Raw genomic sequence first — 57,671 nt, 5'->3', positions numbered from 1 at the left:
TGGATATTCTCAACAGCTGGCTGCAATTTCTGACGGATTTCTACTTTCTCCTCTTGCTCTTTTTGCGCTTGGAGGGTCGGACGGTACATGGCAAAGAAAGCCCCGATGACCACGATCAACGCAATCAGGCTCACCCCATAGCGTTTTGACTGTTCCTGAGAATCAAACTTGACGCCTTTGACCGTCAAGTCCTTCCACTCCGGATGCTCTTTCTCACAGGCATCTTTCTTGCTCTTGGTTGGCATGACCAAGACTTGGTTCATCAAGGAAATCATCCCCATGACCACGAGCAAGTAGGGAATATAGCGGGATTGATTGAGAATCATAACGATCAATAGCACAAGACCGATCCCCGCAATCCCCACATTAAAAGCAAAACGCATCCAAAATTCTTTTTTCAGCTGTAAATAAGTCTCTTTAGACATAGGTCACTCCTTATCAATCATTTATACATCATTCCTTACTATCATACCGAAAATTAATTCGAAGATCAAGTTAGTTACTAGATGGTCATACGGAAGTACTATTTACACCGCTGGCACCTTTCGAAACAGGAAGCTTTGGACAAGATCTGCTATGAATACAATCGCATACTAGGGAATTTTGAAGTGGAACCTCTGATTGCGATCCCTTTTTTCATCCATGATTTCTTATGCATCCACCCCTTTAACAATGGAAATGGGAGAATGAGTCGGTTATTAACGACCCTATTATTATATCGAAGTGGCTTCTATGTAGGGAAATATATCTCCTTAGAAGCTTTCATCGCCCAAAACAAAGCAACATATTATGAAGCTTTAAGAAAAGCAAGACACCATTGGCATGAAGAACAATAGGACGTACTACCATTTGTGAAATACCTGCTTGGAACCATCCTTGTAGCCTACAAAGCCTTCGAAGAGCGATTTACCATCATCGAAGAAAAACTTCCTGCTCTGGAACTCGTCCGAAAAGCAACCCAACAAAAACTAGGACGATTCACCAAGCAAGACATTCTTGAACTCTGCCCATCCCTCAGCATCAGTTCCATTGAAGGCGCACTAAGAAAATTGATAGCTAGAGGCGAGATCCAACGAGAAGGCATCGGAAGAGCCACAAAATATAAGAGATTATAATAAAGTCTTAAACTCCTTAGGAAAGCAACTGTCAGGAAGGTAGTTGTTTTTGTTTGCAAGATTAGGATTGCTCATCAACTGATCAACGACATTAAGATTTTTCGAAAACGTAAGAAATTAAAAAACTAGTCTACGTACTGCCTTGAACATCAAAAAGGAGAGAACCAATTTGGTCCTCTCCAGGTTGTAACTTTTCGCCACTGACTATAGTTGATAAAGAGTCAACTAATCAAGGTAAACCATCTGCTGCAGCTTTTTCACCATCAGTAGGCGATGTATCTGTAGTATCATTTTTGGGTTTTCCATACGATTCTACCACACCACCTTTTGAAATGGAGCTGGCTATAGAAGTATCTGCTTTATAAAACGATGTCGCTACATGGTCTAAATAGTTATTTAATTTACTCACCACAGTTGCAACATTCCCCACTATTGATTTAATTTCATCTGTTCCAGATGAAATTAAATAACCCGAGTCATCAGAAACAGCCGAAGCTCCATCAGTGATCTGATCACCTAGTTCTTTTGCAGCAACTTGAATACCATGAATATGAGCAACATCTATTTCAACTGTCGAGTCCATTACCATAATATTTCTCCTTTACTTTTATGATACTAGTGATCTCTTTTCAATCTCACCATTATAATACTCTTGAATCTCATCATAGGAAACTATCTTTTGATCTTTCCCGTTAATACTCCATTTTGATGGTATATAGAGATCCTCATAAACTGATTTACCAACAGGAATAAATTCTGACTCAAGATCCAGCAATTCCTTCCCATTTGTAATCATTCCATTTTCAGAGTTTATCACTTTGTAAGCAAAACTATCTTTCTTTGAAAATAGGTTAAAAGCTGATGGGTTATTATTTTTTAGATTGATATCTCCTTTATAAGTATCTGTTTTCCAAAAGCTATTACCGAACTGTTTTACTCCTGCTGAAAAAGCTTTATTTGAATCTAACTCAAGAGCAATTCTTCCGTTCTCTTTTAGTTCTTCTTTTGTTTTTTCACCATCAATTTTCAGAGTTTTTAAATTCAATAGAAAATACCGGTAATTTTTTTCGCTATTTACAGTTAGCACTGCATAATCGTTACTCTCAAATTTTCTAAGAGTCGATAAATAACCGATCAATTCAAAATCATCCTCGCCTAAATAGTCAACTAATTTCTGCCAAATATTAACTTCTTTCTTGCTGGCTTTTTGATTACCTAAATTATAAATATCAAGATAAAAGTATTCATCTGACTTCATCTTTTTGGTCACGCTTGAATGTCTCACTTTTGCTCTTTGTCTAACCAAATAATCTGAATTTACAGTCACCCAGCTAGCATTTGTTGTGGCAGACTGCGACTCTTCCTTTTCCTTTTTATTAAAATCCCACTCTACGACAACCCCATTATGATCATTAATAAATTCAAAATTTTTGACTTCTGCTTGGGGATTGTAAATGAAAAATTTTTTAGAGTTTCCGGTATCGTCTGATATTTTGGAATTTTCTTCTTTTTTACCACAACCAATTAATGCTATCAAGGATATCATTATTAAAGTTGTTTTATAAATTAATTTCGACAAAACAATTCTTCCTTCCATCCTCTATTTGCTTAATTATGAACTTCTTCCATGCTAAATTTATCTTCAAAATAAAATTTCATTTGAGACCATGAATCTCCACCTAAATTCGATACAATACTATTAAATTTCTCTAATTGATCTGCTGTCATACTTTCCAAAGTTAAGCCAGATGCTTCTTCACCACCTCTAGCATAAGCAATAACATTTGCGTAATCCTCTTTTTGTTTTTCTGTAAATGAGTTCTCAATTGAATTATCTAAATCCTTCTGAGTGAATTTATTTTTCGGTGAATCAATATAACCAGTTAAACCTGTGGTATTCAAATCATTAGCTCTCAAAGATGCAGTAAAATCGTAGTATTGCCCCATTCTACCTTTAGCTATCGTTCCATTCCCCTTTTCAGATAAACTCCAACCTCCATAATCTAGAATATTATGCATCATTGTTTCTTTTGCTTTTTCAGTTTCTTTATCTATTTCATTTATTTTAGATTGGTAATTCATATAACCTTTAAAAATATCAGAAGCACCCGAACTCAGTTTACCCCAATGCCCCCAAGCTTTATCAAACTTACTATCTGGAAGTGATTCACCTGTTGTTCTCTTATAATACTTTTTAAACTCGTCTCTTCCAGACTTTATAGTTTTTGTCATATTAGACTGAACTCCATTAATATCACTGTCTTCAAGGGCTGAGTGTGCCGTTTTTATAACTGATGCTGCAGTTGAACCAAATGGAAGAAATGAAATTACTGTTTCACTAATTGAACCAAGCAATGTTAAACTAAATTTTTCTTTTGCAGCTTTTCTTTCATCTATTAGATTATTCAAATGTTCACTATACTCAGAAGCTTGCATTCCAGAATTTGTAAACTCAGTTGTTGAAATATACTCCTTGTAATCTCCACCCCATTTATAATCAGTATTTTTAAAATCAAAGTTCCTCTCTTTTTCATACTCACTCATACTCATCTGAACACTAATCGGAGAGGTGCGAACTCCTGTTTCAGTTTTTATTTTAAATTGACCATTACTTTCTTCAATAGTAGCAATCTTTCTATATAAATGAGTTTCCGCAGATTGTGAATTAGGGTGAACCTCGACTTTTTTCCAATTCCCTACTCCTAGTACTTGTAAAGAACTCAACAATGATATACTTCTGTTAATTGAACTCAACTGTAATTGATGAGCGTTCAACATATTTTGATATATTTCTAATGCGTTATTATATTCTTCCATTTCTTCAGGAGTTGCATTTTCTGGTTTTTTCGGCTTTTGCATATACCAAGAGGTCATTTGAGCAATTTTCATTTCGCCTATTTTATCTTCTGCTTCCAAAATATAATTTTCGAAAGTTTGATTACGCTCAACCGAGTAGTCTCCCAGAGCACTAATAAAGTGTTGCCATTTTTTTAGATCCTCCCTAGTTGTCCAATGATTTTGTATATCTGCAATAACTGTATACATATCATAAGAAATTGTTTCTGGATCTATTTTTAAAACATCTCCTGGTGTATCACCTAACATCGTTAGTAAAATTTGATTATCCTTCTTCGACTTAAGGACATCTAAATAGAACATTTGTTCAGCAGTAAGTTCTCCATTCGCAATAGCTTCAAAAATTGTTGAACTCGAAATATCGGAAAAGTATATTGCATTATTTAAGATACCCTGGAAGCTCTTTATTGCAGCAGTCTCGTCTTCAAGATTTTTTGTAAATTTACTATAGGCTTCTTGTACCGCCTTATCTTTTTCAATTCGTTTAGTAGCCGCCTTCTCTAAATCTGTCGTAGCTGTATTAAGAGCCCCTTCTGTATTATGTGGAGAATTTCCCATAGCATCCGCAGCCTGTTTAAAAGCCCCATCTAAATCTTTGGATAGATTGAAAATATCATTTGTTTGTGCTCCTTTAAGTAGGCTTGATAAATCATTCGCTCCCGTATCGCTACTATAACACTTATCAACAAACTCTGTCGCTCTAATTTCACTAACATACGTTGTTACAACTTCCCCATATTTTTTAATGGCAGAAGGTAACTCAGAGAATACTTGACTCTGTATATTATTTAATTTTTCAAAGTAAGCTTTTATCGCCTCTCCTTTACTATCACTACCAGCTTTATCAGTAAAATTGCGATACAGAGCATTGGTTTCTACTTCATACTTATCAGAAAAGTCTTTTATATTCTTTCCATATGACTCTAATTCTGAAATATTATTAATTTTAACTTCAGTCATACTCTCCTCCTTAATCTCTTAAAAAACTGAGTTGTTTTTGCAATGATTCCAACAAATAGCTATTACTACTTATAATAGTATTTTCTTGTTTAATAGCTTGTTCTAACTCATTTGATACAGTATCCCGTACTTTTTTAAAATCTGTATTTGCCTGAGTAACAACTTGTTTTTCATCAGTAGCCATCACATCATATGGAGCGCCATATAAATTATAGGAGTCTTTTATGCTTTCTGCATTTTCGGGAATATACTTCAACGCAATCTCTATCGTATCTACTTTGCTCTTAGCGGCTAGTAGTTTTTTTAATTTCTCCCTTGAGGCACTTAAAACTGAATTAATTTCACTTATTTGTATTAAAATATTTGATCCACTCATATTGACTCCTTATCTACTAAAACCTTAATTTTATTCAAGGTATTTTGTCTAATATAATAATGCTCTTGGTAGCCTAGTTGCCCTTCTCTAATTGGTTTATTGACTGCTGTAACAATGGTCTGGTCTGTGTATCGAAGACCTAAAAGAACCTGTGATATTTTCTTCACTTCTTTTGTTACAGGATCATAACGGCTAGAAATACCTGAATCACTCATAATTACAGAACTGTAACCTACACGATAGCCTTTTTCTAATACACTGATTAATTTTTGCTGTGTTACTGAATCTAAACCATCTACAAAATGTGCAAAATCAAGGATAATGATTTTAACTACGTGATCTGTCAATCGTTTACCTAGTCTCTCAGAAACCTTTAATGCTAATCCGCCAATCATATCCATTACATCTTCTTTTGAACTTAATACTTCTATATTTTCTATTTTAGGTAAGAAATTATGTTCAGGTGCGAATACAACTAACTTCTCTTGATGTTTTTGACCATACTGGATTAATTGTTTTAGCAGATTTGTCATTTGACTTTCTTTACTTGTTAAATAAAGTAAGTTTGATAAATCAGGATCCCATGTCACAGGTTCAACTGTTTCCAGATCCAGTCCGAGAGGTACTTTGCCTCCATCCAGCAAGGCCGCTACATCCTCACGTCCGTAGAAGGCTGCTTCTGTCAACTCATCTGGCACCATTGGGATGCCTGCTGGGGTGCGGCCTGTCCACATTTCTTTGAGGCTTTGGACTTGATCGCGGAGGTTGTTGATGATTTGGATATCATTGTCTCCTGCGACTGGCAGGGCGAACTGGACGACATCGACTTCGTCACGCTTCATGAGCGCGCGTCCCTTGATGTCTTCCATCGTAGACGCCAGTGGGGTTGCTCCTACGATACCGCGGACTTCAGAGATATCATTTTGTGGCAAGGTCAGCTGGTGTTTGAAGTTTGAATAGAGCTGAGCACGTAGGTTGTTCTGACGGCTAGCTGTGATGATCAGGTGCACACCGATGCTGAGACCTTCACGGGAGATCCGCATGAAGAGCTTGAAGAGGTCTGTCTCATAAGGCTCGTCCTTCATAGACTCATAGCTATCCATGAGGATGACCATGGTTGGCTCTTGCTTACCGGTCACTTCACGGTAGAGGGCGATGGTGCCGACACCATGCTCAGACAGGAGCTTCTTGCGACGATCCAACTCGCGGTTGATGATCCGGATGAATTTCTGGATTTTCTCCGTCTGATCCAGCAAGAGGCTATCGGCCACATGTGGCAATTGAGTCAGGGGCGCTAAACCATTGGTTCCGAAATCCAGCAGATACATGGTCAGATTTTCTGGACTCTGCTTGCGAGCCAGATCCATTGCGGCAGTCTGGAGGAAAGTGGTCTTTCCTGTACCTGGACTTCCGTAAAGGAGGATATTCCCATCTTTTGACAGATCGATAGCGACTGCTTCTTGCTTTTGCGCTTGTGGGATATCGGCTACCCCGATCAGGACGCTTGGAGCTGTCCGTTTTTGCCAAGCCTCGATTGGCACGACCTTTTCCAACTCATCCAGCGTAATCCGCTCTTTGAGGGGTGGCAACCATGGTTGGGCCACAGCTGCGATACCTTCTTGTTGATGCAAGTGGTTGATTTCTTGCACGATGACATCCAGCTCTGTTGGCACTTCCTTGATTTCTTCTGCCATATCCAGACCGGAGAGGTCTTGATTGAGGACTTCGTATTGGCCCAGTTCATTGATCAAGTAGATAGTATGGTCTTCGATCCCTAGCTGGTCCTTTTCAGGCTGGTAGTCTGCTCCAGACCAAGCGGTTTGGAAGAGTTCATAGACTTCGTTGTTCCCCACTTGGAGGTAGGCACGACCGGTCTGAGTGATCTCAGCTGCATCTGCTGTCCGCAGCATCTCCATAGAGTCGCCACGGTCTGCCACCTTGAGGGCTAGCTTGAAGCGGGAGTTGGACCAGATCTGGTCATCCACGACCCCAGAAGGTTTTTGCGTCGCAAGGATCAAGTGTACCCCGAGGGAACGCCCGACACGCGCGATAGAGACCAATTCCTTGATGAAGTCTGGTTGGTTGACCTTGAGTTCGGCGAACTCATCACTGATCAAGAAGAGGTGAGGAAGCGGTTCAGTCGCTTCACCGAGTTTAAATTTCTTTTGGTATTGGTTGATATGGTTAACCCCATATTGACCAAAGAGGCGTTCCCGACGATGGATCTCCGCATTGATAGAGGCTAGGGCCCGCATGGACTGGGCACCATCCAAGTTGGTGATGGTTCCAAGCAAGTGAGGCAGATCCTTGAAGAGGTTGGCCATTCCCCCACCCTTGTAGTCGATGAGGAGGAAAGCCACATCGTGTGGGTGGAAGTTGACAGCAAGGCTCAGGATATAAGACTGAATGGTTTCAGACTTACCAGAACCTGTTGTCCCTGCGATCAAACCGTGGGGGCCGTGAGCTTTTTCATGGAGATTGAGGTAGACCAAATCGTCCTTCCCGCGCAGACCGATCGGAACAGCCAAACTTTGGTAAGGGGCATGGCTCTCCCAACGACTCAAGACCTTGAGGTCATTGAAGGTCTCTGCCTGGTACATTTCAAGGAAGGTCACCGAGTCCGGAATTGAGCTCTTGAGTTGTTGGATATGCTTCAGTGGAGCAAGGCCACGCGAGATGGCTTCCTTGTCATAACCTTCAGGGAAGTGATCCAATTGGAAGTCAAGCTCCCGAAGGACCCCTTCTTGCAAGAGCAATTGCCCTTGGTTGCGGTCCTTGATAGAGATAACGGTTTGGATATTTTCAGAAAGAGATGAGAGCACGTCTGCCACATAGATGATGGAGCAGCCGAGCTCTGTCGGATCCTCACGGAAGAACTCCATGATGACATGGTCCAAAATCAAGGTCTCATCGGTGATGAGGACCACATAATGAGGGTGGAAGATCTTGGTGTCATTGGCTTTTTCTTCCTCTTTTTGCGCCTTGCGGAGCTTGAGGATTTGGTTGAGACTGTTCAAGACCTGATCGCGTGTCCGCTGATTGTAGACAAAGCTACGGACATTCATGTCTTGCAGAGTTGCATGGGGCAACCAGCGCATCCAATCCCAGCTTTCTTTTTCCTCTTCTGGAATGATCGGAATAATGGTCAGATCATGGTAAGAGTGAAAAACAGCCAATTGAGCAACGAGGAGCTGCAACTGTTCTAGCACGATAGGGCGAGGACCGACATACCCTACAGGTCCCCGATTAAGGCTAGCTACAATCGGAAGATTGTCGATCTTTTGGTGAGCTTGGAAAAGAGCGTAGCCTTCTTCTTCCAAGGCATCTTTCTTCCCACTGCGTTCTTCCTGACCATATTTAAGCTCATAGCTGGTTGGAACCTTGCCCAATCCCAAACGATAGGCCAAAAAGTCAAAATGAAGCGGTGTTTTTTCGTAGATCCGCGAGTCATAGCGTTTGACCATCTTAGTCAAGTCTTCGATCGCTGGGAAATGGTAAAACATGCCTTCTCGCTGCTTCCGAGATAGCTGTTCCAAGTCCTTGGCCTTGTCCTTGAGATAGAGATGGTAGAGCTCCACGCGCTCTTTCTTGTCTTCTTTGTATTTCTTACGATTCTTGAAGAAGCCTTGGACCGAAAAGATCACACTGACCACAGACATGGATACCGTCGCGATGATATAGAGCCCCCGCGGTTGGAAAATGGTGATCAAGAGGGTCACCCCAACCATGATGAGGGGTGGCATGATCAACTTCAAGAGTTCATCTGATGGCTTTTGAGGCTCCGCTCCCGGAGGATTGATCAAGATCTTGTCTTCCGAACTCCGGTAGATGATCCGCGGAGACCGGTGGTACTCTGGATAGTCCTTGTAAAAGTCGTAACGCGAATGCAAACGCGGCACTAGATAAGGACTTACTTCTACAGCCCCTTCCACGCCAAATTCTTCCGGATAGAGCTTAAAGGTCACATCTCCAATGGCCAGCTCATCCCCAAAGTCCAGTGGAAAAGTCGCTTCACTGACGAGTTTGTGGTTATGGTAGAGTTTTCCGGATAAGAGCTGGCAAGTCCAAGTCTGCTCTTTTTTCACAAGGAGAAAGCGTACTGGATAGTGCAAGCGCACATCCGCACCCTTTTCATCTGCTACAAGGATCTCTTCCTTGTCTAGCAGTTCATAGGTATGGACTTCTCCTGTCGCCAAGTAGCAGACCACATCCCCAAGGATCTTGCTATTTTCAAGCACACCCTTGTCTTCACCATACTGGTAGAAGATTTCTCCTTGACTCCATTGGAAATGAAGGGGATTTTCTTGCGAAGCCAGGGTCAACTGAGCTGTTTCTTGATTCGATACAGTCGCTGTTTTTCCCTCTTCTAGCGCTAGCTCATAGCGAAAACCTTTTTTATAGAGTATGATACGTTTTTTCATAGACTACTCCTTGTGGTCGCTAGACTCAGTCGAGCTTGCAGTTGTAGAAGACGAGCTTTCTGTTGAGGAACCTTCTGTAGACGAAGCCGTTGTTGAGCTGCTAGTGGAAGCTTTGGTTTCATCTGTCTCTGCTTCCAAGAGTTTAGAGCGGGCATCCCAGTATTTCTTGTATTCGCCCTCTAGCTCAGAGAGTTTCTTCTCGCGCTGTTCACCAGAGAGTTTTTCGCTATCACGTGTCGCCTTGATTTCTTTACGAAGGGCATAGATGATCAAGTCTGAATCGTCGATCCGCTTGGCTGTATCCAGCGCTTGGGTAAAGTCATGACGGCCGATATAGATCCAGTAGTGGAGATAGAGACTGTCTGATTTGAGCGTGACGTTGTTGAGGATGACCTTCTTTTGGTCCTCTGAGAAATTCAAGCCTTGCAAGTAAGACGTCGCCAACTCGTATTTCTGTGTCGTTGGAAGACTGCTTGGAGCCACTCCCTCCAACTCATCGATCACACCGGTGTAGTCTACTTTAAGAAAAGCAGTATCCGCTTGAAGCAACTTTTCTTTAAAGGGGGCTTGGAAAAAGACCAAATAAATCAAGGGCAAGAGTAAGAGGGCCACTACAGCTGAAAGCCATACTGTTGCCAACTTAAAGATTCGGTGTTGACGACTTGAAACCAAGGTCAAGGTCTTCTCTTCCTCTTCCTTGCGTTCTTGGTAGGCTTTCTCTAAGAGAGCTTTCATCTCTTCTAAGCTAGCAGCATCACGGATTTCTACCAAGAAATCAGGCAGATCTTCTAATTCGAGCGTGCCTTGATAGAGCTCCATGAAATCCCAGTCCCCAAAAAGAGTGACCGCATAACACTTGGCCTGGCGCAAGAATTCAACCTGATCCCACTTGCGTGGCACCATCATTCCCGGCACCCCGCGATAAGCGATCTTGACTTGCGCATCCTTGGTCACAAACAAATTGATAGGATGCAACATAAAGGTCACCGGAAGCTCCAAGGCTGGCGCCAAATCCAAGACATTGATAGCTAGACGCAGACGGTCTGAAACCGGTAATGCCTGGATTTCTTCTGCACTCAAGCCTAGCGCGTCTGTCTGATAGGTCAGATGAATCTGGTCTTGATCCGCTGTCATGCTTTGCTCTAAAAACAAGGGATGATGGAGATCCAAAATCCATAAATTGCGTAAATCCTGGCTATCCACTTCTGAACGCTTGAGGTCCAGCCGCCAGCTCGTTTCTTCTTTTTCAAAACGGAAGACTTGTTCTTCCAGTGTAAATTGTTCTTCTTTCACCTTACCACTCCTCAATCTCGATCAGATCACCACTCGTGATCGGATACTCTTGTACCACCTTGCCTTCATCCAGCAAGATGCCTTTATTTACCACGCGCAACTGATACTTGCTTCTAGGTTCCATGGCAGACCCAAAGATCTGATCCAATTCCCGAATCAAGCGTCGCACCTCCATCCGCGTTGGGATTCGGAGGTCATGGCTTGCACCATTCATACGGAAGGTGACATTGATATGTTGGTCCATTTAGGCCTCTTTTCTATAGATTCGATAGGAAATATAGCCAGCAATCCCAAAGAGAAGAGCACTCCAAGCCAGCATTTGCAAGGCTGGAATAAAATCCGACAAGCTGGCCGAATTGTCCTCCACATTGGACTCGAATTTAGATAATTTTTGATTTTCAGGCTGGAACAGGTCCGCTTCAGGCCCCGTTTTTTTCTTTCCCTTTATAGCAGAAAACAACTGGCCGTCTGAATCGGTCAATTGTTTCTCTTGCTTGCGTTTTTCATCTGCTAATTTTTTCTGATCCTTCTCATTGAAAAGAGACTCAGTCGCATCCAATTGGCCCCCAAGTGTCTTTTCCTGCTCGGTCTCAAGACGTGAGTTGTTGACCTGCAGACGATTATCAATAAAATCATCTGCAGAAACAACAGCTACTGGTAAGAGACTAAAGACAAAGAGAAGATACATCATTTTTTTCATAAGCTTGATTCAATTTCCTTTGTTTGAGTAAACTTCTTAGGAATGAAGATATTGGCAAGGGCCAAAAGGCCGAAGAAGACCAACAATCCGAAGAAGACGCCGATACCGGCTGTTTGTCCATCAAAGTAACCCGCAAACTGTCCTTCTAAAATAGAAAGGAGGTTGACATTTTTCACCAGTGCTGGAAGGCCTGACAAGGTCGCGGTCGTTCCGATCGCGCTTGATAGGTAGACATAGCTGATCAACATGAAGAAGGCCAGTCCCATTCCAATCACACGGAAGTGTTTCAAAAGAAGGTATTGTAGTTGTACCAAGACAAAGCTTGCTAGAACCGCTAAGAACACCCATGAAGGTACATATTCACGACCAACAGAGAGTTGAATACTTGAAATCATTCCGATCACCAGTCCAAGGATGAGAGAAAGTCCCACAAGGACACCGACAGACAAGAGATCTGATTCTTGCAAACGATCCAATTTGAAACGATCCTTAACCTTGCGAATGATTGGTTGAGTCGCAAAGAGATAAGCTGTAAAGAGACTCAAGACTTCCAACATAAAGATCCAGATAAATGGACGGTAGACGTTGATAGTCGCTTTCACAGAAGAAGATTTCTCTGCAACTGGATTTGACAAGAAGTCGAGCAAGACTTCATTCGGCACTCCGTTTTCATAGGCATTGTTGAAGACCTTACGGAAGGCTTCGACGAAGTTCCCATTTTCAGACAATTCCTTGTCGAATTCACCCATCAAGCTCTCTGCATTGCTAGACAATTTCTCTGTATTGCCTTGGGCTTTTTCCAATTCTTTGTTCAATTGGCTAAAGATTTCATTGGTAGAGTTAGCAGCTTCTACATTGCTACGAGATGAGCTCTTAACGCCTTCTGTCGAGCTCAATAATGACGTGTATTCAGAACCAAGAGCTGACAAATCTGCATCGGTCTTGGTTTGAGCCTGTGTCACTGTTTCCTGCGCTTTTGAGATCTCTTCTAGGCGTCTTTGAAGGTCTGCATACTGCTTCAATTGATCGTTGATATTTTGGGTTAGATCCTTGTTGGTGTTTTCGATTGCTTGAAGATTTGCCTGCAATTGTGGTCCCAAGTCTTGCAACTGTTTAAGGGTACCATCTAACTGGGCTTTCACACTCTTCGTTGCATCCCCAGATTCATCCGTTTCAATACTCTTACGGTAGTCCTTCATGTTACTTGAAACGGCAGCCTTCACGACATCGACCAAAGCATTTGTCAAATCCATATCTTCGATCGGATCATAGAGCGAATGACGATCTCCCTTGTCATCTTTTGGATAGTAAGCATCGATCAATGCTCCCGCGCGTTGATAATCCAGGGCGATTTCACTAGCTTTCGATGCATAGTTAGCGACAGCTGTTTTCAAGTCTTCTGCAGATACAGTCACACTGGTTGAAGAAACTCCATTCACAAGGACTTCAACATCAATCGCGCTTGGCATAGCTCCTCCATCTTCAACAAGGTGAATTTGAATTTGTTTGCCATCTTTCAGTTCGACTTCCTGCTCGCCGCTACCTGCATAAGTATGTCCATCATAGGTCCAAGTATCAACCTTGACTCCTGCTGGCACTTGGATGCTAACCTTCTGTTTTCCAGATTTAGCATTGAGGACATCCGCAACTGCCGTTGATTTGGCATCCACTTCTGCAGCCAATCGTTTTAATTCATCGGCATTCCCTTTTGCTTGCGCCTTCGTTCCAGCAAAAGCACTATCAAAATTAATCGCTGCGTTGAGATTCCCATACTTATTCAGATTAAGACTAGCAGGGTCTAAAGACGGAAGTTTTTCAATCGCTTGACGAATGTCATCATCCGCTTTATCTCGAGCCTTACTGATAGTTTCGATTTTTGGTTTTCCAAGCAAGGTACGAAGAGTGACTTTGTCTCCTTCTTTTAGACCATAGTAGTCAAGGATCTTCGTTTTTACAGAAGACTCGATGTTCTTTTCGTGCTCATCTAATTTGTCGCGTTCTGCCTTGATCCCTTTTTCGAGGTCTGCCACACGATCATTCACATCTTTTGTCAAGCCTGCATAGGTCTTGGTCCCTGAAGCATCTCCTTCTGTTTCAGTTGGTTGACTTAATTGTTTGGTAATTGCTTCTTGGTTTTGTTGTAGATTCTTATACAACTCTTGGGTCTTTTCACTGACAACAGACTGGTTCATAGACATCAGCTGGTTCATGAACTCTTCATGGCTGATCTTATCCTCAGAGCGTTGCTTGATCAATGTGTCGAAGTTTTGACCGTACTGATCCTGAGATTGGGTCAATTGATCAAAAGCCTGTGTATAAGACTCAAGGACTGTCTTCAAGGCATTATTCGACTCGACAGAAGACGTAGACAAGCTATAGAGACTTGGAAAGATATTCTTGGAATCCAAGGCCGAATCCAGCAAGTTGCTTCGGTATGAACCAATGTTGGTCGATTGGATTTTGTTACTTGTTTCCACGTTCTTCTGAGCTGTATAAAGGTTGCTCAAAATGCTAACCATATACATATCAACCAACTGGCTATTCAAGTCTGAAACAATATCTTTAGCGACTTTATTGGCCTCGTTTTCAACCTGAGAATTTCCAGCCGCATTGACCTTATACGTCACCGTTGTCTTCTCTGCATTAACCGCGTTCACTTCCAAGACCTTCTCTGAGAAGTCACTTGGAATGACAATCATCAATTGGTACTTGCCATCTGCAAGCCCTGACTCAGCGGCTCCACGAGGGAGTACAGACCAGTTTTGTGAATTATCCCGTTCGATATTCTTTACATAGCTAGCCCCAAGGTTGTATTCTTTATCATTCAGTTTGACCGCCTTGTCTTCATTGACAACCGCAATGTTGAGCTTGGTGTTTTCTGTCGTTTGCACGGTCTTGGCTTCGTTTTGCTTTTGGTCCTTTTGAACCGTCGTATAAAGACCCACTACAGATCCCATCAAAAGGAGCACAACCGCACTCTGACCGATGTATTTTAACCATTTTTTATTTTTAACTTCCATACCTTTTCCTTTTTCTAATTCATAGATACAAAATAGGGGTTAGGAATTAAGAATCTAACCCCTATTTTCTATATATCAAAAGACAAAAGGGTGATCTACCTACAAGAAGTAAGATCACCTCCAAGACTATCTTAGTGGATTTGTGCAGCGATATCTTGGTCAGTTTGTTCAACGATATCAGCAACTTTGATCAATTGACCGTTGATGTCTTCCAACAATTGAGCGAATTGTTTGATTTTTGGAGACAATTCGTTGAATTGTGCTTCAAAGCTATCAAATGCAGATCCATCCCAGTTTGCGTCGATGACTTGTTGTTCATGAGTCAAAGTAGTAAGGATTTGATCGATTTCTTGAGAACCTTGTGCATAACGTTGTGCTGAAGCACGTAGGTCTTCTGGAGTTAATTTAATTTGAGCCATATTTTTCTCCTTTTGGGCTGATACCCTTATATTTTTTTCATAAACAATACATTTTAGTACGAATTAGTAAAATGCCAGATAACTGTATATTTTACCTTTTTCTCCCTGTTTGTATTATTTACTTAAAAATATCTTAATGAAATATTGCCAGAATGTCAAGTTTAGAGGGCTAACTGATAAAACATTGTAACTTTGTTACAATTGTGTAACATTTTGTCATAAATCTGTAATATATTTTCTGAATTCCTTGCCCCAGTAGTCTCCAACTAGTATTATTTCTGAGAAGAAAAGAAGACACTCTGTCCTTTTATACTAACTCAACACATAGATAAAAATTGTTGATTTTAGGTGTTTTTAAAAGCAAATTTTGAAGATTTTTGTATATTTTTTCATTTTTAAAACTTTTATGGTATAATGAAACCTGTTCAAAACTTGTTTCATACAAGATCGAACACCATTAACCTATAAGGAGTTTCTATGAAAAAAATATTATTGACCTCTATCTGCCTCCTAGCCCTCACTGCATGTAGCCAGGGCCAAGCAGAAAAAGGAAAAGCTTCAACAACATCTAGCCAAAGCACTTCCCAAGTGAAAAAAGAAAAAGAAGAGAACGTTCGAACCAAAACTTTCTCCACAGAACTTAACGATCACCATCAAAACAAAATTCAAATCGGCTACAAAAAAGATGAAATTGTCTCTTTTACTTTTCTTAGTTTTGAACCCATTTCCTCAGATTTGCAAGACATGGATCTTTCCGAGTTAAAGGAAATCTACCAAGAAGAATTAGAACATAGCGATATCTATAAAAGCTTAAATGGCAAGCCTGGTCTTAGCTTCCGCATTCAAATTTCGAAAGATAAACAATCCTATGCCAAGGTCTTACAAGCTGACTTCTCAAAAATCAAGAAAGATGAGTTTGCTTCCATCTACGGGGATCAAGGGGAGGAAGAAACAGCTGAGTTCAAGAAATACCTCAATGGCAAACCTCAAGATCTCTTTACCTATTTCAAAGATCAAGGCCTTAAAGAAGAAAAATAAAAAGAGCTTCCTGAGTTTCATCACCACACTGGTGAGAGCTCAGAAAGCTTTTTCTTATTTGTTCAAGATTGAAAGAGTTTCAAGGAGATTGTCCGCATGAACTTCGATGGTATCTCCTGTCGCTTTGATTTTCACTTCAACGATGCCTTCAGCTGCTTTTTTACCAACTGTTACGCGGATTGGAAGTCCGATCAAATCACTATCGCTGAATTTGACACCAGCGCGTTCATTTCGGTCATCCACCAAGACTTCGTAGCCTTTATTCACCAAGGCTTCTTCGATCCGATCGGTCAAAGCAAGACTCGCTTCATCCTTGACATTGACTGGAATCAAGTGCACATCAAATGGCGCCAATTCTTTAGGGAAGTTAATTCCCCAAGCGTAACGGTACTCCCCTTTTGGAGTCTTATTGACAAAGAGTCGTGCATGTTGCTCCATAACGGCTGAAAGAAGACGGCTGACACCGATTCCGTAGCATCCCATGATGATTGGAACCGCACGACCGTTTTCGTCCAAGACATCTGCTCCCATGCTAGCGGAGTAGCGTGTGCCGAGTTTGAAAATGTGACCGATTTCGATCCCACGTGCAAAGTTCAAGACTCCTTTCCCATCTGGTGAGATTTCGCCTTCACGAACTTCACGGATATCAACGTATTCTGCAGTAAAGTCACGTCCTGGGTTGACACCAGTCAAGTGGTAGCCTGTTTCATTGGCACCGACTACTGCATTGCGGCTGTCTTGGACCTTGCGGTCTGCGATAATCTTAACATTTTCAGGAAGATCTACTGGACCGAGAGAGCCAAAATCAGCTCCCAATAATTCTTTCACTTCCACTTCGGTTGCAGGTTCAAAGAAGTCTGCGCCGAGGTGGTTTTTCAACTTCACTTCATTGAGCTGATCATTACCTACGAGAAGGGCAACAACAGGCTCACCATCTGCGATGTAAACCAAAGTCTTGATAGTAGCTTCTTCTGGAACATTCAAGAATGCAGCTACTTCATCAATCGATTTGACACCTGGTGTTTCCACGCGTTTCACTTCTTCTTCCGCTACGACACGGTTACTTGGCTTGTATTCGTTAGTAGCCATCTCCAAATTGGCAGCATAGGTTGATTCACTTGAATAGGCAATGGTATCTTCACCAGAGACCATCCATTTGAGCAATTCTGCTTTGATTTCTTCTTGGACTTCTGCGGGGATCTCATCAAAGGAAGCCACTGATTTGTCTAAAACAACCCAACGGCCCAAGTCTGTACGAGCAGGTGTAACAGCCATAAACTCTTGGCTATCTTTTCCGCCCATGGCACCACCATCACCGATGATGGCTTTGTAGTCGATACCACTGCGGGTGAAGATCCGCTCATAAGCTGCCTTGTACTCATCGTAAGTAACGTCCAAGCTATCATAGTTAGCATGGAAGCTATAACCGTCTTTCATGATGAACTCACGGGTCCGAAGAAGACCGTTCCGTGGACGTTTTTCATCGCGGTATTTTGGTTGAATTTGGTAGAGATTCAACGGCAATTGTTTGTAAGATTTTACTGAGTCGCGCACAATAGCGGTAAAGGTTTCTTCGTGAGTTGGACCTAAGATAAAGTCAGAGCCTTCACGGTTTTTCAACTTATAAAGGTCTTCCCCATAAGTTTCGTAACGACCAGATTCACGCCAGAGATCCGCACTCAAAAGGGCTGGAGCTAGCATTTCTACTGCTCCAATTTTTTCGAATTCTTGGCGCATGATGCCTTTTGCTTTTTCAATTACTCGATTTGCTAAGGGCAGATAAGAATAGACACCAGCTGATACTTGGCGAACATAACCTGCACGCAACATCAAAGCATGGCTAATGACTTGGGCATCGCTTGGCATTTCGCGAAGCGTTGGAATCAACATTTTACTTTGTTTCATGGACAATATCCTTTTCTATTTCAAAAATAATTTCATAATATCATTCCAGGTGACAGCAATCATCAAAATAACCATTACAGCTACACCTGCAAGCGTCATATAGGTTTCTACTTCTTGTTTCAGTGGCTTTCTCCGGACAACCTCGATCAAATTGATCAAGATTTTCCCTCCATCCAAAGCCGGAATCGGGATTAGATTGAAGATCCCAATATTAATAGAGAGCATGGCCATAAGAGACAAGACTGCCGGAATTCCTAATTGAGCAGCTTGTGAGCTGGCATTGTAGATAGCAACCGGTCCACCCAGTTTATTGAGACTAAAGTGGAAAATGATATCTTTCAAAGCTCCCAAAATCCGTGTCGCTGTATTCCAGGTATCTGTAAAACCAGACAAGAGTTTATCCACAAATCCTGTCTTGAGGCCATTTGTCACACCCAAATAGTAACGATTCCCTGACTTGGTTGGCTTCACTTTGACTTCTTTTTCTTGGCCGTCTGTCTTGACCTTCAGGGTCAATTCAGGAGCCGTCTTGCTGTCCTTGGTTGCTTTTTCGACAGCATCTGTCAGCTCATCCCAGTTGCTAACGGTATCGTTATTGACTTGAAGGATCTGAACATTGCTTTTAACACCAACCTTAGCTAGCGCCCCATCGGGTGCCACCTGAACATTGTTGCTGTAGTAGTCAATCGCACCACCGCGCATAAAGGCTAAGAGTGAATAGACGACAATACTGAGGATAAAGTTGTTCATAGGACCCGCAAAGTTGGTGATCAACCGTCCCCAAATACTGGCATTCTGATACTGAACATCTCTCGGCGCAATCCGCACTTCTGTCCCATCTTCCTCAACAATAGTCGCATCATGATCGACATCATAAGTCTTGGTCTCATCGAGAACCAAGCCCGTGATTTCTAATTTATCTTCAAAGTCAAACTGGGTAACATTCATGGGAAGGGCTGTCTGATCCAGATTCTTTCCTGAAAGATTGATCCGGACGACCTTACCAGCCTCATTTAGCGTCAAGCTGACAGGCGTTCCGGTTTTAATCTCAGTTGTGTCCTCACCCCAGCCAGCCATACGCACATAGCCACCTAAAGGTAGAATGCGAATCGTATAGGCTGTTCCATCTTGACCAATATGGGCAAAGATCTTTGGACCCATCCCGATCGAGAATTCTCGCACCAGGATGCCCGATTTTTTTGCAAAATAGAAATGACCAAACTCGTGAACGAGAACGATCACTCCAAAAATAACAATAAAGGCAATAAACTGCATCGTTCTATACGTGGTTTCCTTTCTATTTCTTCTGTCTTAGAACAAGCCCAAGAAATGCATCAAGGGAAAGACAAAAATCAAACTATCAAAGCGGTCTAGAACACCACCATGTCCTGGAATAAATTTCCCAGAATCTTTCACACCGAAGTGGCGTTTAATCGCACTCTCTACCAGATCTCCAAACTGACCTGCAATACTAAAGAGGATGGTAAAGAAGATCATCGCAAGAAAACCATGTCCACCCGCCACAGAACGATCCACGATCATATAGATCACAGTTACCGCAACTGCAGACAAGATTCCCCCAAGACTGCCTTCAATCGTTTTATTAGGAGAAACCGCAGGCATAAGCTTGCGTTTCCCAAACCGACTTCCTACCAGATAAGCACCTGAATCTGTAGCCCAGACAATAAAGAGGGCTAACAAAACCTTATCAATACCAGCGATTCGCGCATCTACTAAGGAATGGAAACCAAGTCCAACATAAAAGCTAGACGCAATGGGGTAGACCACATCTTCATAATTGTAATTCTGAGCAAGAACAGTTGTCCCCATGAGAATCAAGACAACCAAACCATAGGCAATCATATTGCCATCTGCTGGAAGGTAAGGGAGGTAGTCCTCGATCGGCAACGTCAGGACGAAGGCCGCTAACATGGCCAGCGCTCCTTCAAAGGTCGCTGTCTCAAGCCCCTTCATCTTGAGCAATTCATGAACCCCTAGCATGGCGATCAAGCCAATCACAATCTGGAAGAACACCCCTCCAACCATTACTGTTGGAATGAAAAAGAGCAGGGCAATTCCTCCAAAAATCACACGTTTTTGTAAATCTTTCGTCATCATCTTCTCCTAAACACCACCAAATCTCCGATGGCGATGGCTATATTCTACTATGGCACTTCGTAGTGCTTCCTCTCCAAAATCTGGCCACATCACATCTGTGAAATACAACTCACTGTAAGCAGCCTGCCAAGGAAGGAAATTACTCAAACGGATCTCTCCGCTGGTACGAATAATCAAATCCGGATCCCTTAGGACACGTGGCAAACTCTCGGTATAGAGAGAATCAGCGATCATCTCTTCTGTGATATCTTCTGGGCTAAACTTCGCATCCAAGACTTCTTGGGCGATCTGCTTCACGGCCTGGGTGATCTCAGCACGTCCACCATAATTGAGCGCGAAATTCAGGATCAAGCCTGTATTGAGATGGGTCATCGCTTCTGCTCTTTCCAAAGCCTCCAGCGTTTCTTTGGGTAATTTCTTGGTATCACCGATCATTTGAATCTTGACATTGTTGCGATGCAATTCGGGGACGAAACGATCATAAAACTCGACCGGCAAGTGCATGATGAACTTGACTTCATCTTCAGGGCGTGTCCAGTTTTCCGTAGAAAAGGCATAGACAGTCAGGACCTGAACCCCCATATTTTTTGCTGCAATGGTCACTTCTTGGAGAGCTTCCATCCCCGCCTTATGACCAAAGACACGCGGTTGCATCCGCTTTTTCGCCCAGCGACCATTGCCATCCATAATGATCCCAATGTGTTTCGGGACTTCTAAAGGTATCTCGATTTTTTCTTTTTTCTTAAAACGAAACATGTTTTTCTACCTATTTCAATATTTATCGCTTCATTATACCATAAATCCCCATAAAATAGGGACTCTGGCCTCTTTTTTGAACCAGCAGGACTTTCCTTCATCACATCGTCCTATTTGCCCACCAAAAAAGAGGCCCTTGCCTCTTCTTTGATGATTATTCTTCGATGGCTGAATCGGCATCTGAGCTAGCACCTTCTGTAGCAGTAGCTGAAATCCCTTCTGATACAGGAAGAACTGTTTTGATCGCTCCCAATTCAAAGGTCAGGTAGACACCATCAACATCCAAGACAACGGTCTTGCGGTCTGTGTCGACTTCATCGATGGTTCCGTACAAGCCACCAATCGTGATGACTTCATTTCCTTTTTGAAGTTTATTCAAACTTTCCATCCGTTTTTGGTACTGTTTCTTTTGGCTACGGCTCATGAAGTACATCAAACCGACCATAAGAACGAGCATAATTAGCAAACTTCCGCCTTGCATATGTTTCTCCTTTAATTTTCATATATGCTATACTATATCAAATTTCGCCCGTCTTTTCAAGTTTTCCCATCCTCTTCAAGCAAAATCAGGCTCCAGTCTCAGAGAGGAGGCAAGTTTTGATGAAAAAGAAAAAAACCACGAAAAGTGGGCTACTGACTAGTCAATCGTAATGCCATACTTTTCATGATTCTCATCATACCAATCAATCAAGGCCAAAGCCGTTTGATAGGTAATATTTTTGATTTTACTCGTTCCCTTCGTCAAAGTCGCCAAGCTCATTTTGCTGATGTTTGTTTCAGTTGCGACACGATAGCTCGTCAAGCGACCATCAACCATCAGTTGAACAACGGCTTCCACTTTTCTGTATTCGGGAGTTGAGTAGATATCAATTGTATTGCTCATCTTACTTCCATTCCTCAAATTTTATTCTTGTATAGATTATATACTTATTTTCTTTATTTATTAATAATTTTGCTCAAATTGGATTAATTTCACTAATTATTGATGTTTTTTTAGCCCAAATAGGAGGATTTTGGCCTTATACGGCGAATAATTTCCCCCAGGTGGGAAGAAAAAATAAAGACTGCTATATGATAGCAGCCTCTATTTTTCACAAACTAATTCGCCTTAGTCTGCTTGTTTATCAGTGTTTTCTTCCTTCTTTGTGTCTTTTTCTCTGATCACAAGGACACCATCTTCCATGTCAGCTTCAAGATGTTTGGCATCCAAGTTATCCAAGTGGAAGTCTGTGACTTTGTCACGGATTTGTTGTTCAACTACCCGACGGAGTGGACGAACACCCATCACTTCATCATAACCTTCTTCAGTCATGTATTCTTTAGCTGCATCGCTCACTGCCAAGTCGATTTCTTTCTTAGAAAGGGTCTTATTGACATCTACCAACATCAAATCAACAATCTTAGAAAGGTCTTCCTTGCTCAAGTGTGAGAATTCAATAACAGCGTTGAAACGGTTCAAGAATTCTGGACGGAAGTAAGGTTTCAAACGATCCATGAGTTCTGGTTTATCCGCATCTTCTGTCAAGTTAGCTTCATAGCCAAAACCTGCGTTTGAAGTGGCGATAATAACAGTGTTCTTGAAGTTTACAGTGTTCCCTTGACCATCAGTCAAACGACCATCATCCAAAACTTGAAGGAGAAGGGTGATCACTTGAGGGTCCGCCTTTTCAATTTCGTCGAGAAGAACGATTGAGTATGGGTTACGGCGAACACGTTCTGTCAAGGTATTGCTGTTGTCATCGTAACCAACATAACCAGCTGTTGTACCAATCAATTTAGAAACGGCTGTACGGTCGCTGTATTCTGACATATCCAAACGGATGATGGCATCTTTGGTTCCGAACATATCAAGAGCCAATTGTTTAGCCAACTCAGTTTTACCAACACCAGTCGGACCTACAAAGAGGAAGCTACCGATTGGGCGGTTCCCTTCGTCAAATCCTGCACGGTTCCGACGGATGGCACGTGCCACTGCTTCAACGGCTTTATCTTGACCGATAACCTTAGTTTGCAAACGGTGACCCATATCTTTCAAACGTTCGATATCAGTTGCACCCATTTGTGACACTGGAATACCCGTCATCCGTTCTACAGATTCAGCCACATCGTTGATTGTTGCCGTTACTTTATGGTCTTCCGTATGGTTTTCAATTTTCTTTTCAAGTTCTTCGATACGAACTTTTGCATTAAGAGCTGCTTCGTAATCTTCTTTAGCAGCTGCAGCTTCTTGTTTAGCTTTTTCTTCTTCAATTTCATGTTCCACAGCATGGACATCTGTTACTGGATGTTGGGCTGCCAAGTGAGCAGCTGTCACATCGACCAAGTCAATGGCCTTATCAGGCAAGCTACGTTGTGGAATGTATTGGATCGAATAATCAACCGCTGCCTTCAAAACTTCATCTGGCAAGATGACATTGTGGTGTTTTTCATAAAGATCACGGATCCCTTGGAGAATCTTGAAAGTATCTTCAGCTGATGGCGCATTGACCTTGACTTCGTTGAAACGACGAGCAAGAGCCGCATTCTTCAAGATGGTGTTACGGTATTCATCTTGAGTCGTTGCCCCAATGACTGTCAATTCCCCACGTGAAAGAGCAGGTTTGATGATATCCGCAAGACCTTTAGATCCTTGACCATCACCTGTGCTACCTGCACCAAGGATTTGATGGATTTCATCAAAGAAGAGAATAACATTTCCCATAGCCTTGACTTCTTGGATCAGATTTTGAATATTTTCTTCAAAGCTACCACGGTATTGCGTACCAGCTTCTAGACCAGAAATATCAATCGAGATGATTTCTTTGTTCTTGATGGCAGCTGGAACATCTCCGTTCACAATAGCTTGTGCCAAACCTTCTACAACTGCTGTTTTACCAACACCAGCATCCCCTACAAGGACAGGATTGTTCTTGGTACGACGAGACAAGATTTCTGCAGTTTCTTGAATCTCTTTATTACGTCCAATGACCGGATCCAATTTTCCTTCACGAGCTTCTTCGGTCAAGTTGCGACCAAGTTTTGCAAGGATCCCATCTTGTTTCATTCCTTTACCTTGATGGTGTTGCACTTGCTCACTTCCTTCCATTGGCAGTTGACCAGTTTGGCGGTAAATAGCGAATTCTTCAGGTGTCACTTCACGACCATTGATCATGTAGCGACGGCTTTCAGAACGAAAACCGCCCATATTTCCCATTAGTTGATTGAAAAGATCATCCATATTGTTAAAGTTGTTATTCATATTGTATACCTCTAATTTACATAATTTTAATTCATTCTTGAAAATTAGCAGACCAATTGGCTGCTATTCGATTGTTTACATAATTTTAATTCATTTATTTAATAATAGCCCTACAGGCTAACAGTTTCTATTTTCCTTTTATCAATTAGTTGTCTTAATTCTGGAAATAGCATATTACCATCTCCTTTCCACTATTGATCTTGTAAACCAGTAGGTTTTTCAACCTCTTTTTGTTTACATAAATTATTATAACGTAGACTGATTTCTTTGTCAACACTTTTTTACATAATTTTTAAAAATTTTTTAAAAAAATCTGGAGTCACTCCAGATTCCATATTTAAATAGAAGTTCTTGGCTAGATAGATTTAAATTTACCAGCTTTTTCTTGAATAGACGTCTGTACATCTTTAGCAAATTGCCCTACCATGGATTGGTCTAGTTGCTTTCCGACCACTTGGACGTCTTCTTCAGCTACTGTTGCAATCGCAGTCAAGCCATCATTGTAACGCTTCTCAACTCCTGCCTTGCAGGTCAATAAAACGGGGGCATAGACAACACGGATTAAATCTTTTTCAAGTTTCTTTCGGCTTTCGATGATCCTCATCTTATCTTTCATATCTAAATCAAAGAAATCTTTAACTGGACTATCACCCATACTTCCTCCTCTTCTATACTATGAAACTTTATCTTGTGCAAACTCCTCTTCCAGTTGGCGTCTATCTTTCCGGTAGGATTGCCATAAATTCTCTTCCTCGATTTCGATCTGTTTTAAGGCTACTTGTGCAGCTTCTCTAGCTTCGAGATCATACTCTTCTATACAGCGATGGAGGGACTCCCATCCACAACTGTTATCAACTTCCTGCTCTTGTAAGAAGGAAGCTGCCATCGCATACTCTTCTTCCAGCATCTGGGTGAAGAGTTGCTGTTTTCTTTCTACTAGGCAACGCTTTTCATCTAGCTCCAAGCGCGCTTTTTGGAACTCTCTTTCCAAGTGATCTAGTTTCTTTTCCTTTTTTGAAAGAGTAGATGAAATTAATAAGCTAGTTGTTCCCACTGGTTCATTTCTCCTGCTATTTCTTGATCTTTTGCTTTTAAGAGTTCAATTCCTACATTCACTTGCTCATTTAAAGCATGGAATTCATTCGATAAGGACTGATATGCAGCCAAACGATTGTCGAATCTTTCTCTTACTTCAGTGACAACTGTTTGCCTTGTCGCACCAGCCTGTGCATAGGCCTCTTCTACTTCCGCAAGATTGAGAATGAAGCCTTTCGGAACGGTCTGTAAGACTTTCTCCAAAGCTTCTAAATCCGCATCCAGTTGTGACTTAGATTTCTGAGCTTGCTCCAGCCCTTCATCCACTACTCGAATCAGCTCATCAGAAGCCAAGCGCGCCTGCAAAGCATCGAGATAGATTTGTTCACTTGAACTCAGTCCACCACCTGTTTTTTGTAATTTATCCTTTAGGCGATAGTAAACCTTCATCCGCTCTTCAATGATTTCCTTCCGAGTGATGGCTTCCGTTCCCTTTTCAAGAACCAAATTCCCATCCTTATCATAGATATAACCATGCATCATGTGTTGCAGGCCAATATTTTTCAAATTCTTCGTTTTGAGGTGCTTAACAATCCCACTGGCACCCTTGCTTCCAGAATCTGGATAGCCCAAACTAACCAAATCTTTATGGTCAATGTGGTTGTAGATCTTATACTTCAGCGCATCTATACGCGCTTTTTGCTCTGGTGTTAAGATGGAGTAGGCATTAGGACCATTGTATAGATGGACGGTCCCAATATGAGAAGCTTCCTCTTCCGTCAAACAGGCAAGAGCATACTGAATATTCATAGATCCCAGAGAGTGACCATATAGATCAATCTTGGCATTGGGGTATTTTCGGATCACCTCTTTCAAATGAGCTGCAGCATCTTTAAATTGCGGAGGTGGGAAAGTACCGTTTTCGTCATTGTATTTTTTTAAAAAAGCAGCTCCTATTAAAGTAGGAAATCTAACCTGTTCTTCGGCTGTCCTTTCTGCAAAAAATCCGACCATATCTGATGCTTTTTCCTGTACGAAATTGCTGAAAGGATTGTCCATCGCTTTTTGTATGAACCTGCCAACGGGAGTGGCCTCCGGTGGAAGATTAACTGATGTAGGAATAATTGCATCTTCAAGAGCTTCTACAGCATTGTTAAAACCATCTTTAGCCTTATTTCGCGCATAATTCTTCGCATATTCTGTTGCATACTCGCTCGCACCACCAGGGTTCAAAATATTGGAAGCTGCCGGCAAATCTGTCTTTACCCAATCCGTAAACGTATCATGGAGTAATTTTTGTGTACTTATTTCAGTTTCAGATCCCTTCATCAAAACTGTCACGTCATGGATCTGGGCGCGCGCATCATCTGAAGCAGTATAGGGGACTGCTTTTTGTTTTTCACCTTGACCATTGTTAGTAAGAACGAAGACCTGCTCCTCATTGTCATTTACATTATCATAGATGTGAGCGGTATGGCCTATATAATATTTTCCATTTTCAATAGTTTGCTTTTTCCCAATTTCTGATGGAACATATTCTAATAAAGCCACCTCCTTATGTAGATAATCTGAATCTATTGAATTATTGTCCATAATTTTTCCCTTCTAAAAGTTCGTCCAACTCTGTAGGTGTACTGGATGCCGCAACATGATATAATCCTGATTCCTTTTCTATTACTACCATATCAACAATCAACTTATCATCATTATTAATAACAATCTCAATATTAATCCCTTCCATTGGATTATATTTCAATTTATCTTTTAAAATCCTATAAGTCTTTATTTTCCCATTTGGAGTCAGTGCTTCCGGGTCCAGGTTTTTTAGATATTCTTCAATCGCTACTTTCATCTTCTTACTCTCCGCGATTTGAATCATTTCTTGTTTCTTGGCAGATTGTCCATTAAAAAAGCTACAGCCTCCTAAGCTCAGGCTAAATACTACCATTATCAACACAATAAATTTACTTTTTTTCATCTTCTTCCCATTCTTTCTTCAGGTTTCTTAGAATTTATTATACAAAATTCTATTCATACCTGAAATGTTACTTTTGTTAAAAAATGTTGCCAAATCGTTACAAGCACTAGCTATTGATGTAACATACCAGCTTTGATCCAGAATTGTTTCTATTTACCTATATTAGGGGTGTTTACCTGAATGAGTTTATTTCCCAGCATCTTCTGCTTCACTTAACAGATCATCTAATCTTGCTGAAATACCATAACAAGCTACTTCGAACTGTCCTGAATCTTCCATTTGAACAGTCGTATCGATCGTTAACTTTTTATCGCCATTGATAACGAGAGAGACATTCATCCCTCCCATTGGATTGTATTCCAATTCACCTTTTATCAGGGTATAGGAGTGAATGACTCCTTCTGAAGTGAAAGCTTTCGGATCGATACTGATTAACAAGTGTTTTATCGCTCGCTCCATTTTCGTACTTTCTGCGATCTGAATCATTTCCTTTCTCTCAGCAGCTTTATCCGTAAAAAGACTGCAACCTCCTAGAAACAAAGTCAGTAAGAATAGTAGTACAAATCGTTGTTTTTTATCAGTCATATTTCCCTCTCACTTATATTATTCGTAATGATTTCTAAAAAATGAGCCAATTTTTAAAAATTTTTTCCAGAATCCAAAAAACACACCCTTACTGGGTGTGTCTCTTGTTAAATCATGTATTCGACGCTATAAGTGGCGTCGGATAAAATCCGTGAAAGGAATTGTTTGGTTCGCTCTTCCTTTGGACTATTAAAGAATTCATGGGGTTCATTTTCTTCGATGATGTGTCCGCCATCCATAAAGATAACGTGGTTGGCCACATCACGCGCAAAGCCCATCTCATGGGTTACGACAACCATGGTCACTCCTTCTTGGGCCAATTGCTTCATGACATCTAAGACATCACCGACCAACTCTGGGTCTAGCGCTGAAGTCGGCTCGTCCAGCAAGATCACGTCTGGTTTGACCGCGATGGCACGCGCGATTCCGATCCGTTGCTGTTGACCCCCTGACAATTGAGAAGGATAGTAATCCTTATAAGCGAGGAGACCAACTTTTTCAAGGGCTGATTCTGCCCGTTGGATGGCTTCTTCTTTTGGAATCTTCCGAGCCACAACCAGGCCTTCTAAGATATTTTCAAGCGCTGTTTTGTTAGCAAAGAGATTATAATGCTGGAAGACAAAGGCTGTCTTTTGGCGGATTTCTAGAATCTCTTTCTTGCTGAGTTTTGAGAGGTCATACTCTTTTCCACCTAGGGTGAGGTGGCCTGTATCTGCCTTTTCCAAGTGATTGAGGCAGCGAAGGAAGGTTGTTTTTCCTGATCCAGATGGCCCCAAAATAACGACGACATCCCCTTGGTTGACCTTGAGATTAACATCCACCAGCACTTGGTGGTCCTTAAATTTTTTCGATACGTGTTCTACTTCTAACATCTTCTTATTTCTCCTTCTTCTATGCGAGTGTCAGGCGTTTTTCTAAGCGATTGAATCCCCACTGAATCACTCCACAAATGACAATATAAAGAATAAAAATCACTAGATAGGATTCAAAATATTGATAGCCATAAGAGGCTTCGACCTTGGCAATTGCGGTAATATCCTTGATGGTCATGACAAAGACAAGGGAAGTTCCTTTGACCAAGTTGATAACCAAGTTACACAAATTAGGAAGGGCTGCACGCAAGGCTTGTGGAAAAACAATGCGGATGTAGGCTTGACGATTAGTCAAACCAATGGCTTGCGCTGCTTCTAGCTGGCCCTTATCAACGGTCAGAATGGCTGACCGTAGAATTTCAGCAAGACTTCCCGTTGTCATCAAGCTAAAGATGATAAAGGCATAGTAAATGGGATTGATCTCAAAGACATTAAAGTGACTACCAATACTCTTAAAAAAGCTATTTAAGAGGCTGGGAAAGAGACTATAAAAGAAGAGAATCAAGAGAATCGGAGGCGTCGCGCGGATAAAGGCTAAGTAAATCACTGAGAAACTGCGAACACCTTTGACCTTATAGATCTGACCGAGTGCCAAAAAGAGGGCTGGAAAGAAACTCAAAAGAATCGATACAACCATGATCAGAAGGGTCACTGGAACACCACCCAAGGTGGCTAGAAATGCTTTACTAATAAAATTGAAATCCATAAGCTACCTTTCTGTTACACTGAGTCGTTTCTCAAGGAGTTGAGCGGAGAAGGAGATCACAAGGGCAATTCCCCAGTAGATCACTGCGACAGCTGTATACGTTTCGAGGGAATAATTCCCAAGATTGCGGCTGATCAAGTTGTTGCCTGCTCCCATGATATCGATAAAGCCAATAGTATAGGCCAAAGCGGCGTCGCGCATGAGGTTTAAGATGGCAGTCGTCATATTTGGAAGAGCCACGCGAAAGGCTTGGGGAAGGACAATCCGCCAAATGGTTTGAGCTGGCGTCAAGCCGATACTCAAGCCTGCTTCCATCTGACCTTTTGGAATGGCCAAATAGGCTGCCTTGAAGACCTCAGAGATCATAGCGGCAAAGAGAAGAAACATAGCAACAAGGACAAAGACAAACTTGGACCAGTGGTCAATGTCAATGCCCAACCACCAGTTCAAAAATTGGGGGAGTCCATAAAAGACCAAAAAGAGCAAGACAATCGGAGGGGTACAACGTAAAGTAAAGACATAACCTTTTGCCAGACCTGCTCCTACCTTATCTTCTGATACTTGTGCCCAGGTCAAAACCAAGCCAAATGCAGAACCGAGAACCGTCGTTAAAACCATCAAAGCTAGGGTCGCTGGCAGGGCTTGGACCAAGGTTGGAAGAAATGACCAGACCTTGGAAATGTCGTATGAGACCATGTTTCTTTTCCTTTCTGTATCCGTATAGAAATAAGGAAGCTGGGGCTATGCGCACCCAGTTCCATCTTATTTCTCTTTATCTACATAACTGAAGACATCTTCACCGAAATATTTTTTCGACAATTTAGCAAGTGTGCCATCTTTTTCTAATTCTTTGATGGCCTTGCTGTATTCTTCCGCAAATTTTTCGTTTTTCTTATCCTTATGGATCAATGGGTAAGTTGGAATTCCTTTGTAGGCAAACCAGCTCAGTTTGTCCGCATATTGGTGGTAAGAACCATCTTTATCTGTGACAGCTTTTTCAAAGGAAAGTTTGATGTCAAAGAAGGCATCGTAACGTCCTTCAAGAACCCAAGCATAAGCATCTGCGACTTTGAAAGATTCCGCAGCTGTTAATTCGATTTGTTGGTCCTTATGCTTTTCATTGTATTCTTTAATAACATTCCACTGCGCATTTTGTGGTGAAATTGGAACCAATTTTCCTTTTTCTTTAGCGAAGTCATCGATGTTCTTGTATTTATTCGCATCTTCTTTCCGTACGGTAAATCCGATGATACTTGCTCCGATTGGTTCTTTTGGAATGATAAATTTCTTGGCACGTTCTTCTGTATACCAAGCTCCTTTGGTTCCGATATCGTATTTACCAGATTCTAGACCGATCAAGAGATCGTCATCACTTGTTCCAGTGTACTCAAACTTGTAGTCTGGTAGTTTTTCGTCAATGGCTTTGAGAACGGCTACTTCATAGCCATCTGATTCTCCTTTTTCATCAACGAAATCATACGGTACATAGTTTTGAGTGTGGGCTACTTTCAAGGTTGTTACCTTGTTCGATCCTGTTGAGCCTTTGCTGTCGTTTGCATGGTTCAAGCTCCGTCCAAGAATGGTTGCACCTGCAATGGCAAGAACGGCCACTCCACCGATAATCCATGTTTTTTTACTCATACTCTGTTCTCCCTGATTCTATTTTTTCTTATTCTGTTGCAGCTTCACGAACCCATTCGATTCGTTCTTCATCAATATCACTTGGAATCGTACAATCTGCACCGATAACCAAGCCTGTGGTTCCAGTTTCTGCGATGATGCGTTTGGTTTCTGCTTGAATCGCAGCTTTATCTCCTGTATAGAGAAGACCATTTTTGCCATTTTCAAAACCACCCAGAACCGTACGTCCACCGAAGATTTCGCGTCCTTCTGCTAGGCTGATTCCTTCTGGTCCAACTGCCCAGTTAATGACTTGAGCTGGGTAGTCTGTGAAGAGATGGATATCATTGCGAGCTCCTTCGTAGCCACAGATATGAAGGATATTTACCCCACCTGCTTCATTGGCTGCTTCTAAGACATGGAGTTCACTCGGTGCAATACTATTTTTATAAACTTCTTGGCTCACGCGCGCATCTTGGATACTTTGAACACTGAGGTAGATCCCGTCTGCTCCTGCTTCTTTAATGATGCGTTGGCTCAAACTTGCAATATCTTGACCAATCGTATCCAATACTTTTTTAAGAGTTGCTGCATCTTGATCGATGAAGTTTGCGATCAAGTCATCTCCTCCTGAAACTTCTCCGACCAACCATTTGAAGTAGGTCACTGGAGCAAAGATATTGTAGATAGCCACAATGTCTTCTTCAAAACCGGCACGGATTTTTTTCACAAGCTCTACCTGCTCTGTGATCCATGGATGATCTGCTCCGAGTGGTTCAATCCCTGCTAAGTCAGAAATATTTTCAAGGCCTTTGTGAATGGCTGGATTTGGATAAGCAAAGTAACCATCACTCATGAGTTTGACAAAGTCTGGTTTGACCTTGTGAAGGAAGTTTTTATGGCCATTGAGATTTTTTTCAATAATTTCCGGATTGGAAAATCCTTTCAACCATTCTTCTTCTGTTGTAAAATGATGCCAAAATCCAACTGGCACACGGTCAACTGCTTCTCCTTTAAAAGCTTTTAAGACTAATTCTCTTTTTGATGACATGTTCTTACCTCGTTCTAATCTTTTCTTGTTTGTTATCTTATCACTTCGATAATTGTTTGACTAATATATATTTTTTATCAAGCTCTTCATCTTTTTTTATCACTGATCTTCAAGGAGTAGAATTCCTGCTAGGTCAGATGGGCGGATGAGGGAGAAACTATGAGCTGGAATTTTCTCCAGTCTTGCCATATCTGGATCTTTTTTTGCTTTCCCCTGACTGCTTGCTAGAGCGACTTTACTAAGCCCTAGAAGCAAAAACAAAACGGTTACCAGGATACACCATACATTGATCTTTTTCATCTCCCTCTCCTTTCTTCTTACAATACTGCTGCTTGACGTACCCAATCTAAGCGTTCCAATTGGAAATCATCTGGCACGGTACAGTCTGCTCCGAGGATCAAACCACGACTTCCGGCTTCTGCTACCAAGCGACGAGTTTCTTGCTCAATAGCTTCTCGTTCCCCTTGGTAGAGCAAACCTTTCTTGCCATTGACAAAGCCACCCAAGACGGCACGATCGCCGAAAAGTTTACGACCTGCGGCTAGGCTAAGGCCTTCATGATGGGTCGCCCAGTTAATGACTTGAGCTGGATAATCCTTGAAGAGTTCCACTTCATTGCTGGCCCCTTCAAAACCACAGATATGAAGGATATTGATGCCTCCAGCTTCATTGGCTGCTTCTAGGACAGCGATGCTGCTCGGTTCAATAATCTTGCGGTATTCTTCATCTGTCACACGCTCATCTTGGATCTGCTGGGTTGAGAAGTAAATCCCTTCAATACCTGCTTCTTGGATCAAGCGGCGACTTAAAGTAGCGATGTCTCCTGCAATCACATCAAGGACATGAGCCAAAGTTTCTGGATCTTCCTTGATAAAGTCTGCAATCACTTGGTCTCCACGGGATTGGTCCGTACGGAACCAGCGTTTCAAATAAGAAATAGGCGAGAAAATATTGTAGAAAGAAGCAATCTCTTCATGGAAATGAGAACGAATTTCCTTGACAACTTCAATTTGTTTTTCAATCCAAGGATGATGCTCTCCAATCGGTTGAATATCCTTCAATTCTTTGATTGATGTGATCTCTTTCGAATAAAGTGCACTCGGATAGCGGAAGAAGCCATCGCTCATGATCTTGACAAAATCAGGTGAAATTTCTTCTACATAGTGTTGGTGGCCCTTAATACTTTTTGCTACTACAGCCGGATTGTCGAGACCCAATTCTTTTTCTTCTTGAGTCACATAATGGAGCCAAAATCCTACAGGGATTCGTTCTACTGTTTCGCCTCGAATGGCACGAAGAACCAGTTCTTTTTTACTCATACTGTGAATCCTCCTCAATATTTCTCCAATAGAAAGGCTAACTGCTTTCCTTCTGGAATTTGTAACCATGATATCACCTCGAAAAGTAGCTGACTAATATATTTTCCCTATCAAGGCCTTAAAATTTCTTTATTGAGAAAGCCATCAAAAAAACGCAAGCCCTTGAAAATAGGGACTTGCGGCTATCTTTCTTTATTCTTTCATTTTAGAAGAAAAAGGCTGCTTTGATCTTTTCTTGATCCGGTTATAGCAAAAAACTATACCCCTTCTTTTGAAGGAAAAAATGGCGTATGTTAAAGCAAAGAAACCTTTCATAACAGCATTTTTCCTCCTTTGTTCTTTTCACCGATTCCTAGACACCTTCTTCTCTTTCTTGTCAGGCAAGATTGAAAGGAGTATAATTTTTATAGAATAATTTTAAGGAGTGTACGGTTTATGAAAACAACAAAAACCACCTTTACCATCGTTTCTGCTCTTGCTTCTGTCATTTTACTGACGAGTTGTGGAAGCAACACCACTAAAACGCAAGAGACAAAAGCAAGTAGCACTAAAAATCAGGTGACGATGACCTATGATCAGCAGCGCTCACAAGAAAATACCATGTCTGTTCTCTGGTACCAAAAGGCAGCAGAAACCAAGGCTTTGTATTTACAAGGCTACAATGTCGCTACTGACCGTTTGAAAGAGATCCTCCAAACTCCTTCTGATAAGCCTTATTCCATCGTCTTGGATTTGGACGAAACTGTTTTAGACAACAGCCCTTACCAAGTTCAAAACGTCAAAGATGGTACGGCCTTCAATCCTAAAGATTGGGATGTTTGGGTGAAAAAAGCAGCCGCAAAAGCGGTGCCAGGTGCCAAAGATTTTCTTCAATATGCGGATCAAAACGGGGTTCAAATCTACTACATTTCTGACCGTACAACCTCTCAAGTAGATGATACCATCAAGAACCTTGAAAAAGAAGGCATTCCTGTTCAAGGACGTGACCACCTCATGTTCTTAGAAGATGGCGTCAAATCAAAAGAAGGCCGTCGCCAAGCTGTACAAGAAAAGACCAATCTTGTCTTGCTCTTCGGGGACAACCTGGTTGACTTTGCAGATTTTTCCAAGACCTCTGAAGCTGATCGCGACAAGAAATTGGACGAATTGCAAAAAGAATTTGGTGAAAAATTCATCATCTTCCCAAATCCAATGTATGGATCATGGGAATCTGCTGTTTACCAAGGTAAAAAACTAGATGCCAAGGGACAAACAGAAGAACGCCTCAAAGCCTTGCAAGGTTTTGATAAATAAAGCAAACATCCTCGCTAGGAAAAACCTAACGAGGATGTTTTTTTCTATATAGATAATTTTATTCAACGGTTACAGACTTAGCAAGGTTCCGTGGTTTATCAACATCGAGCCCACGATGAAGGGTTGCAAAGTAGGCAATCAATTGGGTTGGCACCACCATTGAGATTGGAGAGAGGTAAGGGTGAACCGCTGTCAAGACCAAATCATCTGTCTCTTTAGCGACATTTTCTTCTGCAATGGTTAAGACATGAGCCCCACGTGCTGCCACTTCTTGGATGTTCCCACGTGTGTGGCTGGCTAGGACTGGATCAGACAAGAGGGCGATGACCGGTGTACCGTCTTCGATCAGAGCGATGGTACCGTGTTTCAACTCACCCGCAGCGAAGCCTTCACATTGGATGTAAGAAATTTCTTTTAGTTTCAAACTAGCTTCCATGGCAACATAGTAATCTTGACCACGTCCGATATAGAAAGCATTGCGGGTTGTTTCCAACAAGCCACGAACTTTTTCATCGATCACTTCTTTTTCTGAAAGGGTTGATTCGATCGATTGGGCAACGATAGACAATTCGTGCACCAAATCAAAGGCTTTGGCCTTCTCATTGCCATTGGCTTCCCCAACAGCTTTAGCAAGAAAGGCAAGGGCTGCGATTTGAGCCGTATAAGCCTTAGTAGAAGCTACCGCAATTTCAGGACCCGCATGGAGCAACATGGTCATGTCTGCTTCACGTGAAAGAGTTGAACCTGGAACATTGGTCACTGTTAAGCTTGGAATGCCCATTTCATTGGCCTTGACCAGCACTTGGCGGCTATCGGCTGTTTCACCAGATTGACTGATAAAGATGAAGAGTGGTTTCTTGCTAAGAAGTGGCATACCATACCCCCACTCAGAGGAGATACCGAGTTCTACTGGAGTATCTGTCAACTCTTCCAACATTTTTTTAGACGCAAATCCAGCATGGTAAGAGGTACCAGCCGCAAGGATATAGATGCGATCTGCTTCTTGAACAGACTTGATAATAGCTGGGTCTACCACTACTTGACCAGATTCATCTGTATAGGCTTGGATCAACTTACGCATGACAGTTGGTTGCTCATCGATTTCTTTGAGCATGTAGTATGGGTAAGTCCCTTTTCCAATATCAGAAAGGTCAAGTTCAGCCGTGTAGCTAGCCCGTTCTTTGACGTTTCCATCATAGTCTTGTACTTCAACGCTGTCAGCCTTGACAATGACCAACTCTTGGTCATGGATTTCCATGTATTGGTTGGTTTCGCGAATCATGGCCATGGCATCAGAGCAGACCATATTGTAGCCATCTCCAAGACCGATCAAGAGTGGTGATTTATTTTTCGCCACATAGATGGTGCTTGGATCTTCCGCATCCATCAAAGCAAAAGCATAGGCCCCACGGATGATGTGGAGGGCTTTTTTGAAGGCTTCGAGCGTAGACAAGCCATCTTCTTCAGCAAATTTTCCGATCAAGTGGGCGGCGATTTCTGTATCTGTTTGCCCCTTGAAATGGTGACCGGCTAGGTATTCTTCCTTGATTTCAAGGTAGTTTTCAATCACCCCATTGTGGACCAAAACAAAGCGACCTGTTTCAGAGCGGTGTGGGTGGGCATTGTCCTCAGTTGGTTTTCCATGAGTGGCCCAACGGGTATGTCCAATCCCAGCTGTCCCTTCGACACCTTCCGCCTTAGACGACAATTCTGCAATACGGCCAACTGCCTTTACCAATTGGCTCTTGCCTTCACTAGCCAGAAAAACACCCGCAGAGTCATAGCCTCGGTATTCGAGTTTTTCAAGTCCTTGAATCAAAATATCAGTAGCATTTGTATTTCCTACAACACCAACGATTCCGCACATAGTTTTTACGATATAGCCTTGCTATACTTTCCCCTTTACTTAGTCAAACGACCCATGGTCGATTTCTCAGTTGCTTTGGAATTGGTCTAGTCTAATTTACCTAAAAAGCAACCAGCGGAGTCAGTATACAATGCTTCCTCCAGTTTGTCAACTAGGAAATTCAAGAAAATTGGTCTAGTTAAGAAAGGGTTAAGGTTGAAGTAAAAATCATCTTAAAAACTTTCTGCCGTGAAAAAAAGTGCCTGAAACTGAATAGTTTAAGCACTTTTCTCACTATTGAATAACTCTAATGAACAAAATTATTTATTTTATAGAAGTTGATTGATTCTTATAAAAGAGCAGTTTGTCTACTTCTCAAATCCATTGGCTTGGCTTAATTCTTTAAACCAATGGCCGGATTTTTTGAGGGTTCGTTTTTGACTTTCGAGGTCCAACTCAACCAAGCCATAGCGGTTCTTGTAGCCATTGAGCCATGACCAGCAGTCAATAAAGGTCCAGATCAAATAACCTTTACAGTTGGCACCATCTTGAATAGCCCGGTGAAGCTCACGAAGATGGTCTTTGACAAAGTCAATCCGGTAGTCGTCTTGGATCACGCCGTCCTTGCGGAATTTTTCCTCTCCTTCGACTCCCATCCCATTTTCTGTCAGGATCCACTCGATATTGCCATAGTTTTCCTTGATATTTTGGGCAATGTCATACAAGCCTTGCTCATAGATTTCCCAACCTCGGTGGGGATTGATCTTGCGGCCTGGCATAACATAGGGTTCATAAAATTGTTCAAAGAGTAGGGGAGATGCTGGATTTGGAGCATAACGAGGAGCTGCTACACGGAGTGGTTGGTAATAGTTAACCCCTAGGTAATCCACCGTATTTTCCTCGATCAAGCGCAATTCAAAAGGATCATAATCCGGTAAGAGATCACGCTCCCGTAGGATCTCCACTAATTCTTCAGGATAATGACCAAGAACAGATGGATCTAAGAAAGATTTGGCCTGAAAGAGCTCGGCAATGCGCGCAGCTTTCACATCTTCTGGATGCTGACTCCGAGGATAGGCTGGTGTCAAATTGAGCACAATCCCGATACGGTAGTTAGGATCCACCTCGTGACAGGCCTTGACCGCTAGACTGCTTGCTAACTGGGTGTGGTAGGCTACTTTCACTGCTGCTGCCGCGTCTACCTTGTGAGGAAAATGGGCATCATAAAAATAACCAAATTCCACAGGGACAATGGGTTCATTAAAGGTGATCCACTGGTCGACCAGATCCCCATAAGTTTTGAAACAAAAACGCGCATATTCTTGGTAAGCATAGGCTGTTTCTTTATTTTCCCAACCATCGCCCTGCTCTTGAAGAGCCATCGGTAAATCAAAATGATAGAGGTTGACCAAGAGGTGAATCCCTTTTTCCTTTATCTTTTCAAAGACACGACGGTAGAAATCAACGCCTGCTTGGTTGATCTCTCCTCGTCCTTCTGGGAAAATACGTGACCACTGGATAGAGGTTCGAAAGGCGGTGTGGCCGGTTTCTAACAAGAGGTCCAAATCTTCTTCCCAGTGTTCATAAAAAGTCGATGTTTTCTCTGGTCCTTGCCCTTGATAAAAGCGGTTGGGCTCGATCCTATACCAGTAATCCCAGAGATTGTCTCCCTTTCCATCCTGGGCGAAACGTCCTTCTGTTTGAGGCCCCGAGGTCGAACTCCCCCATAAAAAATCCTTTGGAAATTGATACATGTCCTAATCCTCCTCATTCTACTAGCTCTATTGTAGCGAATCCTCCCCCAAAACCTAGGCACAATTTACAGTCTTTCTTACGCAGATTAAAGAAAAAGCCCCTTAGGAAAAATTCCTAAGGGAGCTGGTCCACTTTACAATTGAGTCACGACATATTCAAAGAGCTTGCGATCTGCTGGGCTCTTGTCAAAACGCAGTTCTGGATGCCACTGAACGCCGAGGAAACGACTCTCATCTGTGGATTGAACGGCTTCTATGACGTCATCTTTAGGATCTCGCGCGATCACTTCTAGGCCATATGCCAAGTCTTTAATACTTTGATGATGGAAAGAATTGATGCAACTGGTCTTACCATAGATCTCTTGCAGGATCGTCTGATCCTTGGTCACCAACTCTTGGCTGGTGTACTGACCTGGATTGTCCTGCCAATGGTGTTCAATGTCTTGATGCAGAGTTCCCCCTAGAGCAACATTATAGAGCTGAGTCCCACGGCAGACGGTAAAGATCGCTTTTTTAGCCACACGCGCTTCTTCAATCAAGGCCAACTCAAAGAGATCGCGTTTCAAGAGGTAGTCATCACTGTCGATGGTGATTTCTTCTCCGTAAAACTTGGGCAAGACATTTTGCCCACCGGTGATGATGAGCTTATCAATCATCGATATGTAGTCTTTGGCCAAGGCCGCATCTCCAATCGGCAAGATCAAAGGAATCCCTCCTGCCTCTTTGACCGCTTCGACAAAACCAGTCGCCGCATAACTCATGTTCGCGTCTGGATCATCCGGAAAGGGTCTTTCATTTCCTGTAATTCCAATCACTGGTTGTTTTTTCATACTTTTTCCATATACTTTCATTCATTTTCAAAGCTTATTGTAACACAATTTTAAGCCAGACTCAATGGAGTTTTTTTGAAGAGAAGGTCTTTCCCTCTACCCCAAAAGCATTTAAAATTGCTTTCTATCAAAAAATCCTCAAGTGCGAAGACTTGAGAATTTTTTGTTAGTTCTTGATAAGCCCTTCTTTTACTAAAAAGTCACGCGCTACTTGGGCAGCAGGTTTTCCTTCTACTCCCACTTGGTAGTTCATCTGGCTCATCTGGCTTTCAGTGATTTTACCAGCTAGCTTATTAAGCACACCTTCCAATTCGGGATGTTTCTTAAGAAGAGCTTCTTTCATGAGGGGCGCCCCTTGATAAGGTGGAAAAAGTTGCTTGTCATCTTCAAGGACCACCAGGTCATAGCGAGCCAGTTCAGCATCTGTTGAGTAGGCATCCGTTATTTGAATATCCCCAGACTGGATCGCCTGGTAGCGAAGGGCTGGCTCCATAGTGGAGACTTGTAAGTTGAGACCATAGACCTTCTGCAAGCCCTTGTTTCCGTCTTCTCGGTCGTTAAACTCCAAGGTAAAGCCTGCCTTGAGTTGTCCTTCCACCTTTTTCAAATCTGAAATAGTCTTGAGTCCATACTCTTGGGCAATCTTCTTAGGCACTGCAACAGCATAGGTATTTTGATAAGCCATAGGTTTGAGCAAGGCTAGGTCGTCTTGTCGCTTGATCCCATCTCGAGCAGCTTTGTAGACTGCTTCTGGATCATGACTGACTTGTGGTGCTGGCTTGAGGAGACTTTCGGTCACGGTCCCTGTAAACTCTGGATAGATAGCGATATCCCCTTTTTTCAGGGCTTCATAAAGGAAGGTGGTCTTGCCAAAATTCGGTTTGACAGTCACTGTCATATCCGTATTTTTCTCGATCAAGATCTTATACATATTGGCGAGAATTTCAGGTTCAGGACCCAACTTCCCAGCAATGACCAGATTTTCTTTTTTCGGTTTGAGAAGAAGACTTGGCGTATAAGAAGCTCCTAATCCAATAACCATCACAGCAAAGGCTGCAAAGATGGTCCGCAATTTGGCCTTCTCCATCCATTTGAGAAGAAGGTTAAATGCGATGGCTAAGAAGGCAGAAGATAGGGCACCGATCAAAATCAGACTGGCATTATTGCGGTCAATCCCTAGGAGGATAAAGGAACCGAGTCCCCCAGCTCCAATCAAGGCAGCTAGGGTAGCTGTCCCAATAATCATCACGGCTGCCGTGCGAATCCCAGACATAATGACGGGCATGGCCAAGGGAATCTCGAACTTCTTGAGTCGCTCCCACTTGGTCATCCCAAAGGCGATCCCAGCTTCTTCCAAACTTGGATCAATTCCCTGTAAACCGGTGATGGTATTTTGAAGGATGGGGAAAATGGCATAGATGACAAGAGCTGTTAAGGCCGGAAGCGTCCCAATCCCCATAATAGGAATAAAGAGGCCCAAAAGAGCCATGGAAGGAATGGTCTGGAAGATCCCAGCTAGCTGTAAAACCCAGTTGCTTGTTCTTTTGTGGATACTCAAATAAATAGCTAGAGGAACAGCCAGAAAAATCGCAAGGAGCAAGGTCAGTAATGACAGTTGCAAATGTTGTCCCAGTGCAGCGAGCCAGTCCCCAAAGCGTTCTTGAAAGGTTGCAAGTAGTTTAGACATGGTGAGCACCTCCAAATAGATCTGCGACAAAGTCGTTGGCTGGCTGGGCAAGAATGGTCTCAGAATCCGCTACCTGTACAATCTCTCCTTCTTGCAGTACTGCAATCCGGTCGCCTAATTTTAAGGCCTCGTCCGTATCATGCGTCACAAAGATAGTGGTCATACCGAATTCTTTGTGCAATTCTTTGGTAAGAGTCTGCAACTGCTTACGGGAGATGGCATCCAAGGCCGAAAAAGGTTCGTCCATGAGTAAGATTTTCGGCTCTCCAATGATGGCCCGCACAATGCCAATTCGCTGTTGCTCTCCACCTGATAATTCACTAGGCATGCGATTTGCATACTCTGCCGCAGGAAGCCCCACCTTATCCAAGAGTTCTTCTGTCTTAGAAGTGATTTGTTCCTTGCTCCATCCCTTCATTTCAGGAATGAGAGCAATATTTTCCGCAACGGTCAAGTTAGGAAAGAGGGCAATGGCTTGAAGGACATAGCCGGTACTGAGACGTAGCTCCCGCTCATCATAGTCCTTGATACGTTTCCCATCCATATAGATATTGCCATCTGTCGGCTCCAAGAGACGATTGACCATCTTGAGCATGGTGGTCTTTCCAGATCCTGAAGGACCCACTAACACCATAAATTCTCCATTTTCAATGCGGAGATTAACATCTTTTAAAATGTTTTTATCCGTGTAGCGCAAGGCTACATGTTTGTATTCAATCATAAATCATCCTCAAGCAACTAACTGTCTTTCTTTCAAAACATCTATTAAACTCATAGCTGGACGTCCTAATACCTTTTCGACATCTTTTAAAACTCCGGCTTGTTCCCCAGCTTTAATCGCTGTATAGGTACTGACCCAAGCATCGTACTCCCAGTTTTGTGCTGGCCATTTTTTCCGTGACTCATAAGCTTCTTCTACTGATTCATCTACATACGTGATGGTCTTACCGGTCTCTTTTGAGAGCAGCGCTACGATCTCTTCCATGGAAAGTTCCTCTGGTCCTGTTAGATTCAAGGTTTGATTTTCCCATTTCTTAGCATGTGAGAGAATCTCCGCTGCAACACTAGATGTGTCCTTACGGGCAACTGCTGAAACCTTCCCACTTCCTGCTGGACCACGAATTTCTCCATTTTCAAGAGCAATATCTATCAAGAAGTCCAAGTAAAAATTATCTCTCAAAAAAGTGTAGGTGAACCCTAACTCCTTGATATAGGCTTCCGTCTGGGCATGATCTCGAGACAAGGTAAATGTTGCTTTTTCATCCGCTCCGTAAAAGGAGGTATAGACGATATGCTGCACCCCCGCAAGCTTTGCGGCATCTAAAAAACTCGTGTGTTCCTCAACACGCTCTGGATTTTCCCGAGCAGAGACCATCAATAAGACATCGATACCCTTTAAGGCCTCAACTACCTCTGGAGTATTGGCATACACCATCTTACGAATTTCCGCTGACGCGTAGACTGTTGCCCGCTCTGGACTTCTTGCTAAGTGTACGGAAACCATTCCTTTCTTATCGACAAGATTAGCCACATAAGAACCTAATTTCCCTGTTACACCTGTTATTCCAATCATAAGCATTTTCCCCTCTACTACAGTTCACTCTCTTTAGCTTTTAGATTTGTGATAATACGCTCTTGATAGGCTTCAAATTCTCGGATTTCTTGATCCGAAAAGCCTTGGTAAAAAATCTCTCCAAGTTCTTTGCTGACACGGTCACCGATTTCTTTTTGCGCCCAACCAAGGTCTGTCAAAGAAATATATTTTTTCCTTTTATCCTGCGTACAAGGTTGAATCGTAACCAAGCCTTGTTCTTCCAATTTCTTAACCATGCTGGTCAAGGTATTATTAGCTAGACCCGTCGCAAGAGCGATATCGGTCACAGTAGCGCACCCCAACTCTTGCTTCCACAAAATCGTTAAAATTTTCCCCTGTTCACTTCGGTATTGGGCATCTGGTTCCTTGCTCAAGAGTTTTTGAAAGATACGCCCATTTAACAAGCGTATTTGTAAAGCTTGGTAGCCCCCTTGCATCTTGTCCATTTTGTCTCCTTTTTATTTCTATATCGAAATATCACAGTCATTGTATCACTGTTCGTTACATCTGTCAACTATTTCGATATGGAACCAATAATTTTATCTAAATTCACCTTAAAAAGCCTTTCTAGCCCTTCAAACTAGTTTTTTCTCCCTCTTTCTAGCAAGTGTAACAAATGTTGGACTCGTTTTGCAACGACACCTGATTTTATAATGTGGTAATCTGTTAACGAAATTAAATCATACTAATGGAGAATTTGTTATGCATATACCAGATAATTACCTTAGTCCTGCAAGTTGTGCAGTTTTAGCGGTTGCTGCTGCGCCTGTTATTGTCTTGTCCATCAAAAAAGTCAAGGTCCAATTAAAAGAAAATAAAGAGCTAGCGCCGATGCTTGGGATTGCTGCTTCTTTGTCCTTCTTATTGATGATGTTTAATGTTCCTGTTCCTGGTGGAACGACCGCTCACGCTGTCGGAGGGACCCTTCTTGCCATTCTCATAGGTCCCTATGCGGCCTCTCTAGCGCTGACAGTTGCCTTACTCCTACAGGCCTTCTTATTTGGTGACGGAGGGATTCTCGCTCTTGGGGCCAATATTTTCAACATGGCCATTGTGATGCCTTTTGTTGGCTATGCTATTTATAACTTGTTCCGCAAGCACCATCAGGAAACGCTTGGCGTTATTATCGGTTCTTTTCTTTCGATCAATGCTGCTGCCTTCTTAGCTGGTGTTGAATTGGGCTTGCAACCCCTCATCGCGTCAGAAGCTGGTCAGCCACTCTATAATCCTTATGGATTGAGTATCACGGTGCCTGCTATGTTGGGTGCTCACCTCCTTGTCGCAGGTTGGGTCGAAGCCTTCTTCACCGTTGTGATTTACCGTTTTGTAAAACAAGTTGCTCCTGCAGAGTTGTACACACCAAGTACAGTCAATACAACTTCATTTGTTAAAAAAATTCGCTGGGTACTCCTTGCTTTGATCGTCCTCAGCCCACTTGGACTCCTCGCAGATGGGACAGCTTTTGGTGAATGGTCTACTGAAGAATTGGGTAGCCTGCTTCATGGCAAAGTCCCAACAGGGATCAAAAATGGATTCTCTTTTGAAGCCTTGTTCAGTGATTACACCATTCCTGGAACAAAAATTGCGATTGGCTATATCCTATCAGCCATTACAGCTGTTCTCATTTTCTATATCATCAGTAAAATCATTCGATCAATGAACGGAGAAAAGACTTCTCATGCGTAAACTCCCTGACTGGCTTCATCAAGAGCAAGCGACTCTAGAAGCTTCAAAAAGCCATCACTATTTACAAATGAATCTTCAAACATTGCGCCACTTTCTTGGCAAAATGAAACAAACGACGCCCGCATTCAAGGCCAAAACTTCGTCTTGGATGCGGCTCGTTTCCTTTTTAATTTTAGCCATTCTCATTACGACTGCCCACCATCCCATCCAACTGTGGTTGATCGGCATCCTTTTGTTAATGCACATTGCCATGCTTCCTGGAGAGGTCCTACTCCACCTCTTTAAGGTCCTGTTCAAGGTGCTGTTGATTTCCACAATTGTGATATTGCCTAGCATCTTATTTCAAGGATTTCAAAATGGAGGACTCTTTTTGCTACGTGCAGGGATGATTGTCCTCAATATTTCTCTCTTTTTAGCCACTACCACAAGCATCCAACTGGTTGAGGCCCTAAGGCAGCTACATGTCCCCAAGACCTTTGTCCAGACCATTGATATTACGCTGAAATATAGTTATATTTTGGGAAAACACCTTCACCAACAAATTGAGTGCGTCCAACTCCGGACCGTTGGTCAAAAAGTGAACCTCCATCTCTTTGGCTCTCTTCTGGGTCTCCTGTATCTATCAACGAAGAACCATACCAAAGAGGTCTACGAGGCAATGTTGCTGAGAGGCTACGGTATGGATACAAAGCGCAAAGAAGCCTTCCACTGGAAGAAGGAAGACGTCTTTTTCCTATTGGAATTGGCGGTTCTCACGACCTTCACGACCTTACTTGGCTAGAAAGGAAGCACTATGATTACCATTCAGGATGGAAATTACCACTACACAGATGAGATTGGAATCCACGATATTCAACTACAGATCAAGCAAGGGGAAACCGTGGGCTTGATGGGCCCAAACGGAGCTGGAAAATCGACCCTCTTTAAAATTCTGGTTGGGCTCTTGCCCCTGTCTTCTGGTCAGTACCACTTCAAGGATTGGACCATTGACAAAGACTTCTTGAAAGATCCCCATCGTGCTGGGCAACTCTTCCAGCAGGTTGGACTCATTTTTCAAAACAGCGATACCCAATTGTTCAATACAAGCGTCTATGATGAACTGGCTTTTGGCCCACGTCAACTCGGCTTATCGGCAGTTGAAATCGAACAACGCGTCAATGATACACTCACTCTTTTAGAGATTGAGCACCTGAGAGATCGTATTCCCTACCATCTTTCCGGAGGGGAAAAGAAGCTAGTCGCTATCGCTAGTGTCCTCACCATGAATCCTAGTCTCTTGCTATTTGACGAGCCCTTTAACGGTCTCTCACCAAAATACCAGAAGCTGATTGTCGCCTTGCTCCAAGAACTCAAAACAGCAGGAAAAACGATTGTGATTTCCTCCCACCATTTCGAGCAAATCGCTCCGATTGTGGAACGGGTTCTGCTCTTTTCTGAAGAGCACACCATTACAGGAAGCTACAATCGAGCTGATTGGGAAAATCATCCAGATATTCAACAATCGTTTTCAACATGTTAAAAAGCCTCGGTAGGGTTCTTCCTACCGAGGCTTTTTTGATGAAAGAGATAAGGGTTAATATCCTTTATGCTTCTCTCTTCGTTTTTGCTGTTTGCGTTCGAATTTCTCTTGTTTTAGCAATTGTTTTTGGACACTAGATTGATGTTTTGAAATCTTTTTCCTTTCCTCATACTGCAACTGCAATAGTTCTTTCGACTTGGAAGAAACTTTCTGATTTACTTGTTTCTTCACCATTCGCTGTAATCGTTTAGGATTCTTGATTTTTACATGTTGCTTAACTATAGCTTCTGGACTAAAAGATAATTGAGTAAACTGAGTCTGTAAGATCTCTAGAATTTCATCATCTTTTGGCTCCTGACCAAATGTCACACGACAAACTTGATAAGTTTCTCGATACACTTGTTCGAACAAACCATGCCAAAATCCATCTTCAAAATAAACTGTCAATCCAATTGAAATTGTTTCCACGACAGCACCTCCTTAAATCTATCCCTAAGAATGGACAACCAAGGAGGAAGGTTACTGATAGGCTTGCCTACGTCTGGACTACCAACCAGAACTGTGTTTTTATCTTAGTTGGAACTATTATAGCATATTTATAATCTATTTTATTACTTCTTCAAATGCCTATCAAAAAAATGAATCGTAGCCAACCAAGAATCCTTACTCTCTTTCATCAATAAACGCCAATCTTTTCGATAACGATGATTTGGTTGATAAGCCACTGTCAACATGTGACCTGTTTCATGATATTTTTTAAAGGTAATGTAGTGGCCTTTATAATGTGAGACAATATCATCAATCGCTGACGAGGCATCCCATATTTCATCAACAGTACTTCCGAGCAATAAGATTGGTGAATGCATTTGACCAATATCTATCCTAGCAGAGCAATCTTTGGGGAAGGTTTTTCTAAAAAATTTACTGAATAGATAATCTCCAAGTCGAAACTTTTGATAGGGAAGTTCCTTTTGCAAATGCGTCCAAGAAGAAGTATGAGAGTTCCATTTCCCTTTTATCCCTTCATATACCACATCAGAGGGTGAATTTAGTACCAAACATTGAACGTCATTAAAAAGGCTCTCCTCAGCTAAAACGAATTCTGCTCCCTTAGACCGTCCATAGATTCCAATTTTTTCACTATCTACTTGGGGATGCTGACGTAGATAATCCTTTGCTTCCACAAGGCACTCTAAAGGAATACGTTCCAAATGTTTTGGTAACCCCTCTAAACCAAAGTAGGCAACTGCTAGGCAAATATAACCTCTAGAAGATAAAAGCTGAGCTATATTCTGTGCCTTTTCAATCCGTCCTTCACTACCGCTCACAATAATCAATGCTGGTGTTTTTATTGCCTTTTTATCATAGAAGAGTCTCCCTTGAAAATATTTCCCGTAAATATCTTGATGACTAATTTGCGAACTCATGTAATGTCTTGTGAAAGTTCTCTCTGCAATGATAGTATTTTCTTGCATAATTTTGATATCCACAAAAAAATGATCTAATAAGGGAATTTCAGAAAGAGAGTTTGGAAGTTTCTTTCTCTCATTGGTCAAGGGCTTAGCATTAAAAAATAGTCCCATTGTTGAAATGCCTTCATAAGAGCCAGAACAAGATGGAGTTTGTGAAATATCAATAATACCATACTTATCTGATACAAAAGTCCCTATTGATCTCCATAAAACATCATGAGCTAAAAGCATGGGAGCATTGATACAATAATAATCAGTTAGGTACATCTCGACTCGATATGTTTCTCTTGGTTTTAAGCCATTGATGACAATATTAAAAGATTCGTCTGCTAACTCAGACTCTGAGATAAGTTCAATTTGTATATTCATATCTTCCTCTTTTTTTGTTAATGTGATTAACAATGTAGTTTTAAAATTACCGTGATTTTTACCACGGTAATTCTCGCCATACCTGTTCAACATCATCCATCAGTTTCATAACCATTTGAAGGTCCTCATCACTATAGTTTCTTAAAACTGAAAAAATGGCTTTTTCAATATGTTCTTGCTGCTCTTTATGGATGTTAAAAACTTCAACCCCTTTTTTGGATAATATCAGATATTTATTTTTTTCATTATCCTGTGCAAATTCAAAAGCAACGAGGTCTTTCTTGGTTAAACGTCTAACACTCTGAGTAATAGCGCTCCTTGATACTTCAAGTAACTCAGATAATTTCACTAGATTCACAGGCTGATTCCGACCTATTAGATCAATCAAATGGACTTCATTAATAGTGATTGATTTATCAATACTATTCCTGTGCTGATCCTTTTTCAACCGTTCAAAGGCTAAAACAAAGCTGTTAAAACGATTATTAAACTTATGCAGTTCTTTCTTATTCATAGTTTCCTTCTTTTTGTTAATGATATTAACAAAATATCGTTTTCTTGTCAAGAAGAGTCAAAAATCCTCCAGAGCTTAGCTCTGAAGGATTCATTTATTATTTCACAACAATATTTACAAGCTTATTAGGTACACTAATCACTTTTACGACTTCCTTGCCATCAATCTCTGCCTTGACTTTTTCGTCAGCTAGAGCGACTTCTTGCAATTCTTCGCGTGACAGGTCTTTCGCAACCATGAGTTTAGCACGGACTTTACCTTTGATTTGGACAACGATTTCGATTTCGTCTTCAACCAATTTGCTTTCGTCCCATGTTGGCCAAGCCACATAAGAGATAGACTCGCCTGTTGCTGCGACTGTTTGCCAGAGTTCTTCTGCCAAGTGAGGCGCAAATGGAGCGATCAATTGGATAAAGCCTTTGGCATAATCCACATAGAGTTTGTCTTCCTTGTTCGCCGCATTGACAAAGACCATGAGTTGAGCAATGGCTGTGTTGAATTTCATTGACTCGATTTGCTCTGTGACAGCTTTAACCGTTTCGTTGTAAACCTTGTCAAGAGCACCATTGTTATCCGCAACAATTTCTTTACTTGTAATCAAACGGTAAACACGGTCAAGGAATTTACGGCTTCCTTCCAGACCTTCTTCAGACCAAGCGATAGAAGCATCGAGTGGTCCCATGAACATTTCATAAACACGAAGGGTATCCGCACCGTATTGTTCCACCACATCGTCTGGGTTCACCACGTTCTTGAGGGATTTAGACATCTTAGCTGGTGCTTGCTCCAATTCTTCTCCTGTTTCCACATGGAAGAAGGAACCGTCACGTTTTTCAACCTTGTCAGTTGCCACAAGAGCGCCACGGTGGTCACGGTAGCTGGTTCCCAAGATCATTCCTTGGTTAAAGAGTTTTTGGAATGGCTCTTTAGTCGGTACGACACCAAGGTCATAAAGGAACTTGTGCCAGAAACGAGCGTAAAGCAGGTGGAGCACGGCGTGTTCTGCACCACCCACATAAATATCGACTGGCAACCATTGTTTGAGGAGATCCTCGTCAGCCAATTTCTCAGTGTTGTGTGGATCGATATAGCGGAGGTAGTACCAGCTTGAACCGGCCCATTGTGGCATCGTATTCGTCTCGCGACGACCTTTGACGCCATCTTCACGAGTCACTTCCAGCCAGTCTGTCAAGTTGGCCAATGGGCTTTCCCCAGTACCTGAAGGGCGGATGTCCTTGGTCACTGGCAAGACAAGTGGAAGTTCACTTTCTGGAACAGCTGTCGAAGTTCCATCTTCCCAATGAATGATTGGGATTGGTTCACCCCAGTAACGTTGACGGCTAAAGAGCCAGTCGCGGAGACGATAGGTAACCTTTTCTTGACCAAAGCCTTTTTCTTCTAGCCAAGACACGATTTTAGCAATAGCTTCTTCTTTGTTGAGACCGTTCAAGAAGTCAGAGTTGACGTGAAGGCCATCTTCTGTGTAGGCAGCCTCTTCAACGTTCCCACCTTCAAGTACTTCTACGATTGGAAGACCAAACTGTTTAGCAAATTCCCAGTCACGCTCATCATGGGCAGGTACGGCCATAACAGCACCTGTACCGTAGCTAGCAAGAACATAGTCGGCAATCCAGATTGGAATTTCTTTGCCATTGACAGGGTTGATAGCATAAGCACCAGTCCAAACCCCTGTTTTTTCCTTGGCAAGGTCTGTACGAGCCAAGTCTGATTTAAGGCTGGCTTGGTGTTTGTAGTCCGCTACAGCCTCAGCTTGTTCAGGTGTCGTGATGGCATCTACTAGTTCATGTTCAGGCGCCAAAACAGTGAAGGTCGCACCAAAAAGAGTATCTGGACGAGTTGTAAAGACGGTGAATTCCTTGTCAGTCCCTTTTACTTTGAAAGTGACATTGGCACCAGTTGATTTACCGATCCAGTTGCGTTGCATGTCCTTGATAGACTCTGGCCAATCTAACTCATCCAAGTCATTGAGCAAGCGCTCTGCATAGGCGGTGATTTTAAGCATCCATTGGCGCATTGGTTTACGGACAACTGGATAGCCTCCACGCTCAGAAGTTCCGTCAGGAAGGACTTCTTCGTTGGCGATGGCTGTTCCCAATTCTTCCACCCAGTTTACTGGCACTTCCGCTTCATAGGCCAAGCCTTTTTCGTAAAGCTTAGTGAAGATCCATTGTGTCCATTTATAGTAGTTTGGGTCTGTCGTATTGACTTCACGGTCCCAGTCGTAAGAGAATCCAAGCGCATTGATTTGACGTTTGAAGTTGGCAATGTTTTCTGCTGTGAATTCAGCTGGGTCATTCCCTGTATCCATCGCGTATTGCTCAGCAGGCAAACCAAAGGCATCCCAGCCCATTGGGTGAAGGACGTTGTAGCCTTGCGCACGTTTGAAACGGCTAAGGATATCTGTCGCCGTGTAGCCTTCTGGGTGTCCTACGTGTAGACCCGCTCCAGATGGGTAAGGGAACATGTCCAATGCATAAAACTTAGGTTTTGAAGCATCTGTTCCTGTCTTAAAAGTATGATGGTCAGCCCAGTATTTTTGCCACTTAGGCTCGATTTCTTTATGATCGTAAAAACTCATAGCGTCTCTCCAATTTTCGTGATGCTCCTATTATACCATTTTTAGGCGATTTTTAAAGGTTCAGACAAAGAAAAAGACAGGTCCCATACGGGACCTGTCCATCCTGTTTTCGCTAAGAAAAGTCTATTTCACATGCTTTTCAAGTTCTTCTTGCGCTTTTTTATTGGATTTTTCTTTTTCTTTCTTCCATTGTTCACGCGCTTTGTCATAGTCTTTCGCCGCTACGACCTTGTCTTGAACTTCTAAATACTTATAGTTAAAGGTTTGACCCTTGTGGCCGGTCCAAGCAAAGGCTGCAGAGTATGGTACAGTCTTACGAACGACTGGAGAAGCTCCATCCGAATGAATCGGAATCAAGAGGGCGCTATCGGTCAACCAAGCCTGAGCCGCAGCATATTTTTCATAACGCTTGTTCACATCAGTGTTTTCTTTTTGAGCGTCCTCAATTAATTGATCGTACTCATCAAAGCCAGCTGCTTTTGCGGCCGCATTATCCGTACCAGCATCAAATCCAAAGTAGGCATTGGCGTTTTCGCCAGTTTTACCACTAGTGATGTCGATGTAAGAAGATGGGTCCGTATAGTCTGGTCCCCAACCCAAGTTATTGTTCAAATCCCAATCTTGTTGCGAAGCATTTTCAGCAAAGTAAGTCACTCGTTGAAGATCATCCTCAGAAACCATATTCAGATCGATGACAATATTTTCTGCTCCCAATGTAGATTCAATCGACTGTTTGAAGGATTGGGCTTGTTTGATTCCTTCCGTATAAGTCGAAGAAGTTGGAAGGTCTAAATGAATTGGGAATTCAACTCCTTGAGACTGCAATTCTGCCTTAGCTTTGGCAAACTCTTCTTTGGCCTTGCTTGGATTGTAGAGGGTGTCTTTTCCATCTGCGACAGAGACCCCTTTCCATTCATCCCCATAAGCTTCTAAGTCTTTTTCTACTGCATCACCAAATTGTTTGCCATCGATTTGGACAAAGTTTGGTGGCGTAAAGGTATTACGGATGACCTTATTGGCACCCGCTTCCCCGTTAGTTTGCGCTACATAAGCCTTGCGGTTGAAGGCAAACATAATAGCTTGACGGAAGTCCTTGTTCAAGATTGCTTTCTTGGTAGAGGCCTTTTGAGCATCCGTGGTCTTCTTTGTGATTTCATAGGCCTGACGGTCAATGTTGAAGGAAAGGTTATAGGTTGAGGAACCTTGGTCAGTATAGACGATGTCGTCCTTATGCTTCTTCTCTACACTCTTATAGTTGGAACCATTTGGGAAAACACGGGCAACTGTATAGTCACCGTTATCAAATCCACGGATCAGAGACTCGGAGTCTTGACCATCATAATAGGTCAGTTTGACTTTACTGATCTTGACATTTTCCGCATCCCAGTAGGTTGGATTTTTTTCTAATATCGCAGAAGATTTCGAAGTAATGGATTTGATCAAATAAGGTCCGCAGTAGAGGATACTAGACGGAGAGGTTCCTTGACCGTAATCATCTCCCTTGGATTTCAAGAATTCTTCGTTGACCGGCATCAGGATCCCCATCGTGGTCTTAGAATTCCAGAAGCTTTCAGGCTGGCTCAAGGTATATTGAACGGTATAATCATCAATGGCTTTGATACCAACCGTTGAGAAGTCTTTGGTTTTTCCTGAGACATAATCATCCAAGCCTTTGACAGATTTTTGGACGAGATAGAGGGCCGAAGATTTCTTATCCGCCGCGTGCTTGAGACCTGTCACAAAGTCTTGGGCCTTAACCTCTCCTCCATATTCTTCCCCTTCAGAAGTCATCCATTTGACCCCTTTGCGGAGTTTATAAGTATAGGTCAAGCCGTCTTTGGAAACAGTCCAGTCTTTAGCAAGCGAAGGGATTAAGTTCCCATACTTGTCTACTTCCAATAATCCATCTACCGCATTTCCTGTAAACTCGGAAGTCGATTTTTTATTGGAAATCGAATAGTCGAGCGTATCCGGATCCTGGGTATAAACATAGCTAAACGTCTGTCCACCGGAACTTCCAGATTTTCCACCTGAGCAAGCTACTAGGACACCAGCTGATAAAAGCAGAGCGCTGGTAGCTAAGAGTACCTTTCCTTTGTTCATATAATTCACCTCATTGTAAAAATGTTATATTCAATTTAAATTATAGCACTTTCCAGGAAAATGTAAACGCTTTTACTGCGAAATTGTTCTCTTTTTTCTTTTTCTAGAATTTTTTCCGTTTTAATCCCTAACCTGTATGATATAATGGAATTTATGAATAACGGGAGACATTTACACAAACGACTAAAACACAGCCTCTTGTCCCTCCTTGTAGGAGTCTTGACATTAGGTCCTATCTCTACTGCTTTTGCGGACGATATCTATCAGCAAGAAGATGTCATGAAAATCGCAGCCGATGCTGGACTGGTATTGGATGATTTTTACAATCCTAAGGCCGACATCGTCATCGATGCCAATACTGGAGCCATCCTATACGGAGACAATATCGACACGGTCCGGGACTCAGGCAGCATGGCCAAGCTCATGAGTGCCTATGTGGTCTTTCGGGCTCTCAAAGAAGGTAAGATCAAATACGATACCGTGGTCACAGCAACAGAGGCTGATCAAGCTATTTCAGAAAACAATTTGTTAAGTAACTCACCTATTGTAGCTGGTGTGGACTATAAGGTATCTGAATTGATCAAGATGCTCTTTGTCCCATCTTCTAGCGCAGCTGTGATTATGCTCGCAAACGCTGTTACGGACAATGATCCCGATAAGTTTTTGGACTTAATGAATCAGTACGCACAAGAAATGGGGATGAGCCATACCAAATGGCACAATCCAAATGGGGCAATGATTTCGGTACTTCAGGGCTACTACAATCCTCAGCGCTACGATGTCAATGCCAATAACGAAATTACAGCGCGAGACATGTCTATTCTGGCTTATCACATTGTAAACGACCTGCCAGAAATGCTGGAATACACCAAGCAAGCTCACACCACCATCATGGAAGGAACCCCTTACGAGCAAAGCTACGATAATTACAACACTTCCCTCGAAGGTGGAAAGTTCGCCCTCAAAGGAACAGATGGACTCAAGACCGGATCCAGCCCGACTGCTGACTACAACTACACCGCGACTACCAAGCGGGGTAAACAACGGATTATCGAAGTCATCCTAGGCGTTGGAAACTACGATGTCGAGATCGCCGAAAGCTACCGCAATCAGATCGGAAATACCTTGGCTGAGAAAATGTTCGCAGACTACCAGTATAAAAAAGTCCTTTCTGCAGGGGAACACACCATCGACGGGAAGACCATTCAACTGAAGCAAGACTTCTATGCAACCGTTAAAAAAGGCACGAATCCAGCAATTAAACTGGAAAACAACCGCCTGGTCGTCCAAAACGGCTTGCAACAGGTATCTCCAAGTATTAAGGCGGGAATGGCCGTGAGCGATTCTAAAGCAACAAACTCTAGCAGTAAACAGAAGGGACTAGATGCCATGTGGCTCTTCTGCTTCTTGCCAGCCGGAATCTTATACCTGATCTTTAAACAAACCGATCCAAAAAGAAGAAACTAAAACAATAACTCCCATACCTTATGGTAATGGGAGTTATTGTTTTAGAAAGGAGTTCCGTTCTATAGTTAGCCTAAGGACTTGACATAAGCATCTACTGCTACAATCGCTTGAGCAATATCAGATGCTTGTACCTTGAATGGCATTTGGTGAATGGTTTCTCCTTCGATGGTTGCTTGTTGGCCAACCTTGAGAAGATCTTCGTAGCTTGCATTTTCAAGATGCATTTCTTTCAGAGTCGTTGGCATGCCAATTTGTTGATAGAAACGAATGTATTTGTTCAATTCTTCTTTTGGTCGGTTTTCCAAGAACAATTGAACCAAGGTTCCATAGGCTACTTTTTCACCGTGAGTCAAATGGTGAATGTCTCCGGTGAGGGCCGTAAAGCCATTATGGATGGCATGGGCAGCAGCTAATCCCCCACTTTCAAACCCAATCCCACTAAGAAGGGTATTGGCTTCAATGATGTTTTCAAGAGCAGGGGTTACAACTTTGGCTTCACAAGCAGCCATGGCTTGGAGACCATCAGCAAATAAGGTTTCTTCACAACGTTGTGCAATGGCGACACCCGCTAAGGTTTGTCGTTGACCCAACATGGTTTTTCCATTCGCTTGCATCACTGCACGCGCTTCTACCCAAGTCGCTAATCCATCTGCGATACCAGAAGCGAGCAAGCGTTTTGGTGCTTGAGAGATCACTTTGCTATCCACCAAGACCAATTCTGGGTTCTTAGAATAGAAGATATAGCGCTCAAAGGCACCTTCATCCGTGTAGATAACTGACAAAGCGGAAACGGGAGCATCTGTAGAGGCAATGGTAGGGGCAATCACAACTGGTGATTTTAAAAGATCGGCAATAGCTTTCGCACTATCGATGGTCTTTCCTCCACCAAGTCCAATGACCAAATCACAGCCATTTTCTTCTGCCAAACTAACCACACGATTGATTTCGTTATCAGAAGCTTCTCCATTAAAGAAGACTGGCAAGACTGTAAATCCATACCGAAGGAGATATTTTTCAAATCGTTCTCCTACGATTTCATAGACTACTGAGTCGCATAGTAATACAGGATGACTCCCCAGTTCTAAAATAGGTTTTGCATTTTCAAATAAGGCATTTTCCCCTTGAATGTAACGTGACGGACTTGCAAAATTTCTCATATACTCCTCCTTTATCAAATTATATTCTGATGATGAATAGCTGACCAATCATTTGCAAAATCATTCACCGCTTTTTCAATTGACGGCATTCCAAAAGCCGCTTCAAAGACATCAGCCCCAGCAGTGATGGCTTGTGCCCCTTCTTTGAATGCTCGATTGACTTGACCGACATTCTTAAAGGATGCTGCTAGAATTTTGCTTGATGATTGATTTTTTTCGATTGAATCTGCCAATTGTGCTATTACCTGTGCTGAATCAATATTCAAGTTCTCCATTCGATTATAATAGGGAGCAAGGTAATCTGCGCCTGCTTCAATAGCCAAAAGACCTTGAAATACAGTATAAATTGCGGTTGCAGTAATTTTATAACCTTCTGATTTTAATGTTTTGATAGCTGCCAACCCCTCAGGAGTAACCGGAACTTTAATAAAAACATTTCCGCCACATTCTTGTCGAATTTTCGCAGCATCTTTTAAAATACCGTCATAATCTTTCGCAACAACTTGCACATGGATAGAAGGAGCTTCACCAATGATCTCCCGAACCTCATGAATCCGTTTAAAGAAATCGATTTCTCCTTCTTTTTTGGCAATTGTTGGGTTAGAGGTTACCCCAGCAAGAGGTAACACTCGAGCCCATTTTTTTATTTCATTTATATTTAAAGTATCAAGCATAAATTCCATATACATACCTCTTTACTATAGAGTATGCTCTGTCCGTCCAATAATATCATCTTGTGTAGCTCTTGATAGTACATTGAAGAAAGCTGAGTAGCCTGCAACACGTACAATTAAGTCACGGTGTTTTTCCGGATGTTTTTGAGCATCTAATAACGTTTCTCTAGAAACCACATTATATTGAATATGGTATCCATGTAGACGATTAAAGAACGTACGGAGTAAAGCAATAAGTTTTAATTTATCTTCTTCTTTGGCTAAAGTTTGTGGGTTTACTTTTTGGTTCAGTAAAACACCACCAACTATTTCATCTGTTGGCAATTTAGAAACTGATTTTAGAACAGATGTTGGGCCATGTTGGTCCATATTGTGGGATGGAGAGCATCCTTCTGCTAGTGGAGTTCCAGCATTACGACCGTCCGGAGTAGCTAATGTTCCACGACCTTGTCCTACATTGGCTGAAATAGAAGATGTACCTGAGTAACGGATACCACCGATTGGCCCACGTCCATAGCGAGTATTTGGATATTTAGCAATTTCATCCACATAAATATCGTATGCTTCTCGAACTAAGCTGTCTGCATAGTCATCATCGTTTCCATACTTCGGTGCATCATGGATAAGCATCTCTTGGATTTCTTTTCCACGTTCGCCCTCGTAATCGGTTTCCAGAGCATGCCATAGTTCTTGTGGTGTTAAGCGCCCTTCTTCAAATACCAGTTTCTTGATCGCTGCAAGCGAATCGGATAAGTTTGCAATACCCACTTGTAAACCAGAAATATAATCGTAGACAGCCCCACCTTCTTTTAGGTGTTTTCCACGTCCAATACAGTCATCTGTCAAAGCTGAACAGAGGATATCTGGCACTTCTCTTTCAAGAGATAGGTCGATAGAGTTTTCTACGATCACACTCATGCGGGTTAAGTGGCGTAAGGTCTTGTCCCATGCTGTTTGCAATTCATCGAAGCTCTTCATGTCTTTAAAATGACCAAAGCTTGGTGCAAAGCGCTTGCCAGAAGCAGGATCGATTCCGTCATTCATCGTAATGAGCAAAACTTTAGGGAAGTTCATATAACTCATACCTGTACAGCGATATCCCCACTTACCTGGAACAGCTGTTTCTACACAACCAATTGCACTGTAATCATAAGCATCTTCTTCAAGCACGCCTTTTGAAATAAAGGATGGAATAATGATCTCATCATTATTGAAAGCAGGCATACCGAATCCGAGCTTCATAACTTCAATACATTCGTTCATGAAGCGGGCATCCAAACCAGCATGGTAACGAACAGTTAAGTTTGGTTGAGGAAGGTGAGTTTGAGCAACAGACTTCAACACTAAATAAGACAATGGGTTAACAGCGTCTTTCTTATCACGCGTTTGACCACCAATCGTAACATTTTGATAAAGCGGACTACCTGCAGATGAGAAGGTATGTGCTTGACTACGTACTTTGTTAATTGTAATAGTCTTAATCCAAAGGTTGGTCAAGCGTTCAACAATACTCTCTTCAGTTTCCCGTCCACTTTCCAAATCAGCTTTAACGTATGGATACATATATTGGTCAAAACGGCCATATGAAAGTGAGTGTCCATTTGATTCAATCTGAAGAATACATTGGATAAACCAAACAGACTGAACAGCCTCTGCAAATGTACTTGCAGGCTCGTATGGAACTTTTGAGCAAATCTCTGCAATTTCAAGCAATTCCTTCTTACGT

The 57,671-nt window shown here is 42.2% G+C and carries 53 protein-coding genes (2 of these 53 cut by a window edge); 8 read left to right on the top strand and 45 right to left on the bottom strand.

Features of this window, described 5'->3' with window-relative positions; all coding sequences use genetic code 11:
• Positions 1-425: the 5' portion of a hypothetical protein gene (locus ACESR9_RS04200; RefSeq protein ID WP_373105705.1), read on the bottom strand. The gene continues 103 nt to the left of window position 1, outside the view; only the first 425 of its 528 coding nucleotides appear in the window; it begins with the start codon at positions 423-425; its stop codon lies off the left edge, out of view.
• An 81-nt stretch (positions 426-506) separates the two neighbouring features.
• Between ACESR9_RS04200 and ACESR9_RS04195 the strand changes: the two genes are divergently transcribed.
• A complete protein-coding gene (locus ACESR9_RS04195) occupies positions 507-836 on the top strand; it encodes a Fic family protein (protein ID WP_373105702.1) in 330 nt (109 codons plus the stop codon).
• Positions 837-851: 15 nt separating this feature from the next.
• A complete protein-coding gene (locus tag ACESR9_RS04190; RefSeq protein WP_373105700.1) occupies positions 852-1,115 on the top strand; it encodes a hypothetical protein in 264 nt (87 codons plus the stop codon).
• A 229-nt stretch (positions 1,116-1,344) separates the two neighbouring features.
• On the opposite strand, the gene ACESR9_RS04185 is transcribed toward ACESR9_RS04190, so the two are convergent.
• The 10 genes from ACESR9_RS04185 to ACESR9_RS04140 all read right to left on the bottom strand — a co-directional run bounded on the left by ACESR9_RS04185 (position 1,345) and on the right by ACESR9_RS04140 (position 15,160).
• Positions 1,345-1,698 carry a hypothetical protein gene (locus tag ACESR9_RS04185; protein WP_373105699.1) on the bottom strand — a complete coding sequence of 118 codons (354 nt, stop codon included), beginning with the start codon at positions 1,696-1,698 and terminating at the stop codon, positions 1,345-1,347.
• Between the two features lie 24 nt (positions 1,699-1,722).
• The gene (locus ACESR9_RS04180) at positions 1,723-2,694 is read right to left on the bottom strand and encodes a hypothetical protein (protein WP_247923493.1); all 972 of its coding nucleotides are present in this window, start codon (positions 2,692-2,694) and stop codon (positions 1,723-1,725) included.
• A gap of 29 nt (positions 2,695-2,723) precedes the next feature.
• Complete coding sequence (locus ACESR9_RS04175) at positions 2,724-4,931, bottom strand: hypothetical protein (protein WP_247923494.1); 2,208 nt, start codon at positions 4,929-4,931, stop codon at positions 2,724-2,726.
• A 10-nt stretch (positions 4,932-4,941) separates the two neighbouring features.
• A complete protein-coding gene (locus ACESR9_RS04170) occupies positions 4,942-5,307 on the bottom strand; it encodes a hypothetical protein (protein ID WP_247923495.1) in 366 nt (121 codons plus the stop codon).
• Positions 5,304-9,728, bottom strand: coding sequence for a type VII secretion protein EssC (gene essC, locus ACESR9_RS04165; protein ID WP_373105698.1), 4,425 nt, complete (start codon positions 9,726-9,728; stop codon positions 5,304-5,306). The genes ACESR9_RS04170 and essC overlap by 4 nt, the downstream gene beginning before the upstream one ends.
• A 3-nt stretch (positions 9,729-9,731) precedes the next feature.
• On the bottom strand, positions 9,732-11,021 hold the full coding sequence (essB, locus tag ACESR9_RS04160) for a type VII secretion protein EssB (protein WP_049491012.1): 1,290 nt from the start codon (positions 11,019-11,021) through the stop codon (positions 9,732-9,734).
• Between the two features lies 1 nt (position 11,022).
• Positions 11,023-11,265 carry an EsaB/YukD family protein gene (locus tag ACESR9_RS04155; RefSeq protein WP_003013697.1) on the bottom strand — a complete coding sequence of 81 codons (243 nt, stop codon included), beginning with the start codon at positions 11,263-11,265 and terminating at the stop codon, positions 11,023-11,025.
• The gene (gene essA / locus ACESR9_RS04150; RefSeq protein WP_045759059.1) at positions 11,266-11,721 is read right to left on the bottom strand and encodes a type VII secretion protein EssA; all 456 of its coding nucleotides are present in this window, start codon (positions 11,719-11,721) and stop codon (positions 11,266-11,268) included.
• A complete protein-coding gene (gene esaA / locus ACESR9_RS04145; RefSeq protein ID WP_373105697.1) occupies positions 11,718-14,741 on the bottom strand; it encodes a type VII secretion protein EsaA in 3,024 nt (1,007 codons plus the stop codon). Before esaA ends, essA begins: the two co-directional genes overlap by 4 nt.
• Before the next feature lie 131 nt (positions 14,742-14,872).
• Positions 14,873-15,160, bottom strand: coding sequence for a WXG100 family type VII secretion target (locus ACESR9_RS04140; protein WP_003016069.1), 288 nt, complete (start codon positions 15,158-15,160; stop codon positions 14,873-14,875).
• A gap of 477 nt (positions 15,161-15,637) precedes the next feature.
• On the opposite strand from ACESR9_RS04140, the gene ACESR9_RS04135 reads away from it, so the two are divergent.
• On the top strand, positions 15,638-16,198 hold the full coding sequence (locus ACESR9_RS04135) for a hypothetical protein (protein ID WP_031576579.1): 561 nt from the start codon (positions 15,638-15,640) through the stop codon (positions 16,196-16,198).
• A 54-nt stretch (positions 16,199-16,252) separates the two neighbouring features.
• Here ACESR9_RS04135 and ACESR9_RS04130 read toward each other — a convergent pair whose 3' ends face one another.
• From ACESR9_RS04130 to ACESR9_RS04040, 19 genes are all read right to left on the bottom strand, one after another.
• Positions 16,253-18,103, bottom strand: a complete 1,851-nt coding sequence (locus tag ACESR9_RS04130; protein ID WP_373105696.1) for a proline--tRNA ligase — start codon at positions 18,101-18,103, stop codon at positions 16,253-16,255.
• Positions 18,104-18,118: 15 nt separating this feature from the next.
• Entirely contained in the window at positions 18,119-19,378 is a 1,260-nt protein-coding gene (rseP, locus tag ACESR9_RS04125; RefSeq protein WP_021154371.1) for an RIP metalloprotease RseP, read from the bottom strand.
• Between the two features lie 36 nt (positions 19,379-19,414).
• A complete protein-coding gene (locus ACESR9_RS04120) occupies positions 19,415-20,218 on the bottom strand; it encodes a phosphatidate cytidylyltransferase (RefSeq protein WP_023919527.1) in 804 nt (267 codons plus the stop codon).
• 9 nt (positions 20,219-20,227) lie between these two features.
• Positions 20,228-20,977 carry an undecaprenyl pyrophosphate synthase gene (gene uppS, locus ACESR9_RS04115; RefSeq protein WP_003009971.1) on the bottom strand — a complete coding sequence of 250 codons (750 nt, stop codon included), beginning with the start codon at positions 20,975-20,977 and terminating at the stop codon, positions 20,228-20,230.
• Between the two features lie 154 nt (positions 20,978-21,131).
• Entirely contained in the window at positions 21,132-21,458 is a 327-nt protein-coding gene (gene yajC / locus ACESR9_RS04110; protein ID WP_003004444.1) for a preprotein translocase subunit YajC, read from the bottom strand.
• A 156-nt stretch (positions 21,459-21,614) separates the two neighbouring features.
• The gene (locus tag ACESR9_RS04105; protein ID WP_003009969.1) at positions 21,615-21,860 is read right to left on the bottom strand and encodes a hypothetical protein; all 246 of its coding nucleotides are present in this window, start codon (positions 21,858-21,860) and stop codon (positions 21,615-21,617) included.
• A gap of 225 nt (positions 21,861-22,085) precedes the next feature.
• The gene (locus ACESR9_RS04100) at positions 22,086-24,215 is read right to left on the bottom strand and encodes an AAA family ATPase (RefSeq protein ID WP_373105692.1); all 2,130 of its coding nucleotides are present in this window, start codon (positions 24,213-24,215) and stop codon (positions 22,086-22,088) included.
• Between the two features lie 355 nt (positions 24,216-24,570).
• Positions 24,571-24,870: a hypothetical protein gene (locus ACESR9_RS04095; protein ID WP_373105690.1), complete on the bottom strand. Its 300-nt coding sequence runs from the start codon at positions 24,868-24,870 to the stop codon at positions 24,571-24,573.
• Positions 24,871-24,888: 18 nt separating this feature from the next.
• Positions 24,889-25,269, bottom strand: coding sequence for a hypothetical protein (locus ACESR9_RS04090; protein ID WP_023919533.1), 381 nt, complete (start codon positions 25,267-25,269; stop codon positions 24,889-24,891).
• Positions 25,248-26,843 (bottom strand): lipase family protein, encoded by a 1,596-nt coding sequence (locus ACESR9_RS04085; RefSeq protein WP_373105687.1) that lies wholly within the window; start codon positions 26,841-26,843, stop codon positions 25,248-25,250. The genes ACESR9_RS04090 and ACESR9_RS04085 overlap by 22 nt, the downstream gene beginning before the upstream one ends.
• Entirely contained in the window at positions 26,833-27,228 is a 396-nt protein-coding gene (locus tag ACESR9_RS04080) for a DUF1310 family protein (protein ID WP_070465194.1), read from the bottom strand. The genes ACESR9_RS04085 and ACESR9_RS04080 overlap by 11 nt, the downstream gene beginning before the upstream one ends.
• Positions 27,229-27,414: 186 nt before the next feature.
• Positions 27,415-27,813 carry a DUF1310 family protein gene (locus tag ACESR9_RS04075; RefSeq protein WP_195423903.1) on the bottom strand — a complete coding sequence of 133 codons (399 nt, stop codon included), beginning with the start codon at positions 27,811-27,813 and terminating at the stop codon, positions 27,415-27,417.
• 107 nt (positions 27,814-27,920) lie between these two features.
• Positions 27,921-28,685, bottom strand: a complete 765-nt coding sequence (locus tag ACESR9_RS04070) for an amino acid ABC transporter ATP-binding protein (protein ID WP_003016067.1) — start codon at positions 28,683-28,685, stop codon at positions 27,921-27,923.
• Between the two features lie 19 nt (positions 28,686-28,704).
• Positions 28,705-29,391 carry an amino acid ABC transporter permease gene (locus ACESR9_RS04065; RefSeq protein WP_024056362.1) on the bottom strand — a complete coding sequence of 229 codons (687 nt, stop codon included), beginning with the start codon at positions 29,389-29,391 and terminating at the stop codon, positions 28,705-28,707.
• 3 nt (positions 29,392-29,394) lie between these two features.
• Positions 29,395-30,087: an amino acid ABC transporter permease gene (locus tag ACESR9_RS04060; RefSeq protein ID WP_003004525.1), complete on the bottom strand. Its 693-nt coding sequence runs from the start codon at positions 30,085-30,087 to the stop codon at positions 29,395-29,397.
• 66 nt (positions 30,088-30,153) lie between these two features.
• Entirely contained in the window at positions 30,154-31,032 is an 879-nt protein-coding gene (locus ACESR9_RS04055; protein WP_049498064.1) for a transporter substrate-binding domain-containing protein, read from the bottom strand.
• Between the two features lie 28 nt (positions 31,033-31,060).
• Positions 31,061-32,062, bottom strand: a complete 1,002-nt coding sequence (locus tag ACESR9_RS04050; RefSeq protein ID WP_150905226.1) for a uroporphyrinogen decarboxylase family protein — start codon at positions 32,060-32,062, stop codon at positions 31,061-31,063.
• A gap of 99 nt (positions 32,063-32,161) precedes the next feature.
• Complete coding sequence (locus ACESR9_RS04045; protein WP_021154358.1) at positions 32,162-32,362, bottom strand: hypothetical protein; 201 nt, start codon at positions 32,360-32,362, stop codon at positions 32,162-32,164.
• A gap of 17 nt (positions 32,363-32,379) precedes the next feature.
• The gene (locus tag ACESR9_RS04040; protein ID WP_373105685.1) at positions 32,380-33,381 is read right to left on the bottom strand and encodes a uroporphyrinogen decarboxylase family protein; all 1,002 of its coding nucleotides are present in this window, start codon (positions 33,379-33,381) and stop codon (positions 32,380-32,382) included.
• A gap of 435 nt (positions 33,382-33,816) precedes the next feature.
• Here ACESR9_RS04040 and ACESR9_RS04035 point away from each other — a divergent pair, with 435 nt between their 5' ends.
• Positions 33,817-34,674 (top strand): 5'-nucleotidase, lipoprotein e(P4) family, encoded by an 858-nt coding sequence (locus ACESR9_RS04035; RefSeq protein WP_003004374.1) that lies wholly within the window; start codon positions 33,817-33,819, stop codon positions 34,672-34,674.
• A gap of 58 nt (positions 34,675-34,732) precedes the next feature.
• Here ACESR9_RS04035 and glmS read toward each other — a convergent pair whose 3' ends face one another.
• The 7 genes from glmS to ACESR9_RS04000 form a co-directional block, all read right to left on the bottom strand.
• The gene (gene glmS, locus ACESR9_RS04030; RefSeq protein WP_061591285.1) at positions 34,733-36,541 is read right to left on the bottom strand and encodes a glutamine--fructose-6-phosphate transaminase (isomerizing); all 1,809 of its coding nucleotides are present in this window, start codon (positions 36,539-36,541) and stop codon (positions 34,733-34,735) included.
• 347 nt (positions 36,542-36,888) lie between these two features.
• Positions 36,889-38,274, bottom strand: coding sequence for a 6-phospho-beta-glucosidase GmuD (gene gmuD, locus ACESR9_RS04025; RefSeq protein ID WP_373105683.1), 1,386 nt, complete (start codon positions 38,272-38,274; stop codon positions 36,889-36,891).
• A 134-nt stretch (positions 38,275-38,408) separates the two neighbouring features.
• Positions 38,409-39,104, bottom strand: a complete 696-nt coding sequence (locus ACESR9_RS04020; RefSeq protein ID WP_373105681.1) for a gamma-glutamyl-gamma-aminobutyrate hydrolase family protein — start codon at positions 39,102-39,104, stop codon at positions 38,409-38,411.
• A gap of 166 nt (positions 39,105-39,270) precedes the next feature.
• A complete protein-coding gene (locus ACESR9_RS04015; RefSeq protein ID WP_373105679.1) occupies positions 39,271-40,791 on the bottom strand; it encodes an ABC transporter permease/substrate-binding protein in 1,521 nt (506 codons plus the stop codon).
• Positions 40,784-41,512, bottom strand: a complete 729-nt coding sequence (locus ACESR9_RS04010; RefSeq protein WP_373105677.1) for an ABC transporter ATP-binding protein — start codon at positions 41,510-41,512, stop codon at positions 40,784-40,786. Before ACESR9_RS04010 ends, ACESR9_RS04015 begins: the two co-directional genes overlap by 8 nt.
• A 9-nt stretch (positions 41,513-41,521) precedes the next feature.
• Positions 41,522-42,364, bottom strand: coding sequence for an SDR family oxidoreductase (locus ACESR9_RS04005; protein ID WP_373105675.1), 843 nt, complete (start codon positions 42,362-42,364; stop codon positions 41,522-41,524).
• A 17-nt stretch (positions 42,365-42,381) separates the two neighbouring features.
• Positions 42,382-42,831, bottom strand: coding sequence for a MarR family winged helix-turn-helix transcriptional regulator (locus tag ACESR9_RS04000; RefSeq protein ID WP_302692280.1), 450 nt, complete (start codon positions 42,829-42,831; stop codon positions 42,382-42,384).
• A 256-nt stretch (positions 42,832-43,087) separates the two neighbouring features.
• Here ACESR9_RS04000 and cbiM point away from each other — a divergent pair, with 256 nt between their 5' ends.
• From cbiM to ACESR9_RS03985, 3 genes are read left to right on the top strand one after another with little or no spacing between them, the layout of a single operon-like run.
• Positions 43,088-44,071 carry a cobalt transporter CbiM gene (cbiM, locus tag ACESR9_RS03995; RefSeq protein ID WP_070505343.1) on the top strand — a complete coding sequence of 328 codons (984 nt, stop codon included), beginning with the start codon at positions 43,088-43,090 and terminating at the stop codon, positions 44,069-44,071.
• Positions 44,064-44,852, top strand: a complete 789-nt coding sequence (locus tag ACESR9_RS03990) for an energy-coupling factor transporter transmembrane component T (protein WP_049522963.1) — start codon at positions 44,064-44,066, stop codon at positions 44,850-44,852. Before cbiM ends, ACESR9_RS03990 begins: the two co-directional genes overlap by 8 nt.
• A 12-nt stretch (positions 44,853-44,864) precedes the next feature.
• Entirely contained in the window at positions 44,865-45,590 is a 726-nt protein-coding gene (locus ACESR9_RS03985) for an energy-coupling factor ABC transporter ATP-binding protein (RefSeq protein ID WP_070594757.1), read from the top strand.
• A gap of 54 nt (positions 45,591-45,644) precedes the next feature.
• Here ACESR9_RS03985 and ACESR9_RS03980 read toward each other — a convergent pair whose 3' ends face one another.
• The 5 genes from ACESR9_RS03980 to ACESR9_RS03960 all read right to left on the bottom strand — a co-directional run bounded on the left by ACESR9_RS03980 (position 45,645) and on the right by ACESR9_RS03960 (position 52,647).
• On the bottom strand, positions 45,645-46,058 hold the full coding sequence (locus ACESR9_RS03980) for a YjdF family protein (RefSeq protein ID WP_049491036.1): 414 nt from the start codon (positions 46,056-46,058) through the stop codon (positions 45,645-45,647).
• Between the two features lie 143 nt (positions 46,059-46,201).
• A complete protein-coding gene (locus ACESR9_RS03975; protein WP_049491037.1) occupies positions 46,202-47,431 on the bottom strand; it encodes an acyl-CoA thioesterase/bile acid-CoA:amino acid N-acyltransferase family protein in 1,230 nt (409 codons plus the stop codon).
• Positions 47,432-47,489: 58 nt separating this feature from the next.
• Positions 47,490-47,945, bottom strand: a complete 456-nt coding sequence (locus tag ACESR9_RS03970; RefSeq protein ID WP_070594755.1) for a MarR family winged helix-turn-helix transcriptional regulator — start codon at positions 47,943-47,945, stop codon at positions 47,490-47,492.
• A gap of 97 nt (positions 47,946-48,042) precedes the next feature.
• A complete protein-coding gene (gene leuS, locus ACESR9_RS03965) occupies positions 48,043-50,544 on the bottom strand; it encodes a leucine--tRNA ligase (protein ID WP_373105673.1) in 2,502 nt (833 codons plus the stop codon).
• A gap of 123 nt (positions 50,545-50,667) precedes the next feature.
• Positions 50,668-52,647, bottom strand: a complete 1,980-nt coding sequence (locus ACESR9_RS03960) for a peptide ABC transporter substrate-binding protein (RefSeq protein WP_373105671.1) — start codon at positions 52,645-52,647, stop codon at positions 50,668-50,670.
• A 144-nt stretch (positions 52,648-52,791) separates the two neighbouring features.
• Here ACESR9_RS03960 and ACESR9_RS03955 point away from each other — a divergent pair, with 144 nt between their 5' ends.
• The gene (locus ACESR9_RS03955; protein WP_373105670.1) at positions 52,792-54,114 is read left to right on the top strand and encodes a DUF1958 domain-containing protein; all 1,323 of its coding nucleotides are present in this window, start codon (positions 52,792-52,794) and stop codon (positions 54,112-54,114) included.
• Between the two features lie 65 nt (positions 54,115-54,179).
• On the opposite strand, the gene ACESR9_RS03950 is transcribed toward ACESR9_RS03955, so the two are convergent.
• The 3 genes in view from ACESR9_RS03950 to ACESR9_RS03940 are tightly spaced (at most 15 nt apart) and all read right to left on the bottom strand, a layout consistent with a single transcriptional unit that may run on beyond the window.
• A complete protein-coding gene (locus ACESR9_RS03950) occupies positions 54,180-55,271 on the bottom strand; it encodes a glycerol dehydrogenase (protein WP_373105668.1) in 1,092 nt (363 codons plus the stop codon).
• A gap of 14 nt (positions 55,272-55,285) precedes the next feature.
• The gene (locus ACESR9_RS03945) at positions 55,286-55,954 is read right to left on the bottom strand and encodes a fructose-6-phosphate aldolase (protein WP_049486453.1); all 669 of its coding nucleotides are present in this window, start codon (positions 55,952-55,954) and stop codon (positions 55,286-55,288) included.
• Positions 55,955-55,969: 15 nt separating this feature from the next.
• Positions 55,970-57,671, bottom strand: partial view of a glycyl radical protein gene (locus ACESR9_RS03940; protein ID WP_373105666.1) — the 3' portion only. 737 nt of this gene lie beyond the right edge of the window; the window shows 1,702 of its 2,439 coding nt (coding positions 738-2,439); its start codon lies beyond the right edge, outside the window; it ends in the stop codon at positions 55,970-55,972.

Source organism: Streptococcus parasanguinis (genome assembly GCF_964238605.1).
Classification (GTDB): Bacteria; Bacillota; Bacilli; order Lactobacillales; family Streptococcaceae; genus Streptococcus; species Streptococcus parasanguinis_AJ.
Note: the sequence above shows the minus strand (reverse complement) of the source record. Positions and strands in the feature narration are given on the sequence as shown.

Excerpts from the sequence above, each read along its gene's own strand:
- ACESR9_RS04195 (WP_373105702.1), top strand. The coding sequence starts at position 507 with ATGGTCATACGGAAGTACTATTTACACCGCTGGCACCTTTCGAAACAG.
- ACESR9_RS04185 (WP_373105699.1), bottom strand. The coding sequence starts at position 1,698 with ATGGACTCGACAGTTGAAATAGATGTTGCTCATATTCATGGTATTCAA.
- ACESR9_RS04175 (WP_247923494.1), bottom strand. The coding sequence starts at position 4,931 with ATGACTGAAGTTAAAATTAATAATATTTCAGAATTAGAGTCATATGGA.
- ACESR9_RS04170 (WP_247923495.1), bottom strand. The coding sequence starts at position 5,307 with ATGAGTGGATCAAATATTTTAATACAAATAAGTGAAATTAATTCAGTT.
- essC (WP_373105698.1), bottom strand. The coding sequence starts at position 9,728 with ATGAAAAAACGTATCATACTCTATAAAAAAGGTTTTCGCTATGAGCTA.
- ACESR9_RS04155 (WP_003013697.1), bottom strand. The coding sequence starts at position 11,265 with ATGGACCAACATATCAATGTCACCTTCCGTATGAATGGTGCAAGCCAT.
- essA (WP_045759059.1), bottom strand. The coding sequence starts at position 11,721 with ATGAAAAAAATGATGTATCTTCTCTTTGTCTTTAGTCTCTTACCAGTA.
- esaA (WP_373105697.1), bottom strand. The coding sequence starts at position 14,741 with ATGGAAGTTAAAAATAAAAAATGGTTAAAATACATCGGTCAGAGTGCG.
- ACESR9_RS04140 (WP_003016069.1), bottom strand. The coding sequence starts at position 15,160 with ATGGCTCAAATTAAATTAACTCCAGAAGACCTACGTGCTTCAGCACAA.
- ACESR9_RS04135 (WP_031576579.1), top strand. The coding sequence starts at position 15,638 with ATGAAAAAAATATTATTGACCTCTATCTGCCTCCTAGCCCTCACTGCA.
- ACESR9_RS04130 (WP_373105696.1), bottom strand. The coding sequence starts at position 18,103 with ATGAAACAAAGTAAAATGTTGATTCCAACGCTTCGCGAAATGCCAAGC.
- rseP (WP_021154371.1), bottom strand. The coding sequence starts at position 19,378 with ATGCAGTTTATTGCCTTTATTGTTATTTTTGGAGTGATCGTTCTCGTT.
- ACESR9_RS04120 (WP_023919527.1), bottom strand. The coding sequence starts at position 20,218 with ATGACGAAAGATTTACAAAAACGTGTGATTTTTGGAGGAATTGCCCTG.
- uppS (WP_003009971.1), bottom strand. The coding sequence starts at position 20,977 with ATGTTTCGTTTTAAGAAAAAAGAAAAAATCGAGATACCTTTAGAAGTC.
- yajC (WP_003004444.1), bottom strand. The coding sequence starts at position 21,458 with ATGCAAGGCGGAAGTTTGCTAATTATGCTCGTTCTTATGGTCGGTTTG.
- ACESR9_RS04105 (WP_003009969.1), bottom strand. The coding sequence starts at position 21,860 with ATGAGCAATACAATTGATATCTACTCAACTCCCGAATACAGAAAAGTG.
- ACESR9_RS04100 (WP_373105692.1), bottom strand. The coding sequence starts at position 24,215 with ATGAATAACAACTTTAACAATATGGATGATCTTTTCAATCAACTAATG.
- ACESR9_RS04095 (WP_373105690.1), bottom strand. The coding sequence starts at position 24,870 with ATGGGTGATAGTCCAGTTAAAGATTTCTTTGATTTAGATATGAAAGAT.
- ACESR9_RS04085 (WP_373105687.1), bottom strand. The coding sequence starts at position 26,843 with ATGGACAATAATTCAATAGATTCAGATTATCTACATAAGGAGGTGGCT.
- ACESR9_RS04080 (WP_070465194.1), bottom strand. The coding sequence starts at position 27,228 with ATGAAAAAAAGTAAATTTATTGTGTTGATAATGGTAGTATTTAGCCTG.
- ACESR9_RS04075 (WP_195423903.1), bottom strand. The coding sequence starts at position 27,813 with ATGACTGATAAAAAACAACGATTTGTACTACTATTCTTACTGACTTTG.
- ACESR9_RS04070 (WP_003016067.1), bottom strand. The coding sequence starts at position 28,685 with ATGTTAGAAGTAGAACACGTATCGAAAAAATTTAAGGACCACCAAGTG.
- ACESR9_RS04065 (WP_024056362.1), bottom strand. The coding sequence starts at position 29,391 with ATGGATTTCAATTTTATTAGTAAAGCATTTCTAGCCACCTTGGGTGGT.
- ACESR9_RS04060 (WP_003004525.1), bottom strand. The coding sequence starts at position 30,087 with ATGGTCTCATACGACATTTCCAAGGTCTGGTCATTTCTTCCAACCTTG.
- ACESR9_RS04055 (WP_049498064.1), bottom strand. The coding sequence starts at position 31,032 with ATGAGTAAAAAAACATGGATTATCGGTGGAGTGGCCGTTCTTGCCATT.
- ACESR9_RS04050 (WP_150905226.1), bottom strand. The coding sequence starts at position 32,062 with ATGTCATCAAAAAGAGAATTAGTCTTAAAAGCTTTTAAAGGAGAAGCA.
- ACESR9_RS04045 (WP_021154358.1), bottom strand. The coding sequence starts at position 32,362 with ATGAAAAAGATCAATGTATGGTGTATCCTGGTAACCGTTTTGTTTTTG.
- ACESR9_RS04040 (WP_373105685.1), bottom strand. The coding sequence starts at position 33,381 with ATGAGTAAAAAAGAACTGGTTCTTCGTGCCATTCGAGGCGAAACAGTA.
- ACESR9_RS04035 (WP_003004374.1), top strand. The coding sequence starts at position 33,817 with ATGAAAACAACAAAAACCACCTTTACCATCGTTTCTGCTCTTGCTTCT.
- glmS (WP_061591285.1), bottom strand. The coding sequence starts at position 36,541 with ATGTGCGGAATCGTTGGTGTTGTAGGAAATACAAATGCTACTGATATT.
- gmuD (WP_373105683.1), bottom strand. The coding sequence starts at position 38,274 with ATGTATCAATTTCCAAAGGATTTTTTATGGGGGAGTTCGACCTCGGGG.
- ACESR9_RS04020 (WP_373105681.1), bottom strand. The coding sequence starts at position 39,104 with ATGAAAAAACAACCAGTGATTGGAATTACAGGAAATGAAAGACCCTTT.
- ACESR9_RS04015 (WP_373105679.1), bottom strand. The coding sequence starts at position 40,791 with ATGTCTAAACTACTTGCAACCTTTCAAGAACGCTTTGGGGACTGGCTC.
- ACESR9_RS04010 (WP_373105677.1), bottom strand. The coding sequence starts at position 41,512 with ATGATTGAATACAAACATGTAGCCTTGCGCTACACGGATAAAAACATT.
- ACESR9_RS04005 (WP_373105675.1), bottom strand. The coding sequence starts at position 42,364 with ATGATTGGAATAACAGGTGTAACAGGGAAATTAGGTTCTTATGTGGCT.
- ACESR9_RS04000 (WP_302692280.1), bottom strand. The coding sequence starts at position 42,831 with ATGGACAAGATGCAAGGGGGCTACCAAGCTTTACAAATACGCTTGTTA.
- cbiM (WP_070505343.1), top strand. The coding sequence starts at position 43,088 with ATGCATATACCAGATAATTACCTTAGTCCTGCAAGTTGTGCAGTTTTA.
- ACESR9_RS03990 (WP_049522963.1), top strand. The coding sequence starts at position 44,064 with ATGCGTAAACTCCCTGACTGGCTTCATCAAGAGCAAGCGACTCTAGAA.
- ACESR9_RS03985 (WP_070594757.1), top strand. The coding sequence starts at position 44,865 with ATGATTACCATTCAGGATGGAAATTACCACTACACAGATGAGATTGGA.
- ACESR9_RS03975 (WP_049491037.1), bottom strand. The coding sequence starts at position 47,431 with ATGAATATACAAATTGAACTTATCTCAGAGTCTGAGTTAGCAGACGAA.
- ACESR9_RS03970 (WP_070594755.1), bottom strand. The coding sequence starts at position 47,945 with ATGAATAAGAAAGAACTGCATAAGTTTAATAATCGTTTTAACAGCTTT.
- leuS (WP_373105673.1), bottom strand. The coding sequence starts at position 50,544 with ATGAGTTTTTACGATCATAAAGAAATCGAGCCTAAGTGGCAAAAATAC.
- ACESR9_RS03960 (WP_373105671.1), bottom strand. The coding sequence starts at position 52,647 with ATGAACAAAGGAAAGGTACTCTTAGCTACCAGCGCTCTGCTTTTATCA.
- ACESR9_RS03955 (WP_373105670.1), top strand. The coding sequence starts at position 52,792 with ATGGAATTTATGAATAACGGGAGACATTTACACAAACGACTAAAACAC.
- ACESR9_RS03950 (WP_373105668.1), bottom strand. The coding sequence starts at position 55,271 with ATGAGAAATTTTGCAAGTCCGTCACGTTACATTCAAGGGGAAAATGCC.
- ACESR9_RS03945 (WP_049486453.1), bottom strand. The coding sequence starts at position 55,954 with ATGGAATTTATGCTTGATACTTTAAATATAAATGAAATAAAAAAATGG.